Genomic DNA, 56195 nt, shown 5'->3' with positions numbered 1-56195 from the left:
CGTCAAGGTCCACCTCCAAGGGCTCCGAGACGGATTTCCCAAATCCATCTGACCCCGTGCGCCAAGCGAAATCCGCAAGCTGTGGGGGCTCTCACAGCTTCTTAACGCGGTCTTAACGCGCGGTCAGTATTCGGAATCCCGCGCTCCAGCACAAGGGCAAAAGGGCCCTGGTGCAGGCGCGATCACTTCGCGTGTCTCTCCACTTCGGACGTGTGTCGGCCCCGGGCGCCCCCCGNGCCGACACTTCCCCGCACCCGGTTCGCCGTCTCCCCGAGAAACAGCGGACCGAGTGGTCTCATCCCCCGACCCTCACGCGTCCCGCCTGTTCACCACGACGGCCGCGATCGCGAACAGCACCGCCGTGATCGCCGCGAAGTAGCCCAGCGACGCCCAGGGGCCCAGCACCGGGTCCGGTCCCGCGTTGCCGAGGAAGCGGCGGGCGGAGACGAAGGGCATCCAGTCGCGGATGTTGTCGCCGACGTTGGGGATCAGCGAGATCAGGTCCTCGATCAGCAGCGACCAGACCAGCAGGATCGAGATGGCGCCCGCGGACTGGCGGATCAGCGCGCCGACCGCCACCGCGGCGACGGCGGACAGCGCGAACACCACGCCCAGGCCCGCCACCGCGCGCCAATCCGCACTGGACGACAGCCCGGCCTCGACGCCGAAGACCTTGCCCACGCCCCACGCGCCGAACGCGGCCACCTCGCCGAGCACGAGGGCCAGCAGCCCGACCACGCCCGCCTTGGCGCCCAGCACCGCGGTGCGGCCGGGCATGGCCTGGAAGGTGGTGCGGATGGTGCCGAACCGGTACTCGGTGGTGATGGCCAGCGCGCCCATCACCAGCACGACCATCAGCCCGAACTGCGAGCCTGCCAGCAGCAGCCCGAGGTCGACGTGCGCGGGGTCGTTGGAGGTGAGGGTGAGCAGACTGGCGAACCCGACCACCAGGCCGACCGCGAGCACCGAGCAGAACCAGGGCGAGCGGGTGCTGAACAGCTTCATCCGCTCTGTCGCCATGAGCGTCATCAGGCGTCCCTCCGCTTCGTCACGACCAGCGCGATGACAAGGATGATCACGGCGACACCGCCGAAGTAGGCCAGCGCGGGCCAGGGGGCCAGCCCGGCGTCCGCGGGCGGCGGACCGAACGCGACGTCGCGGTTCGAGGGGTCCGGGTCGCCGGTGATGAACATGTTGGCCATGTTGAACGGCAGCCAGCGGTTGATGTCGTCGCCGACTCGCGGGATCAGCAGGACCAGGCCCTCCACCAGGAAGGTCCAGATCAGCAGGATCGAGATGGCGCCCGCGGACTGGCGGATCAGCGCGCCGACGCCGACCGCCAGCACGGCCGCGAACAGGTAGACCAGGCCCACGCCCGCCACCGCGCGCCACTCGTAGGCGGTCTGCAGCGCCAGGTCGGCCTCGGGCCGGATCAGCTTGCCGACCCCCCAGGACGCGAACGCGGCGACCTCGCCGACGACGGCGCCGAGCAGCGCCACGACCGTGGTCTTGGCCAGCAGGACCGAGGTCCGGTTGGGGGTGGCCAGGAAGCTGGCCCGGATGGTGCCGAACCGGTACTCGGTGGTGACCGCGAGCGCGGCCATCACCATCACCACGACCAGGCCGAACTGGAAGCCGAACTGGGTCGCGGCCACGGTCAGCGGCACGGTGTCGTTGGCGGTCGCGGCCATCAGGGCCGCGAAACCGACCGTCAGGGCGAGCGCGAGGGCCGTGCACCACCACGGGGACCGCGTGGTGAACAGCTTCATCCGCTCGACGGCGAGGAGGGTCATCGCGCCACGCTCCCGGTCGCCAGCAGCGCGGCGGTGTCGTTGGCGATGTCGGTGTGGTACTCGACCGAGTCGCCGGTGAGCTGCATGAACGCCTCTTCCAGCGAACCGCGCTGCGGGCTGAGCTCGTGCAGCGCGATGCTGGCGGCCGCGGCCAGGTCGCCGATCGCCGCCGCGTCGATGCCGGTGACGACCAGGCTGTCGCCCTCGTCCCGGATGGACACGCCGTCGCGGCCCAGCGCCGAGCGCAGTTGGTCCAACTGCGGGCTGCGCACCCGGACCGAGGCCTCGGTGGCCATCGCCACGAACTCCTCGGTGGAGGTCTGCGCGATGAGCTTGCCGCGGCCGATGACCACCAGCTCCTGGGCGGTCAGCGCCATCTCCGAGAGCAGGTGGCTGGAGACGAACACGGTCCGGCCCTCGTCGGCCAGGCGGTGCATGAACTTGCGGATCCAGAGGATGCCCTCCGGGTCCAGGCCGTTGACCGGCTCGTCGAACAGCAGCACCTTCGGGTCGCCGAGCAGCGCGCCGGCGATGCCCAGCCGCTGCGACATGCCCAGCGAGAAGCCGCCCGCGTTCTTGCCCGCGACGCCGGTCAGGCCGACCAGCTCCAGGACCTCGTCGACGCGCTTGGCCGGGATGCGGTTCGAGCGGGCCAGCCACGCCAGGTGCGCGCGGGCCGAGCGGTTGGGGTGGACCCACTTCGCGTCCAGCAGCGCCCCCACGGTGCGCAGCGGGTCCTTCAGGTCGCGGTAGTGCTTGCCGTCGATGCGGACGTCGCCCGCCGTCGGCGTGTCCAGGCCCAGGACCATCCGCATGGTCGTGGACTTCCCGGCGCCGTTCGGGCCGAGGAAGCCGGTGACCCGGCCGGACTGGGCGGTGAAGGACAGGTTGTCGACGGCGAGCGTCTTCCCGTACCGCTTGGTGAGGCCGCTTGCCTCGATCATGCTTATCTCCCCTGTTCGTCTGTGCGTCCCCCGGACTGACCCCACCAAGGGTGGCGGATCGGACCCGTGTGCGCGTCGTCCTGAAGTAGGTCCCCCGTGTCACCCTGACGGCGGAAGCCTCTCGCATCAGGTGTGCCCAGCGGGATCGGTGACCACCCTGAGTCAACCCTGAAACCCGGTCGCCAGGGTTATTGAATTGTGGTTCAATAACCGGGTGGCCCGGCCGAAGACCATCACCGACGAGCACCTGCTCGACGCGGCGTTCACCGTGTTGGGGCAGGTGGGGCCCGGTTTCACCCTGGCCCAGATCGCGCGCGGGGCCCAGGTCTCGGTCGGCACCGTCGCGGGCCGGTTCGGGTCGAAGCAGGGTTTGCTGGCCGCGTTGACCGAACGGACCACGACACGCGTCGTCGCGGGCATGCGCGCCGCGCGGGCGGCCGCGCCGGACCCGGTCGCGGCCGTGCGCGCCGCCGCGGTGGCCACCTTCGCCGAACTGGGTGACGCCGATTCGGCGGCCAACCACCTGCGCAACCTGGGCGTCGACCTGTCCGACCCACGGCTGACCGAGCTGCTCGGGCAGCACTTGGCAGCGCTCGAGACCGAGCTGCTCGCCGCCGTCTCCGCCGCCGACCTGCCATCGGCCCCGCCGCCGGAACTGGCGGCCAGGGTGCTGTTCTCGCTGGTCAACGGCGTTTCGATCGACTGGTCCATCCGACCGACGGGCAGCCTGGCCGACCGGCTGGGCGCCGACACCGATGCGGTGCTGAACGCGTGGCGCCGCGGATAGGAGCTCGACGAATGTCCCTGCAAGGCAAGGTCGCCGTCGTCACCGGCGCGACCAGGGGGTGCGGCCGCGCGATCGCGGTGCAGTTGGGGGCCGCGGGCGCGACCGTGTACGCCACAGGTCGCACGACGAGGTCATCCTCTTCGCCGATGAACCGCCCGGAGACCATCGACGAGACGGCGGAGCTGGTCACCGCCGCGGGCGGCGAGGGCGTCGCCGTGCGCGTCGACTACCTCGACCGCGCGTCCGTCGACGCGCTGCGCGACCGCGTGGCCGCCGACCACGGCAAGATCGACATTCTGGTCGACGACGTCTGGGGCGGCGACCAGCTCGTCGAGTTCGGCGCCGACCTGTGGGACACCGACCTCGACAACGCGCTCACGGTCGTCCGCAACGGCCTCGAGACCCACATCATCGCGCTGCACCGCCTCCTGCCCCTGGTCGCCAAGCCCGGCGGCCTGGTCGTCGAGGTGACCGACGGCGACGACGAGGACTACGGCGACTACGGCGTCGGCGTCCCGTACTTCCTGGTCAAGTCCGGTGTGCGCGCCATCGGCCGCGCCCTGGGCGTCGACCTGGCCAAGCACGGCGTCACCGGCCTGGCGGTCACCCCCGGCTTCCTGCGCTCGGAGATGATGCTCGAGCACTTCGGCGTCACCGAGGAGACCTGGCGCGAGGGCATCGCCAAGGACCCCAACTACGCCATGGCCGAGACCCCGCACTACCTGGGCCGGGGCATCGCCGCGCTCGCCCAGGACCCCGACGTCGCCCGGCACCGGGGCAAGACGCTGGCGAGCTGGACGCTGATGAACGAGTACGGCTTCACCGACCTCGACGGCTCCCAGCCGGACTGGGGCCGCTGGCACGCTGACGTCGTGGTCAAGGGCGTCGACCCGGCCACTGTGGACGCGAGCCGGTACCGCTAGACGTCTCCCGGCCGCACGAGCCCTGTCTCGTAGGCGAGCACCACGGCCTGGACCCGGTCTCGGATGTCGAGTTTGGACAGCACGCGGCCGACGTGGGTCTTGACCGTGGCCTCCGACAGGAACAGCTTCTTGGCGATCTCGGCGTTGGACAGGCCCTGGGCGATGAGCACCAGCACCTCCCGCTCCCGCTCGGTCAGCACGTCCAGCGCCGAGGCGTCGCGGGGCTCGCCCGCGCCGGGGCCCAGGAAGCGGTCGAGCAGCCTGCGGGTCACGCTCGGCGAGACCACCGCGTCGCCGGAGGCGACCGAGCGCAGGGCGGAGACCAGGTGCGCGGGCGGGGTGTCCTTGAGCAGGAAGCCCGACGCGCCGTTGCGCAGCGCCGACAGGGCGTACTCGTCGAGGTCGAAGGTGGTCATCACCAGCACCTTCGACGTGCCCGCCTCGGTGATCGCCTTGGTGGCCTCGACGCCGTCGAGGACGGGCATCCGCACGTCCATCAGCACCACGTCCGGGCGCAGCTCGGCGGTCAGCTCGATGGCCGCCCGCCCGTCGCCCGCCTCGCCGACGACCTCCATGTCCTCCTGCGCGCCCAGGACCATGCGGAAGCCCACGCGCATGAGCTCCTGGTCGTCCACCAGCACAATCCGGATCACCCGCGTCAACCTAGCCGCTCCGCCACCGGCAGCACGGCGTGGACCTGCCAGCCGCCCCCCTCGGGCAGCGGACCCGCGTTCAGCGACCCGCCGAACACGCTGGCGCGCTCGCGCATCCCGATGAGCCCGTTGCCGCCGCCGGTGGTGATGCCGGAGACCACCGCGCGCCCCGGCCCGCGGTCGACCACGTCCAGCTCGACGTGGTCGCCGACGCGCAGGACCGACACCTTCGCCTTCGCGCCCGCACCCGCGTGCTTGATGGTGTTGGTCAGCGCCTCCTGCACGATCCGGTAGATGCCCAGGCCGATGCCCGCGGGCAGCGAGTCCAGCTCCCCGGACAGGTCCAGCCGCACCGGCACCCCGGTCGCCCGGACCCGGTCGACCAGCTCGGACAGCGACCGGGTCCCCGGCTGCGGTACCCGCTCGGTCTCGGAGTTCTCGCTGCGCAGCACGCCCAGCAGGCGGCGCAGCTCGGTCAGCGCCTCGCGGCCGGTGCCCGAGATCGTCTCCAGCGCCTTCTCCGCGACGTCGGGCTGCGAGCGCACGGCGTAGGCGGCGCCGTCGGCCTGCACCACGATCACGCTCACCGCGTGCGCCACGACGTCGTGCAGCTCGCGGGCGATGCGGGCGCGCTCCTCGGCCACGGCGATGCGGGCCTGCTGGTCGCGCTCGGTCTCCAGCAGGTCCAGCCGCCGCTCCACCTCGACGTGGTAGGCGCGGCGGGCCCCGGCGAACTCGCCCAGCGCCCAGTGCAGGGCGAACACGATGGCGATCACCGAGAACAGCAGCACCGCCTCGGGCACCGCGATCTGGGTGAAGACCCAGATCACCGTCCCAATGGTCAGCCACACCGCGTAGAGCGCCGCGTGCTTGCGCCCGACGTAGGCGACCAGCGTGTACAACGCCAGTGCCAGCGCGAGATCGGCCAGCCGGGTCTGCGAGGCCTGCTCACCCCCGAGCGGCCCGTGCGTCACGAGCTGCAGGAACCCGGCGGCCAGGATCGCGTACGCGGCCTGGACGGGGTAGCGCCTGCGCACCACCAGCGGCGCGAGCAACCCGACGCCCACGACCCAGAACCAGAACGGCGCCACCCCCGGCGGCACGGCGTCGCGGGTCAGGAACTCGAGCGCGGCCAGCACCAGCGCAACCATGGAGTCACCCGCCATGGGATGCGCCTTCAACCACAGGCTCAGCCGTCGCACCCGTTCAGCCTAAGCAGCCCACGGCCCCCCTGCGTCAACCTCGCGTCGCATCGTCCGTCCGACCCCAGGCTGACACCGGCCGCGTACATGTCCGCCCACCCCCGGCACACCTGAGCAATCGGACAAGCCCAGGACGCAGCGAAAGAGCGCGTGGGACGATTCCCCCCACACCGAAGGGGAAGGGACCGGGAGCTTGACGAGCGCGACCGAGCAACACCTGGCCGGCCCGTTGTCGGCGGCGGTGGCGAACCTGTGCCAGCGACTGCAACCCCAGGTCTCGGCGCGGACGGCGGCCGGGTTCCGGGAGGTGCTGCGCAGACTCTCGGCGCCGTTGCAGGTCGCGGTCGCGGGCCGGATCAAGTCCGGGAAGTCGACGCTGGTCAACGCGTTGATCGGGCGGCGGGTGGCGCCCACCGACGTTGGCGAGTGCACGCGGCTGGTGACGCGGTTCCAGTACGGGACCGTCGACCGGGTCGAGCTGATCTTCTTCGACGGGACCAAGCAGGTGCTGCCGTTCGACGCGGGCGGCATGATCCCCAACGACCTCGACGTGGACTTCGACAAGGTCAGCCACCTCGAGGCGTACCTGACCAACGCCGTGCTGCGCGACCTCACGGTCATCGACACCCCCGGCCTCGGCTCGCTCGACGCGGCCTCGGTCAAGCGCACCGAGCAGTTGCTCGGCGCCGCCAGGCCCGCCGAGGACGACAGCGACCCCGCCGCCGACGAGCTCGACGACACCTCGCGCAACGCCGTCGCGGGCGCGGAGGCCGTGCTCTACGTCGTCACCCAGGGCGTGCGGGCCGACGACCAGCAGGCCCTCGCCGCGTTCACCGCCGCCACCGCCAGCCGGGAGGCCGGGCCGGTCAACGCGATCGCCGTGCTGAACAAGGCCGACACGATCACGCCCGAGTCGGTCACCGGCAGCGACGGCGACGTGTGGAAGGCGGCCACGCTGCTGGCCCAGAAGCAGGCCGCGACCCTCAAGCCGCGGGTCGCCGACGTGCTGCCGGTGATCGGCCTGATCGCCGAGTCGGCCGAGTCCGGCGGGTTCACCTCCGCCGACGCCGACGCGCTCAAGCAGCTCGCGGCGCTCGACGACGGCACCTGGGAGATGATGGTGATCTCCGCCGACATCTTCACCACCTGGGAGTGCGACGTCGCCACCGGCACCCGGGTGAAGCTGCTGGAGAAGCTCGACCTCTACGGCATCCGCACCGCCGTCGACGCGCTGCGCGCCGACCCCGACCTGACCGCGGGCGCGCTGCGCCGCAAGCTGCTCGACGCCTCCGGCCTGGCCGGGGTGCGGTCGCGGCTGGACGCGGTCTTCCGCGCCCGCGCCGACGGCATCAAGGCCGCCGCCGCGCTGGCCAGCGTCACCGCCCTGGCGCACGCCTCCGGGGACGCGGGCGAGCGGCAGCGGGTGCACGACGCGATCGAGGTGCTGCTGGCCAAGCCGGAGGCGCACCAGCTCCGGCTGCTCGAGGCGCTGACCCTGGTCACCTCCGGCGCGGTCTCCATGCCCGACGACCTCGCCGAGGAGGTGCTGCGGGTGGGCAGCAGCGCCGTGGTCGGCGAGCAGTTGGGCATGAAGGGCAGGCCGCACAAGGAGCTGTCCGCGTACGCGCTGGAGCGGGCCGGGTGGTGGCGGTCGTTCGCCTCCTTCGGCGCCACCCCGGCGCAGAGCCGGGTCGCGCACGTGGTGCACCGGTCGTACTTCCTGATCTGGCAGCAACTCCGGGAACAGGCAGGGTGAGATGGCTTCCTGGTTCAAGGGCAAGCGCAAGCACTCCGACGGCGACACCGTGCAGGTGCGGGCGCAGGTGATCGCCGACGCGGTGCGCGCGGGCGTGCAGCACGGCGAACAGGCCCCGCCGCCGCAGCACCCGCCGTCGGGACCGCTGCCGGTGCCGCCCCAGCCGCCGGTCCAACCGGACCCGGGGCTGGAGAACGACTTCCGGGTCGAGCCCGCCCTGGTCAGCATCGCCCCAGAGGTCTACGACCAGGCCGTCGAGGAGCGCCGCTCGCTGGTCGAGCTGGCCCTCTACGCCCACGACCGGGCCCGCAGCTCCGGGGTGGCCGAGCGGATCGAGGCCGGGCTGGCCGAGGTGGGGGTGACCGCGCTGCGCCCGGACGGCGTCGACTTCGACCCGGCCGTGCACGAGGCGGGCGGCACCGCGGAGACCGTCGACGCCGCGCTGGACGGCACGGTCGCCGAGACCGAGGTGGTCGGGTTCTCCGACCGCGGCCGGGTGCTGCGCCCGCCGATCGTCACCGTCTACCGGGGCAGGACCGAGCCGGTCCAGCAGGACGCCCAGGAGAACCCGTGACCCAGGCCAAGCCGCTCCCGCTGCCCAAGCAGGTCGCCCAGGCCCGCGAGCAGCTCCTCGCCCTGCTGCGCGACAACGCCCCGGAGTCGGCGAGGTGGGTCGAGCAGATCCGGGCCAACCGGCGCAAGCACCCCTCGGTCGTGGTCGTCGGCGAGACCAACCGGGGCAAGAGCTCGCTGGTGAACGCCATGCTCGACACCCCGGGGCTGTCCCCGGTCGACGCCGACGTCGCCACCGCCACCTACCTGGTGTTCGGGCACGCGGAGCAGTGGCAGGCCCGCGCCTGCTACCCCGGCCAGCTCGCGCCCGTCCCGGTCGGGCTCGACCGGCTGGTCAACTGGGTCTCCGCGGCGCACGACCTGCCCGACGGCGAGCTGCCACCGCGCTACGTCGAGGTCGACGGGCCCGCCCCGCTGCTGGAGAAGCTGGTCGTCGTCGACACCCCGGGCGTCGGCGGGCTGGACTCGGTGCACGGCGAGCTGGCCATCGAGGCCGCGGCCACCGCCACCGCGCTGCTGTTCGTGGTCGACGCGTCGGCGCCGTTCACCGTCGGCGAGCTCAACTTCCTGGCGGGGGTCGGCGACCGGGTCGAGACCGTGGTGTTCGCCCTGTCCAAGGTGGACGTCTACCGGGGCTGGCGGCAGGTGCTCGAGGCCAACCAGGCGCTGCTCGCCGAGCACGCCCCCCGGTTCAAGGGCGCGGCCTTCCACCCGGTGTCCTCGCGGATGCACGAGATGGCGGGCAAGGCGCCCAACCCCGAGGCCGCGGACATGCTGCGCGACCGCTCCGGGGTGCCCGAGCTGCTCGCCGCACTGGAGTCGCTGCTGGTCGGCCGGTCGGTGATGCTGTCGGAGGCGAACACGCTGCGCGCGCTGTCAACCGCACTGGAAGAGCTCAAGGTCGGCCTGGAGAACGAGAAGCGCGCGCTGACCACCGGCGAGGCCGAGGCCGAGGCGCTGCGCGGGCGCAAGGACGAGCTGGCCACCGAGCGGCGCTCGTCCACCAGGGGGTGGCAGGTCAAGCTGCGCAGCGAGGTCCAGCGCGCCCGGCTGGAGAACACCCACGAGGTCTCCCGCGAGATGCGCGACCTGCAGTCCTGGTTCCGCCAGGCCATCGACGCCGCCGACCGCGACCAGCTCAAGCACCTGCCCGCGCACGTCGACGCGGCCATGCAGATGGTCTCCGGCCGGATCAGCGAGCGCGTCGGCGCGCGGCTCAACCAGGTCGCCGACACCGTGCTCAGCGACCTGTTCTCCGCCGACGAGCTGGCCGTCATCCGCTCCCAGTTCGCCCGCTCCGGCCAGCCGCAGGTGATCGTGCGCGGGGCGGAGCGGCGGTTGCCGACCGCCGAGGACAAGCTGCTGGTGTTCATGGGCGGCATGTCCGGGATCGGCGCGGGGAAACTGGCCGTGGTCCCGCTCGTGGGCGCCGTCGCGGCGCCGATCCTGTTGGTCCCGACAATCGTCATCGGTCTCGGCGCGGGCTGGTGGATCGCCCGCACGCGCAAGCACACGGCGGACAAACAGCACATGAAGACGTGGCTGAACGAATCAATCGCCGATTCCCGCTCGACCCTCGACCAATTGGTCACCGAGCAGTTGATCGACGCCGAATCCCAGCTCTCGCTCGCCCTCGACGAGGCGCTCGGCAAGCGGATCGCCGGTATCGAGGAGCAGTTGCGCGAGGTGGACAAGGCGCTGCGGCTCGACGTGACCGAGCGGCAGAAGCGGACTACCGTCGTCACCAAGCGACTCGCTGAAGTGACAGCCGGTCGAGAACGGGCGGAGCGGCTGCTCGCCAATATCCGCACGGTTCGCGACAAGAAATAACCCGATCGGCGGTATGGGGAACATCCGTAACGGACGGAACCACCTGGGCGAATCGTCAGTCATACCCGCAACAGACCGGTGAAAGCCCGCAAGGCCGCCAGCAAGAGGAGTGCCGCCATGTACGTCGACGAGTCCGGAGCCGACGCGACCGACACCACGACCGACGAGACCCAGGACGTCCTGACCGTCGAGGTCGGCGGCGAGGAGTACGAGGTCGCGGAGAACTACGACTACGACCAGGACGGCAGCAACGACGCGGCGGTCGTGCAGACCGAGGACGGCTACATGGCCTTCTCCGACTCCGACGGCGACGGCACGGCCGACACCGCCGTCCAGCTCGACGCCGACGGCAACGTCCTGGCCGCGGCCGAGTACGACGAGACCTCCGGCGAGTGGGTCGAGGCGGACCCGGGCTCGGTGGCCGCCCCGTCCGGCGACGGCGCCGACGACACCGGCTCGACCGCGCCCACCTCGCGCGACGAGGACGCCTCCCCGACCGCGACCCCGGCGGGCAGCGGCGGTGGCGGCGAGATCCTCGTCGACACCCCGCAGGGCGACGTCACCGCGGGCGCGGCGCAGTACGACGCCGACGGCGACGGCGTGAACGACACCGCCGTGGTGACCGACGAGAGCGGCGCCACCTACGCCTTCACCGACGTCGACGGCGACGGCTCCGCCGACCAGGCGGTCGTCATCGAGGCCGACGGCGACGTCACCGTGGCCACCCACTCGGGCGACAACGAGTGGACCACGGTCGAGACCGGCCACATCGGCGCCGACGGCTCGTACGAGTCCGACGGCACGGCCACCCCGTCCGCTGCCGCGGGCGACAGCGTGGGCGCGACCACGGGTTCCGACGCCGCGTGGCAGAGCTGATCGAGCACCCCGCCTGCTCCCAGACGACCCCGGCGACACGCGCCGGGGTCGTCCCATTTCCTGGACCACCCGAACGGTGGGCCACTTCACTCGGCCGCGTGACTGACCGGTAATCGGACGCCCGCTGGGTCGGATACCCGCAGCGTTGAGCTTCTGAATCGATTCCCTGATCGGTCTTGTGAGGGAGCCGACAGGACAGAGAACGGTTACCTGCGCGTCACTTCGCTAACCTCGGTGTATTCCTTCACGGCCAGCACCCGTTCCAGTCCCAGGGGCGGGCGCCAAGCCATTCGATGAGGACACCGAGGTCCCGGTCAGGTCAGCGGTGTCCTGATCGGCATTTCCGTGTTCAGTCAGGAGACGAGGCGAGATGACGGCAGTGAGCATCCCGGGTGTTGACCAGGCACCGACCACGCACAAACGGCTGCTGTCCTGGGTTCGGGAAGTGGCCGAGCTGACCGCGCCCGACGCGGTGGTCTGGGTCGACGGTTCCGAGGATGAGTGGACCCGGGTCACGGACAAGCTCGTGGACGCGGGCACCTTCGTCCGCCTGGAGAAGAAGCCGAACTCGTTCTACGCCGCCTCCGACCCCAACGACGTCGCGCGCGTCGAGGAGCGCACCTTCATCTGCTCGGTCGACGAGGCCGACGCCGGGGCCACCAACAACTGGATGGACCCGGCCGAGATGAAGGCCATCATGACCGAGCTCTACCGCGGCTGCATGCGCGGTCGGACCATGTACGTCATCCCGTTCTGCATGGGTCCGCTGGACGCCGACAAGCCGATGCTGGGCGTCGAGATCACCGACTCCGAGTACGTCGTGGCCTCGATGCGGATCATGACCCGGATGGGCACCAAGGCCCTGGAGCGCTTCGTCGACGAGGACGGCACCGAGGCCGACTTCGTCCCCGCCCTGCACTCGATCGGCGCGCCGCTCGAGCCCGGCCAGGCCGACGTGGCGTGGCCGTGCAGCGACACCAAGTACATCGTGCACTTCCCCGAGGAGCGGCTGATCTGGAGCTTCGGCTCCGGCTACGGCGGCAACGCCCTGCTGGGCAAGAAGTGCTACTCGCTGCGCATCGCCTCGGTCATCGGTCGCGACGAGGGCTGGCTGGCCGAGCACATGCTGATCCTCAAGCTGACCTCCCCCGAGGACAAGGTCTACTACGTCGCCGCCGCGTTCCCCAGCGCCTGCGGCAAGACCAACCTCGCCATGCTGGAGCCGACCATCCCGGGCTGGAAGGTCGAGACCATCGGCGACGACATCGCCTGGATGCGCTTCGGCGAGGACGGCCGCCTCTACGCGGTGAACCCGGAGAACGGCTTCTTCGGCGTCGCCCCGGGCACCGACTACCACACCAACCCGAACGCGATGCGCACCATCGCCAAGGGCAACTCGCTGTTCACCAACGTCGCCCTGACCGACGACGGTGACGTCTGGTGGGAGGGCATGAGCGAGCCCCCCGCCCACCTGACCTCGTGGAAGAAGAACGACTGGACGCCGGAGTCCGAGGAGAAGGCGGCGCACCCGAACTCGCGCTACTGCACCCCGATCGACCAGTGCGACACCAAGGCCCCCGAGTGGGACGACCCGAAGGGCGTGCCGATCTCGGCCATCTTCTTCGGCGGCCGCCGCGCCACCACGATCCCGCTGGTGACCGAGTCGCGCGACTGGCAGCACGGCACCTTCATGGGCGCCACGCTGTCCTCGGAGACCACCGCCGCGGCCGTGGGCCAGGTCGGCGTCGTGCGCCGCGACCCGATGGCGATGCTGCCGTTCATCGGCTACAACGCCGGTGACTACTTCAACCACTGGATCGAGACCGGCAAGCGCGCCGACGCGGCCAAGCTGCCGAAGATCTTCTACGTCAACTGGTTCCGCCGGGGCGAGGACAAGCGCTTCCTGTGGCCCGGGTTCGGCGAGAACAGCCGCGTCCTCAAGTGGGCCATCGAGCGCATCGAGGGCAAGGCCGCCGCGCAGGAGACCCCCATCGGCTGGGTCCCCACCGCCGACGAGCTCGACCTGTCGGGCCTCGACGACGACCGCGCCGACATCGAGGCGTCGCTGAAGTTCGACGCCGAGGAGTGGCGCGCCGAGCTGCCGCTGATCGAGGAGTGGTTCGACAAGATCGGCGAGAAGCTGCCGACCCCGCTGCGCGACGAGCTCGACTCGCTCCGGCAGCGCCTGGGCTGAGCAGACGAGACCTGGAGGGCCGTCCCACGATCGCGTGGGGCGGCCCTCGGGCTTTCCCAGGGGTCAGCGCGCGACCAGGGCGGCGGCGCCGATGATCCCCGCGTCCCCGCCGAGCAGCGCGGGCACGACCTCGATGTCGCGGACGAACCCCAGCACCCCGTGCTCGGCCACGGCCGCCCGGATCGGGTCGAACAACAGCGCGCCCGCCTGCGCCACGCCGCCGCCGACCACGGCCAGCTCCACGTCGCACAGCGCGGCCGCGGCCACGATCGACAACCCGACGGCCCGCCCGCCCCGGTCGAACGCCGTCGTGGCCACCGGGTCGCCCGCCCGCGCCGCCGCGGCCAGGTGCGCGGCGTCGGCGTGCGCAGGCGCTTGCCAGCCCTGGCGGCGCGCCCACTTCACCAGGCTCGGCCCGCTGGCCACCGCCTCGACGCAGCCCCGCCCGCCGCACGGGCACGGGTCGCCGTCGGGGTCGGCCACCACGTGCCCGATGTGCCCGGCGTTGCCGGTGCGCCCCCCGAACGGCTTGCCGTCGAAGACGAACCCACCGCCGACCCCGGTCGACACCACCAGCCCGACCATCGAGCCCACTCCCCGCCCGGCGCCGGTCCAGTGCTCGCCGAGCGCCATGCACGGCCCGTCACCGGCCAGCTCGACGGGGACGTCGACCAGCGCCTGGACCCGCGCGCGCAACGGGAACCCGCGCCACCCGTGGATGTTGACCGGCGACACCGCCCCGTTGGGCAGGTCGACCGGCCCAGCCGACCCGATGCCGACAGCCTCGACCCGGTGCTCGCCCACCGCGGCCCGCACCACCGCGGCGACGGCGGAGAAGACCTCTTCCCCCGTCCCGCCCTGCGGCGTCGGCAACCGCGTGCGCCAGGTGATCGCCCCAGTCCGGTCGACCAAGCCCGCGGCGATCTTCGTGCCACCCACGTCCACGCCCAAGAACACCGGCGCAGTATCCATCACAGCCAGAGACCACCCGTTTGGGGTCTTATACGCAGAGGGTTACATCAACCGGATGAACCGGACACCGCGCAGCGATCAAAGCGGTGGTGTGGTTGTCCGATCAACTGACTAATCGTGACGTCACCCAGATGCCGCTACAGCTCGGCAAGGGGGGACTACCAGCATTATTTGTCATCGCAGTAGGTCGTCGGTTCACCCAATCGGTGACACAACTCACAAGATGCCGTTCGTCGCTGAACACGCTCCGTTCATCGTCTACTAGGGAGTAGTTGCACTCCCCGCGCGGCGGGGGGTGCAGACTAGGAGTAACCGCAGTACCACGAAGGAGTTCGACGCTTTGGCCGTGACAGGAACGGAGTCCACCCGCGTGGACGACCGCCGGACCCTGCACCTGACCTTCAGCCGGGAGGAGCAGCAGGTCCAGGCGCCCGGTGGACCAGCGCCCGGCGGACCGCCGCCGGGTCCGGCTGTCCAGCACCGCACACCGCGTGAGCGCGTGCTGGTCCTGGCCGAGCACCTGCTCGGCGGCTGGGCGCCCCGGTTGCGTTCGGCGCTGCTCATGCTGGGAGGCCTGCTGGTGAGCCTGGTCCTCATCGCCGTGTTCGCCGGGCCGCTGCCCGCGCTCGTCGGCGTGGGCGCCCTCGCCGCGGTGATCAGCAGCAACCGCCGCACCTGAGCCGATCGACGAAGGAGGGCCCCGCACCGGTCGGTGCGGGGCCCTCCTGCCGTTCAGCGCGCGATCAGTGGGTGCCGACCGGCTTGAGCGACTTGTCGCCGTCGTCGACGTGGTAGTCCTCCGGGGAGGTCTGGTCGACGCCGTTAGCCGCCTTGATCTTCCTGGCGATCGCGGTGACCACCACGGCCACCAGCAGGTTCGACGCCAGCGCGACGATGCCGACGTAGATCTGCACGGTCGACCCGCCGAAGGGGTGCCAGCCGAAAAGGCTCAGCTCGCCCAGCGGCAGCGCCGAGCCGCCGAAGTGCGCCTTGCCCGCGGCCGGGTTGGGGATGTTGTAGAGCAGGAACATGCCCCAGCCCATGCCCACGACCCAGCCCGCGATCATGCCCCAGATGTGCAGCCAGCGGGTGTAGAGCGCGATCGCCACCGCGGGCAGCGTCTGCAGGATGACCACGCCGCCGATGAGCTGCAGGTCGATGGAGAACTGCGGGTCGATGAACACGATCACCAGCACCGCGCCGAGCTTGACCACCAGCGAGGCGAGCTTGGCCTGCTTGGCCTCCTGCGCCGGGGTGGCGTCCTTCTTCAGGAACTCCTTGTAGATGTTGCGGGTCCACAGGTTGGCCGCGGCGATCGACATGATCGCGGCGGGCACCAGGGCCCCGATGCCGATGGCGGCGAAGGCGATGCCCGCGAACCAGGACGAGAACTCGTTCTGGAACAGCACCGGGATGATGGTGTTGGTGTCGGGGCGGCCGGTGGCCTGGTTGATGATCGGCTCGACCCCGTCGGAGGCGATGGCCACGAAGCCGAGCAGCGCGAGCAGACCCAGCAGCAGCGAGTACGCGGGCAGCGCCGACATGTTCCGCTTGATCACGTTGCGGCCCTTGGAGGCGAGCACGCCGGTGATCGAGTGCGGGTAGAGGAACAGCGCCAGCGCCGAGCCCAGCGCCAGGGTCGCGTACTGGAGCTGGTTGTTGGCGGTGAGCAGCAGGCCGTCGGCCTCGGACTCGGTCGCGTCGAACTTCTCCTTGGCCGCGCCGAAGATCTCGCCCCAGCCGCCGAGCTTGATCGGCAGGTAGACGACCGCGACGATGATCACGATGTAGACCAGGATGTCCTTGACGAACGCGATCAGCGCGGGCGCGCGCAGGCCGGACTGGTAGGTGTAGACGGCCAGCACGACGAACGCGATGAACAGCGGCAGGTGCCCGACGATGCCCGCGCCGTTGATGCCCATCGTGCGCAGGACGGCCTCGAGGCCGACCAGTTGCAGCGCGATGTAGGGCATGGTGGCGACCAGGCCGGTGATCGCGATGATCAGCGCCAGGAAGCGCGAGCCGTAGCGGCCGCGCACGAAGTCGGCCGGGGTGACGTAGCCGTGCGCCCGCGACACCGACCACATGCGCAGCAGCGGCATGAAGATGATCGGGTACAGCACCACCGTGTAGGGCAGCGCGTATAACCCGATCGCGCCCGAGCTGAACATCAGCGCCGGGACGGCGACGAAGGTGTAGGCGGTGTAGATGTCGCCGCCGATGAGGAACCAGGTGATCCACGAGCCGAACTTGCGCCCGCCCAGGCCCCATTCATCCAAGTGGTCCAGGGTCGCCCCGGCCTTCCACTTGGCGGCGACGAACCCGAGCACGGACACGCCCAGGAACAGCGCCGAGAAGATGATGAGCTCGGTCCACCTCATCGGGCCGCCCCCTCGTCCAGGTCGTCCACGTCACCGGCGGGCCCGGGCGCGGGGGTGGTGGGTTTGTCCTTGGTCATGGCGAACACGACCGAAGTGCAGATGACGCCGACGGCGACACCCGCGAGCTGGAACCAGTAGAAGAACGGCATCCCGATGAACTCGGGTCCGCTGCGGTTGTAGTAAGGGGTTATCAACAAGAGAAGTGGAACCAGCAGCAGCAGGTTCCACGGGCTCCAGCGGATGCCGGAGGCCGACTTCTTCGGCGGTGCCATCGGCTGACCTCGTTCGTGTGACGAAGTGATGCCGGGAAACACTAGGACGTCCGCCGTCCGCCGTCACCGGTCAACGCCGATTCAAGGTCACTCGGCGGTCATTCCCCAACTTCTCCACAGCCTGTGCACAACCTTGTCCACAGCCTGTGGATAAACCTGGGACATGTGGTGCTTCTGGGGCTTGCGGGACAGGAAATCCCCAGCACAAGCCCGAGATGGGCCGACTTGTGCACAGATCCGCCCCTGGGGATAACCCGGTGGATAGCGGCTGCGGACATCCCAAGAACACGAAGATGGCGTTCAGGCGCGACCAGCGGGCGCCGGGAGGTCGCGCAGTCCGCGCAACGGCGAGAAGAACACCCAGCCGACCGCGAGCCACGCGCCCAGGGCGGGGGCCAGCAGCACGGCCAGGCTCGGCCCAGGGACCGCGGCCACGGCGTTGGTGGTCGCGATGCGGCTGTTGCCGTCGGTCAGCAGATCCGGCGGCAGCAGCTCTGGGACGTAGCTCTGCCAGGACACCTCGAACAGCACAGTGAACGTCCCGAGCAGGAACCCCACCGCCACCAGGTGCTCGATGCGCAACGCGCCCAGCGCCGCCGCCGCGGGCACACCAGCGTGAAGTCCCGGTCCCGCCAGAGTGACACGGCAGTCGCCCTTCACGCGCCAGGTGCGGTGACCGGGATGTGGAAACCCCTGCTGGGTTCGGGGCTGTGCCCCGGTAGGTCGGCGGAGGGGTCCTGGCGAAGCCGCACGAGCGGCGAGCAGGAATGTGGAAACCCCGCAGCGCTGCCAGGTCGGGGGTCCGCCAGCGCTACGGGGTCAACCGGTTCATCGTGTTTGCCGTGGAGGGCGTTACACGGTTACCGGATTGTGCTCCGGGTCACCACGGGTGCCCGGAGACGTGGTGGGGTTCAGCGCCAGTTCGACTGGTGGGTCTGAGCCAGGGTGATGAGCTCGTGGCGCATCGACGGCGTGGCGGCCTGCTCGATCGCGCGCGTCACCGCCTTCCGGTTGCGCGCCTCGATGCGGCGGGCACGGAGCTTGGCAGTGATGTTCATCGGTCTCACATCTCCTTGGTAGTGACTCGCGTCGTCTGTGTCTCAAGTATGCGCGTTGCGCTACCGGGATGCCAGTGGATATCCGGTGAACTGTCGCACACGCCGACGAATCGCCGGTCAAATTCGACATATGCGGATGTTCGTCCTGTTGAGACGCTAACGCTCTGTTTCCATTCCGTGATCTAGAGCCACGGCTGGACAGCCGAAGGCGGCGCTACTCGTCCATCTGGAGCAGGTACCTGCCGAAGTGGGGCACGGTGAAGGCGATGCGGCCGCGCTCGGCGGAGTAGACGAGGCCCTTCTTGATCAGGCTGTCCCTGGCGGGGGAGAGCGACGAGGGCTTGCGGCCCAGGAACTCGGCCACGTCGGAGGTGCCGACGCCCTCGTCCTTGCCGTGGGTCAGCTCGGCCATGGCGCGCAGGTACTCGCGTTCGGCGGGGGTGGCGCGCTCGTAGCGGGAGCCGAAGAAGCCGACCGCCAGTTCGCCCTCGGCCTCCGGGGCGGCGACCAGGACGTCCTCGGCGGTGATCGGGTCGGCGGGCGCGGCGTCCCAGGCGGCCTTGCCGAAGGCCTGGATGAAGTACGGGTAGCCGCCGGAGTGCTCGAAGAGTGCGTCGAGGGCCTCGGGGGTGATGCCCGCTTCCTCCCGGTCGACCGGCGCGAGGACGGCGCGGTCGGCGTCCGCGCGGTCGAGGCGGTCGATCCGCGCGTAGCGGAACAACCGTTCCGAGTAGGACTTGCTGGCCGACAGGACCGCGGGCAGGTGCGGCAGCCCGGCGCCGACGACGACCAGCGGGGCGCCGGACTGGGCCAGCTCGTGGCAGGCCGCGCACAGCGCGGAGATGTCGTTCGGGCCGATGTCCTGCATCTCGTCGATCAGCACGGCGACCCCGGTGCCGACGTCCTGGGCCAGCTCGGCCACCTCGGTGAACAGTTCGACCAGGTCGATCTCGATGTCGCCGGAGTCAGCCCGGCCCGCCGTGGCGGGCACGTCGATGCCCGGCTGCCAGCGCTCGCGCAGCTTGGCGCCGTCCGGGTTCGACTTGAGCGCGAACGCCTTGAGCACGCCGAGCACCGCCTCGACCCGGTCCGGCGAGCGGTGCCGCACGGCCAGGTCGCGCACGGCCCGGTGCAGCGCGGTGGACAGCGGCCTGCGCAGGTCGGCGTCCGGGCGGGCCTCGACCTTGCCCGCGCCCCACCCCCGGCGCACGGCCATCGACCGCAGCTCGCCGAGCAGCACCGTCTTGCCCACGCCGCGCAGGCCGGTCAGCACTAGGCTGCGCTCGGGACGCCCTCGGGCGACGCGCTCCAAGACGACCTCGAAGGCGGTCAACTCCTTCTCGCGGCCTGCCAGCTCCGGGGGGCGCTGACCCGCGCCGGGGGCGAACGGATTGCGCACCGGGTCCATCATCGGACCGTATCGGGCTTTCTAGTGCCTGGCCAATATTGGCCGAGAAAGCACTACGGCGTGTCCGCCGCCTCCCGCGAGACCCGGGTGGCCTCGTCCTGCGACCACGTCGTGCCGATCCGCTGCTTGTCCCCGTGCAGGAAGTGGCGCAGCACGGCGGCGTCGCGGTGGGCGTCGCCGCAGAACAGGTCGCGCAGCGCGGTCGTCTCCGCGCCGTCGAGGGTGGTCGCGACGGCACCCGGCTTGAGCTCGAGGTTGAGCCGTCCGCTGACCACCAGGACGTCCTCGACATCGGACCACCGCACCGACACCCAGTGCGGGCCCAGCGCGGGCGAGTCCCGGAGGACCACCCGCAGCTCGTGCGGCTCCAGCGCGAACGACCACTCGCGCTTGCCCCGCTCACGCGCGGCGGCGACCAGCAGGCCGAGCCCGCCCGCCAGGATGAACACGCCGACGGTGGCCGACAGCCACGCGGGCCCGCAGCCGCGGCCGCTCGACCGGCACACCCGGTCGTCCCACCCGCCGTCCAGCCCGGTGGAGACGCCGCTGGTGAGCATGAACGCGGAGAAGCTGAGCACGATCAGCGCGGCGATCGACAACCCGGCGGTCGCCCGCCACGGGTTGCGCCGCGGCGCCTTGGCGGTGAGCATCTCGTGCTTCGCGCGCCAGGTGCTCGCCATCTCCATGCGCTCACCCTAGCCACCAAGCTCTACGGCCCTCTAGTCCTGGGACTAGAGGGCCGTAGAAGCAGCTATCGGGTTACTTCTTGGCGGCGGGAGCGGCCTTGGCGGGCTTCTCGACGATCGCGGTGACGCCCTGGCCACCGGCGGCGCAGATGGAGATCAGGCCGCGGCCCGAGCCCTTCTCGTTGAGCAGCTTGGCCAGGGTGGCGACGATGCGGCCACCGGTCGCGGCGAACGGGTGGCCCGCGGCCAGCGACGAGCCGTTGACGTTGAGCTTCGACCGGTCGATGGAGCCCAGCGGGGCGTCGAGGCCCAGCTTCTCCTTGGCGAAGTCCACGCTCTCCCAGGCGGCCAGGGTGGCCAGCACCTGCGAGGCGAAGGCCTCGTGGATCTCGTAGAAGTCGAAGTCCTGCAGGGTCAGGCCCGCGCGCTGCAGCATCCGCGGCACCGCGTACGCGGGCGCCATGAGCAGGCCCTCGCCGCCGTGCACGTAGTCGACCGCGGCGGTCTCGGTGAAGGTCAGGTACGCCAGCACCGGGATGCGGTGCTCCTTGGCCCACTCCTCCGACGCCAGCAGGACCGCGGACGCGCCGTCGGTCAGCGGGGTCGAGTTGCCCGCGGTCATGGTGCCGTCGGAGCCGCCGAAGGCGGGCTTGAGCTTGGCCAGCTTCTCCGCCGTCGAGTCCGGGCGCAGGTTCTGGTCCTTGGCCAGGCCCTGGAACGGGGTGATCAGGTCGTCGAAGAAGCCGCGGTCGTAGGCGGCGGCGAGCTTCTGGTGCGAGGAGGCGGCCAGCTCGTCCTGCGCCTCGCGGGTGATGCCCCACTCCTTGGCGGTGATCGCGGCGTGGTCGCCCATCGCCAGGCCGGTGCGCGGCTCGGCGTTGCGCGGGATGTCCGGCACGAGGTGGCCGGGGCGGATCTTCGCCGCCAGCGCCAGGCGCTGCTGCACGGTCTTGGCGTTGTTCAGCGCGATCAGGATGCGGCGCAGGTCCTCGTTGACCGCCAGCGGCGCGTCCGAGGTGGTGTCGACGCCACCGGCGATCGCGGAGTCGATGTGCCCGAGGGCGATCTTGTTGGCCACCTCGGTGATCGCCTGCAGGCCGGTGCCGCAGGCCTGCTGGATGTCGGTCGCGGGGGTCTCCGGGGACAGCGTGCTGCCCAGGACCGACTCGCGCGCGAGGTTGAAGTCGCGGCTGTGCTTGAGGACGGCGCCTGCGACGACCTCGCCGAGTCGCTCGCCCTGCAGGCCGAACCGGGCCACCAGACCGTCCAGCGCCGCGGTGAACATGTCTTGGTTCGACGCCCGCGAGTACTTACTGTTGGACCGCGCGAAGGGGATGCGGTTCCCGCCAAGGATCGCAACTCGGCGCACAGGACTGGGGGCCATTCCATCCTCCAAGGCACAGGTTTACATCTGGGGTAGCATCCTAACCTACTCTTGAGTAAGTTTACTAGCGAGTAGGGAGGCGCACACAGATGACGGACCGTTACCAACAGTTCACCACCTCGGCCGCCGGGAAGCTCCTCGTGAAGCGTCTCGGGCTGCCGGAACCCACGCCGCTGCGGCGGTTCAAGTCCGGTGCGCCCGCACTGGAGGGTCCCGTGCTCGTCGGCGGCGCCCCGGGCGGGCGGCTCGGCGACGCGATCACCACCGCGGCCAAGGCCGCGGGCCTCGAGGTGCAGACCAGCGCCCCGGGCGAGGGCTCCAGCGGGCCCAAGTTCGGCGGCTTCGTCTTCGACGCCACCGGCATCAAGACCCCGGAGCAGCTCAGGGAGCTCTACGACTTCTACCACCCGATCATGCGCAAGCTCGGCGCGTCGGGTCGCGTGGTCGTGCTCGGCACCCCGCCGGAGACCATCGAGGACCCGCTGGAGCTCGTCGCCCAGCGCGCGCTCGAGGGCTTCACGCGGTCGGTCGGCAAGGAGCTGCTCAGGGGCAGCACCGCGCAGCTCGTCTACGTGGCCACCGGCGCCGAGGACAAGGTCGAGTCGACCCTGCGCTTCCTGCTCTCGGCCAAGTCGGCCTACGTCGACGCCCAGGTGGTCCGGATCGGCACGCACGGCGGCGCCGCCACCGAGCCCGAGGACTGGAACGCCCCGCTGGCGGGCAAGGTCGCGCTGGTCACCGGCGCCTCCCGCGGCATCGGCGAGTCCATGGCCGAGATCCTGGCCCGCGACGGCGCGCACGTCATCGTGCTCGACATCCCCGCCCAGGGCGGCGACCTGGCCAAGGTCGCCAACCGGGTCGGCGGCTCCTCCCTGCAGCTCGACATCACCGCGGCCGACGCGCCGCAGAAGCTGATCGAGCACATCAAGACCCGCCACGGCGGCATCGACATCGTCGTGCACAACGCGGGCATCACCCGCGACAAGAAGCTGGCGAACATGAAGGAGGGCCTCTGGGACTCCGTCATCCAGGTCAACCTCGCCAGCCAGTTGCGCGTCAACGACGCCCTGCTCAAGCAGAAGGTGCTGCGCCCGAACGGCCGCATCATCGGCGTGTCGTCCATCGCGGGCATCGCGGGCAACACCGGCCAGAGCAACTACGGCACCAGCAAGGCGGGCGTGATCGGCATGGTCGACGCCTTCGCGCCGAAGCTGGCCGAGTACGGCGGCACCATCAACGCCGTGGCGCCTGGCTTCATCGAGACCCAGATGACCGCCGCCATCCCGCTGTTCACCCGGGAGGGCGGCCGCCGCCTCAACAGCATGATGCAGGGCGGTCTGCCGGTCGACGTCGCCGAGACCGTCGCGTGGTACGCCAACCCGGCGTCCGGCGCGGTCAACGGCAACGTGGTCCGCGTCTGCGGCCAGTCGCTGCTGGGGGCGTGATGTCGACGCAGGCCCTGCGCGAGTCGCCGAACCTCGGGGTGCTGTTCCCCAAGGCGGTTGTCTCGGGCCTCACCAAGAAGGGCGGCAAGACGCTGCCCGAGCGCACCTACGTGCGCAAGGGCGTCAAGGTCGACCCGGTCCACCTGGCCGACTACAACCGCGTCTGCGAGTTCCGGCTCACCGACGCGCTGCCGGTCACCTACCCGCACATGCTCACCTTCCCCATGCAGGTGAAGCTGATGACGGACCCGGACTTCCCCTTCCCGCTGGTCGGCTCGGTGCACGTGGCGAACGTGATCACCCAGCACCGGCCGCTGCTGGTCGGTGAGGAGTTCGACCTGCGGGTGCACGTGGAGAACCTGCGCCCGCACGCCAAGGGCAAGCAGTTCGACATGGTCAGCGAGGTCGTCGTCCGCGACGAGGTGGTCTGGCACGACGTCAGCACCTACCTGCGCCGCGGCGGCGGTTCCGGCGGCCCCTCGGAGTCCGGCCCCGGCGAGCGCGGGCCACTGCCCGCCCCGTCCGCGGTGTGGAAGGTGCCCGGCGACATCGGCCGCCGCTACGCCGAGGTCTCCGGCGACCGCAACCCGATCCACCTCTACGGCCTGACCGCGAAGCTGTTCGGCTTCCCACGGGCCATCGCGCACGGCATGTGGACCAAGGCGCGGTCCCTGGCCGCGTTCGAGGGCCGTCTCCCCGAGGCCTACACCGTCGACGTCCGGTTCAAGCTGCCGGTGCTGCTGCCCACCAAGCTCGGCTTCCACGCCGAGCAGGTCGGCAAGGACTGGAAGTTCGACCTGTTCGACGCGCGCAAGGCCAAGCCGCACATCGAGGGGCTCATCACCGCCCTGTGATCTGCGTGGCCGTTCCACCTCCCCTGCCCCGCCCGGGACCCCCGGGCGGGGCAGGATGGTTTCCGTGACCGACCCGCGCGACTGGCCCATCGTCGTGACCAACCGATGCGCCGAGGCGTGCGCGGACGCCTTCGGCTTCGGCGACATGCGCCGCGCCCGCGATTGGCTGATCGACGCCATCGCCGAACGGGGGGAGGTCACCGACGAGTTGCCTGGGCCGGTGCGCGGCAGGCGCAGCCCGTCCGGGCTGTTCGTGCTGATCCCCGGCTCGTGCGTGCTGCCGCTGACCGAGTACCGGGGCGCGGCCGAGCACTGGGCGGCCACCAACTGCATCCCGTTCCCCCGGTCCCGGTCGACCGAGGACCCGCTGACCCTGCGCGGGCACGCCCTGCTGTCACTGGTGAACCTGCTGCCGCACGCGGTCTCCCAGTTCGCCGCCCGCGCCGGGGTGGGTGAGGACACCGCTCGGGGCGAACTGCTCGAGCGGCTGGCGCCGACCGCGCGGGCAACGCTCAAGCCGCCGGAGTGGAGCGGCACCCGCGACGCGGACTTCTACCTGGTCGCGGGCGATGACGACGAGTACTGCCTGCCCTGCCGGACCGGCCCGCACCCGAGCAGGCCGTTTGACGCGACGACGTGCATCCTGCGCGAATAGGGTGGCCCGCATGGATTGGAACGGCGAACTCCTGGACCAGCTCGACTACCACTGGAACACCCAGTTGCGCCCGCGCCTGGAAGGCCTGACCGACCACGAGTACCTGTGGGAACCCGTCGCCGACTGCTGGACCATCCGCCCGCGCGCCTCCGACGACCAGTGGGGCACCGGCCCGTTCACCATCGACTACACCTACCCGGAGCCAGAACCCGCCCCGGTCGCCACCATCGCCTGGCGCATCGCGCACATCGTCGTCGGTGTCTTCGGCGTCCGCAGCGCCGCGCACTTCGGCGGCCCGCCCACGGCCTACGAGACCTACGCCTACCCCGGCGACGCGGCCACCGCCCTGCACGATCTGGACGAGGCCTACGCGACGTGGGTAGCGGGCGTCCGAGCGCTCGACGAGGACGGCCTAGCCCGCCCGTGCGGCCCTGCCGAGAACAACTGGGGCCACAAGCCCATGGCAACCCTCATCCTGCACATCCACCGCGAGGCCATCCACCACGGCGCGGAGATCGCCCTGCTGCGCGACCTCTACCTGCGCCGCTAGCCGCATAAGCATTTACCGCCCCCGAACCCAGGGCCTCCGGTAAAGCGCGGCGAGTCGGACCTCAACCCTCAGTGGGCACCCAAGCCGCCCCGTCGACCAGATCCCCCAACCCCATCCAGACCAGGTTCATCAGCCAACTCGCAACCGTCTTCTCCGGCACGTCCGGGTGGTCAAGCCACCAGTCAGCCAACGACTCACCCGCCCCCACCAGCGCAACAGCCATCGCCTCTGTCGCCTTGGTGGGCACCCCCCGGCTGGTGGCCGAGCGCACCAGCAGCGCGTCGACCAGGCTGATCGCCCGGCCGCGCATCCCCATCAGCTCCTCGCTGAACGGCCCGCCCTGCGAGGTCGCCTGCCGGTGCAGCACCCGCCAGCTCTCCTTCTGCGCACCGACGAACCGGAAGAACGCCCGCAGCCCGGTCCAGAGCTGCATGTCCGGCGGGGCGTCGGCCTGCACGCCGTTGGCGATGGCCTCGACCAGCAGGCTGGCCTCGCGGCGGATGCACGCGGCGAAGAGGTCTTCCTTGTGCCCCAGGTAGGCGTAGATCATCGGCTTGGAGACGCCCGCGACCTCGGAGATCTCGTCCATGGAGGCGCTGTGGTAGCCGTGTTGGGAGAACACGCGGACCGCGGCGTCCAGGATCTGGCGCTCGCGGACCTCGCGCGGCAGGCGCTTGACGCGAGTGGGCCTGCGTTGCTCGTCGACGCTCACGCCAACCTCCCAGTGCCCCACTTGCCGGATAACTTACCCACCCGTAGCCTACTCATCAGTAGGTCCTGGAGGTGTCCATGCCCGAGTCAAGTCACACCGGTGAGGCCATCGGCGCGCCCGAACCACGGGAGTTCGTCGCGATGCTCCAACGCATGGACGCCGAGGCCGCCCTCGCGTCGAACATCACCGTGGATGCTATCGGGCGCGCAATTGATCCGAGAAAACTTGGCAAGAATGACCTGACTTCTCTGCTCGGTGCGGTCAGCAGGCTGGCCGAGCAGGGGGTCGACGTCGGCCTGTCGCAGATGGCGCCCGCCACCTTCGCCCGGCTCGTCGCGCACGCGTCCAAGGACCAGCTCGAGTCGATCATGGTCGACCCGGCGCTGCGGGTCGCGGTGCTGGACGAGATCTTCCGCCGGATGGGCGAGCACGTGCGCCCTGACCGCGTCCGCGACCTGCACGCCGTCGTGCACTGGCGGTTCACCGGCGGCGCGGGCGAGGGCGGCTTCGACCGCTACGAGACCACCATCAGCGGTGGCGCCTGCACGGTCAGCAAGGCCATGACCGAGCGCTCCCGGGTGACCATCACGCTCTCGCCGCTGGACTTCCTCAAGCTGATCAGCAACAACGCCTCGGCCCCCGTGCTGTTCATGACGGGCAAGGTCAAGGTCCGCGGCGACCTGGCGTTCGCCGCCGGGCTCAGCGGCCTGTTCCAGCTCCCCCGCCCGTGACGCGCGGCTCCTCGCGACGGCGCACACTGCCTGACATGAGCCGCAAGCGCCGCCGGGAGGGCACCTGGCACCGCCTCGAACCCAGAACCGTGGTCGACCTCGACGGCTTCGCCTCGGCCATCGACCCGGCCAAGCTGGACCCCGAGCAGTTCGTGCGGCTCGTGGAGACCCTGGACATGCTCGGCGAGGCCGGGACCGGCGTCGAGCTGGCCGGGATGCGCACCGAGGCGTTCTCCCGGTTCTTCGACCGGACCAGCCGCGCCCAGCTCGACGAGCTGATGGCCCACCCCCGGCTGCGGCACGTGGTCTTCGCCGAGGTCTTCCGCAGGATGGCCGCCCACCTCGACCAGTCGCGCGCGGGCGACCTGCGCGCGGTCATCCACTGGCGCTTCGCGGGCGGCTCCGACGACGACGGCTACGACCGCTTCGAGACCGTGATCGCCCGCGGCCGCTGCACCACCGGTGACAGCCCCACCGCCGATCCCCGGGTCACCATCACCGCCGACCCCGTCGACTTCCTGCGCGCGGTCACCGGCGGCGCCACCCTGCCCAAGCTGTTCATCTCCGGCAAGGTCCGCGTCCGCGGCGACATCGCCTTCGCCGCCACCATGATCAGCTACTTCGACCTGCCCACGGCGTGACCGGGACCCGGACCGGGCCCCGGCCACCCCGGGCGCGTCAGTAGGTCATGGCCACTGCCGGGTCGGCGAGCAGCGCCCCGACATCGGCGAGGAACTCCGAGCCCTGCTGGCCGTCGACCAGCCGGTGGTCGAAGCTCAGCGCCAACTGGCACACCTTGCGGACCTCGATCTCCCCGTCGACCACCCACGGGGTGTCCCTGATCGCCCCGAACGCCAGGATCGCCGACTCGCCCGGGTTGATGATCGGGGTCCCGGTGTCCACGCCGAACACGCCGACGTTGGTGATCGTGAACGTCCCGTCGACCATCTCCGCGGGCTGGGTCTTGCCGTCGCGGGCGGTGGCGGTCAGCGCCTCCAGCGCCTCAGCCAGCTCCCGCAGCGACAGCGACTCCGCGTTGCGCACCTTCGGCACGATCAGGCCGCGCGGCGTGGCCGCCGCGATGCCCAGGTGCACGTAGTCCTTGTAGACGATCTCCTGGGCCGCCTCGTCCCACGCCGCGTTGACCTCCGGCGTGCGCGCGATCGCCAGCGCGACCGCCTTGGCGCAGAAGGCCAGCGGGGTCAGCTTGACCCCGCGGAACCGCCTGCTGGACTTGAGCCGCTCCCGGAACTCCATCATCGGCGTGACGTCGACGGTGAGGAACTCGGTGACGTGCGGCGCGGTGAACGCGCTGCTCACCATCGCCGCGGCCGTCGCCTTGCGCACGCCCTTGATCGGCACCCGCCGCTCGCCACCCACCGCGGGCGCCGGTGCGGCCGGGGCCCGCGCCGTTCCCGCCGCGGCCTGCTGGACGTCGTCCCGGGTGATCACGCCCTGCGCGCCGGAGCCCGCCAGCGCGCGCAGGTCGACCCCGAGGTCCTTGGCCAGCTTGCGCACCGGCGGCTTGGCCAGCGGCACGTGCCCGCCCGGCAGCCCGCTGGGCGCGGCGCCCGGGGGTGCGGGCAGCACCGAGGCCTCCACCCCCTCGGGCAGCGGACCGGGCGCCCGCTCGAACGCCGCCGCGACTGTCACCTGCGCCGCCTCCGCGGCGGGCCCGGCCGGGACCGCGGGCCCCTTGCGCGCCCGGCGCTTGGCCGAGGTCGCTTTGGAGCCGTAGCCGACCAGCGGCTTCATCTCCTCCTCCTCGGCGGCGGGCGCGGGGACGGCCGTCCCGTTATTCGGCGAACTGCTCGGCGAACTGCTCAGCGAGCCGTTCAACGACCCCTTGTCCGGCGCGGCCCCGTCCGGGTCCACGTCGACGGTGAGGATCGGCGTGCCCACGTCGACCGTCTGCCCGGCCCGCACGTGCAGTTCGGTCACCACCCCGGCCCACGGGCAGGGCAGCTCGACGGCCGCCTTGGCGGTCTCGATCTCGACGACGATCTGGTTGACGGTGACCGCGTCGCCCGGTTCGACGTGCCAGGACAGGATCTCGGCCTCGGTCAGGCCCTCGGCGGTGTCCGGCAGCGGGAAGCTCTTGAACTCAGGCATCGCTCACCACGCCAGCGAGCGGTCGACGGCCTCGAGCACCCGGTCCAGGTCGGGCAGGAAGTGCTCCTCCAGCTTCGCGGGCGGGTAGGGCACGTCGAAGCCCGCCACCCGCAGCACCGGGGCCTCCAGCGAGTAGAAGCACTCCTGCTGCACCCGCGCGGCCACCTCGGAGGTCAGCGACGACTCCGACGGCGCCTCGCTGACCACGACCAGCCGCCCGGTGCGGCGCACCGACTCGAACACCGGACCCAGGTCCAGCGGCGACAGCGACCGCAGGTCGATGACCTCCAGCGAGTGCCCGTCCTCCTCGGCGGCGGTCGCCGCGTCCAGCGCCACCTTCACCGACGGCCCGTAGGCCACCACCGTCGCGGTTGTCCCCCGGCGCAGCACCCGCGAGGCGAACAGCGGCGCCGGGGTGGCCGCGGTGTCGATCTCGGCCTTCATGAACCCGGAGTGGTAGAGCTTCTTCGGCTCGAAGAACAGCACCGGGTCGTCGCACTGGATCGCCTGCTGGATCATCCAGTAGGCGTCCACGGCGTTCGAGCAGGAGACCACCTTGAGCCCGGCGGTGTGGGCGAAGTACGACTCCGGCGACTCCGAGTGGTGCTCGACCGCGCCGATGCCCCCGCCGAAGGGCACCCGGATCACCATGGGCACCTTGACCCGGCCCAGCGTGCGGTTGTGCAGCTTGGCGACCTGGCTGACGATCTGGTCGAAGCCGGGGAAGATGAACCCGTCGAACTGGATCTCGCACACCGGCCGGAACCCGCGCACGGCCAAGCCGACGGCCGTGCCGATGATCCCGGACTCGGCCAGCGGCGTGTCCAGCACGCGGTGCTCGCCGAAGTCCTTCTGCAGGCCGTCGGTGATGCGGAAGACGCCGCCGAGCTTGCCGACGTCCTCACCCATGACGATGACCTTGTCGTCGGCCTCCATCGCGGTGCGCAGGCCCAGGTTGAGCGCCTTGCCCAGGGTCAGCGAGCGCACCGACGGCTCGCTCACCTGAGCGGTTTGCTCCTGCACGGGTGCGGCCATCAGTGCTCACCTCCGGCGAACCCGGCCTGGTAGGCCAGGAACTCGTCGCGCTGGACCCCCAGCGCCGGGCTGGGCTCGGCGTAGACGTGGTCGAACATCTGCTCGACCGGCGGGTCGGGCATGGCGAAGCAGAACTCGCGCAGCTCGGCGGCCAGCTCGTCGGCGTCGGCCTGCACCTGCTCGAAGAACCCGGGCTCGGCGTGCTCGTGCCGGATCAGGTAGGCGCGCACCCGCTCGATCGGGTCCTTGAGCTTCCACGCCTCCAGCTCGTCGGAGAGCCGGTAGCGGGTCGGGTCGTCGGTGGTCGTGTGCGCGTCCATCCGGTAGGTGAACGCCTCGATCAGCACCGGCCCGTTGCCCTGGCGGCAGGTGTCGAGCGCCCACCGGGAGACCGCGAGGGTGGCCAGCACGTCGTTGCCGTCGACCCGGATGCCGGGGAAGCCGTAGCCGCGGGCGCGCTGGTAGAGCGGCAGGCGGGTCTGGCGCTCGGTCGGCTCGGAGATGGCCCACTGGTTGTTCTGGCAGAAGAACACCAGCGGCGCGTCGTAGACCGCCGCCCAGACGAAGCCCTCGTGCACGTCGCCCTGGGAGGTCGCGCCGTCGCCGAAGAAGACCATGGTGGCCTCGTTGGTGCTCTCCAGGTCCCCGCTGTTGCCCACCTTGCCCTCGAACTTCTGGCCCATGGCGTAGCCTGCGGCGTTGAGCACCTGGTTGCCGATGACGATCGTGTACGGGTGGAAGCGGGTGGCGTTGGAGTCCCAGCTCCCGTGGTCGGTGCCGCGGAAGATGCCGAGCAGCTCGGTCGGCTTGATGCCCTTGCACCAGGCCACGCCGTGCTCGCGGTAGGAGGGGAAGGCCATGTCGGCGGGCCGCATCGCGCGCCCGGCGCCGATCTGCGCGGCCTCCTGGCCCAGCAGCGGGACCCAGATGCCCAGTTGCCCCTGGCGCTGAAGGGCGTTGCTCTCGCGGTCGGCGCGGCGCACCAGCACCATGTCGCGGTAGAGCCCGCGCAGGTCCTCGGCGGTCACGTCGGCGATGTAGGGGTCGAACTCGGCGTTGCGGACCCGCTCACCCTCCGGGGTGAGGAGCTGGACCAGCTCCGGGCCGCCCTCGCTGGTCGCGCGCAGGCCCGCGATCACCTGCTCGGACGTCGGCGCGGCCGCCGTGGCCGCCGGGCCGCCCCGTGGCGCTGGTTGCGTCCACTGTTCGGGGGTCGACATAGTGCCTCTCCTCGTGGGTTGAGCCGGCCGACCGCTCGTGGCGGTGGTCGGCAGCGCCGTCCGGCACCGTGGCCTGGGTAGTGGCGTTGGCCACCGTCGACGCGACGGGTTTCCTCTCACATCCTGACACGGCACAGCATGGCCGAACGAGGCGACGAGTGTCGGAAGTTGTCCACAGGGGGCTTCTGAGCTGGGAAAACGTTTGGATGACCGACGATTGGGCCTCGGAGTAGCCTGCGATCGGACCTGCTCAACGCGGCGCCCGCGGACGGGTGGATCACCCAACGCGACCATGTGGTGACCTACAACACATTGATTCTCGGGGTTACGAGCGGGTCACGGGAAGTTGTCGGTAGCGGGTGGCAGGATTGACCTGTGGACACCGCAGCAGCGAACGAGACGATCGCCCGCCTCTGGGACGCCGAGATCCTGCCCAGCCTGACCGAGTTCGTCGCCATCCCGGCGCTGTCCCCGGCCTTCGACCCGGCCTGGTCGAGCGCGGGCCACCTCGACGCGGCCGTCGAGCACCTGCGCGCCTGGATCACCGGCCGCGGCGTCGAGGGCGCCGAGGTCGAGGTCGTCCGGCTGCCGGACCGCACCCCGCTGCTGCTCGTGGACGTCCCCGCCACCCCCGGCGCCCCGGACACCGGCACCGCCCTGCTCTACGGCCACCTCGACAAGCAGCCCCCGGTCGGCGGCTGGGCCGAGGGCCTCGGCCCGTGGACCCCGGTCCTGCGCGACGGCAGGCTCTACGGCCGCGGCAGCGCCGACGACGGCTACGCGGGCTACGCCGCGACGGCCGCGATCGAGGCCGTCCGCGCGGCGGGCGGCGCGCACGGCCGCTGCGTGCTCATCCTGGAGACGGGCGAGGAGTCCGGCTCCCCCGACCTGCCCGCCTACCTCGACCACCTCGCCGACCGCCTGGGCACGGTGTCGCTGGTCGTCTGCCTGGACTCCGGCGGCAACGACTACGAGCGGCTGTGGCTGACCACGTCGCTGCGCGGCATGGTCTCGGTCGACCTGACGGTCCGCGTCCTGGACGCCGGAGCCCACTCGGGCCTGGCCAGCGGTGTGGTCCCCAGCTCCTTCCGGATCGCCCGCCACCTGCTCGACCGCCTGGAGGACAGCGAGACCGGCGAGATCCGGCTCAAGGAGATGCACGTCGACATCCCCGACGACCGCGCCGCCGAGGCCGCCGCCACTGCCCGCTCAGCCCCCGGCGCGATCGTCAACGCCTTCCCCCTGGCAGACGCCACCCGCCCCGTCACCGAAGACGAGGTCGAGCTCCTGCTCAACAACAGTTGGCGCCCCACCCTGTCGGTCATCGGCGCGTCCGGCTTCCCCGAACCGCTCGACGCGGGCAACGTCCTGCGCCCGTTCACCACCCTGACCTTGAGCTTCCGCCTCCCCCCCACGGCCGACCACGAGCACGCCCTCGCCGTACTCGAACGCACCCTCACCGAGGACGTCCCCTACGGCGCCACAGTCGAGATCACCCGCTCCGAGTCCGCCCCTGGCTGGAACGCGCCCGCCCTCGCCCCGTGGCTCAACGATGCTCTGGACCAGGCCTCTGCTCACGTGTTCGACGGCTCGCCCTGGCGCACGATCGGCCTGGGCGGCTCCATCCCCTTCATGGGGCTGCTCGCCGACGAGTACCCCGCTGCCCAGTTCGTGATCACCGGGGCTCTGGGTGCTGACTCCAACGCTCACGTGCCCAACGAATGGCTTCACGTGAAACACGCGAAACGCGTCACCGCGGCGGTGGCTCACGTCCTTGACGCTCACTCTCGCAGCTAGGGCCCCTGGACAAGCCGATCCACCCCAGAGCAACCTGCTGCTCTCGGGGGTCAGCGCAGCCCAAGCCGCCCAGCGATGAGCTGCGAGTAGGCCAGCTTCCCCAACAGGTACTCACACGCCGAGCTCTCATCCGGCAGCGCCACCAGGTGGTTGCGCTGCCCCCGCTCCATCCAGTACACAACCCACCCCGCGCCATCACCCGCGGCGTGGACGCACCAGCACTGCTCGTCGCGCGATCCCAAGGCCACGACCCTCGGCTCGATGCCGATCGAGTCCAGGGCGGTGCCCAGTGCTTGCAGGTTCACAGCGGGATCTCCCTCAGATAGCCGGCGTTGATCAGGTCGACCACCGAGTGCGGGAGCACGTACTGCGTGCCGCCGCCCGGTTGGCCCATGGCCGGGGCGATGGGACCTTCCCACACCGGTAGCGGACGGAGCACCTCGTACTGGTGGTAGCCGTTGTCGAGGTTGTCCGGCGGCAGACCGCGTTGCGGGTACGGCGTGTCAGCGGGTGAGACGAAGTCGCCGCGCGCGGAGCCGAAGCGGTCGATGGTCTGACCGGGGGTGAGGACGCCGGGGGTGCGGGCCTCGGGGCTGTCGAAGCCCTGGGGGTGGGCTTGGCCGTCCGGCCACTCCAGGAGGCGGTTGCCGTACCTGCCGGTCTCGCCGCCGGGCCAGTACTGCTGGTTCCAGCCCGCCTCACCCAGGCCCGCGTGCGGGTCGTAGGTGGGTGGGAGCAGGTCGCGGACCGCCGGGTGGTCGCCGGGGACGCCGTTGGTGTTGATGATGGCCTCGCGGTTGGGGTTGTTCCTGGCCGCCGTGATCAGGTCGTCGTTGATCAGGCCCGCGTGCGGGTGCTGGAGCTGGTTGGTCGGGATGGTCTTGCCGCTCGCGTCGTAGTCGCGGGGGATGACCGGTGGGGTGTCGGTGGTGGTGCTGTTCGGGGTGGTGGCACCCGGGTCGGCCGGTGGGTCGACGTGGGAGACCGGGGGTGGGTTGGCGCTGCTGGGCGTGGTCCCCGGGGTCTGGCTGGTCGGCGCGTCCACGCTGCTCGGGGTCGTCGTCGACGGCGGGGTGGTGTCCAGGTCGGGGGTCTGCGGCTTGGCGGGCGGCACGTCGGTCGGGGCCTGGCGCACCGGCGACGGGGGGTTCGGGGTGTCCGGGCCGGTGGAGCCGGTGCGCAGCTTGCGCAGGCCCGACTTGATGGCCTCCCAGATCTCGCCCAGCTTGGCCATGATCGGCCGCAGCTTCTCCACCGACCGGGTCAGCTTGGTGATGACCTCGGTGATCCGGTTGACCCAGCGCGCGATCAGCGCCGACGCCGAGGCCACGATGTGCGGGGTGGCCAGGCCCAGCGTCAGCCCCGCCTCGGCCAGCCACTGCGGCAGGCGGATCAGCAGCGTCGAGATGCACTCGGCCACCAGGTCGCGCACGATCCCGCGCACGGTGCCCACCAGCGCGCCGACGACCTCGACGACCGTGCCGATCGTCCCGGCCCCGGAGGCGGCCGCGGTGATGTGCTCGGTCTGCGCGGCGGTGTTCTGCCGGTACGAGTCGGCGGCCGGGCCCGCCCAGCCCGCGGTGCCCGCGGCGACCTCGGTGCGGAACTCCTCGGCGACCGAGGACACCGCGTTCTGCACGTTCTTCCAGGTCGCCGCGTACGCCGCGATCTGGTCGGCGTCCCCGGCCAGCCAGTTCAGCGCGTCCCGCAGGGGCTTGATGTGCTCGATCAGCCACGACACGGCGTACTGCCCCAGGGTGCCCAGCGGGTCCAGCGCCAGCGACAGCACCTCGAGGCCGCTGCCCAGCACGCCCAGCCCGCCCTCGACCCAGGAGCCGTTCTGCACGCCGTTGTAGACGTCGACAGCCGACTCGGCGATGCCGATGCCGGTGTAGCCCTTGGTCGAGTCCTGCCGTTCGGCGACTAACGGGCTGCTCATCGCCCACCGCCCGCGAACGGCTGCGTGTTCGCCTGCTCGGTGCCGGTGTAGGAGCCCGCGGTGTCGCGGACACCGCCCGCGGTCGCGGTCATGGTCTGCGCCGCCGCGGAGATCGACTCCACCCCCGGCGTGCTCACCGCCTGCACGACCGGGACGAAGAACTGGCAGATGACCCCGTACGCCTGCGAGCCGAGGGTCACCTGGTGGCGGCCTGCACCGCTTGGTCCAGGCGGTCGTGCAGGGCGTCGAGCCTGCGCGCGTGGGCACCGAGCTCGTCGACGAGGACGCCGTAGCCGTCAGGCACGGGACACCTCCGGGTGGCAGGGCCTGCGCTGCGGGATCAGCGCAGGATGTTCCCGTCGCCCCACGGGTTCTCGTCGTCATCGGTGTCAGGTCGCGGCCGTCGGGGCGGTCGGGGCGGTCGGCGCGGGCTCTCTTGCGCGTCGTCGGCAGGGCGGTCGAAGGTCATCTCCTCGACAGCGCTGCCGCTGTGACGCAGCTCCTCCGGCTCCGGTTCCGGGAACCGCTCCCGGTAGCTGCCGACCACCGCCGCGACCGTGTCCGGGTCGTCGCCGACGGTCTGCTCCATCACCTCGGCCACCGCCCCGGTGATCCGCGCCTGCGCCCGCCGCATGGTCGTGAGCACCGCGTTCGACAGCTCCGCGCCGGACAGGCGGGTGTGCTCGTCGCCGATCACCAGCGCGGTCACCGACCCGGAAGCGTCGACGGTCACCCGCACCACGTCGTCGCGCGAGGCCTCGGTGATCACCACCGCCGCCACCTGCGCCTGCATGTCCTGGTAGCGCTGGGCCTTGGACTCGACGTCAGCCGCCCACCTGCGCAACTCCTGCTCGGTGCGGAACCCGTCCCCACCGAATGACGGTGTGCTCACCGTGCCTCCTCGGGCGTCGTCTGCGGCAAGGATCTCACCAGGCCGGGTAGCGCCGCTGCCAGTCGGGGATCTGCAGCGAGTCGGCCGTGCTGAACTCGATCAGCGAGTCCCGGCACAGCACCTCCATGACCTCCCGCAGCTCCAGCTTGTCGAGCCAGCCCGCCGGGATCGCCTGCGCGCCGTGGATCGCGCCCATCAGGTTGCCGCAGATGGACCCGGTCGAGTCGCTGTCCCCGGAGTGGTTGACCGCCAAGCGCAGCGCGTCGGCCAGGTCGTCGCTCACCAGCGCGGCGCACACCGCGATGGCCAGCGCCTCCTCCCCGACCCAGCCGCCCCCCAGCTCCTCGGCGATGGCCTCCGGGCTCGGCCTGCCCGCCTCGGCGAGCTTGACCGCCTTGTCCAGGATCTCCACCGTCTCCTGGTGGTCGTCCCACGTGATCAGCTCGGCACGCACCTCGGTCAGCGCCGCGGGCAGGTCAGCGCCGTCGAGCAGCCGGTGCACCACGAACGCCAACGCCCCGGCCGACAGGTAGCCGCTGGGGTGGCCGTGGGTCAGCGCCCCGGACTGCGCCGCCACGACGAACGCGTCGAGCGGGTCCTCCGACCACAGCGCGCACGGGGCCGCCCGCATCACCGCCCCGCACCCCTTCGAGTCGTTGATCTTGTTCTTGATCGTCCCCCGCTCAGCCCCCGCCGCGAACGACTTGAGCGCCCCCATCACCGTGCCCCCCGGCGCACGGCGCGAGAACAGCCCCCGCTCGCGGATCAACCACCCGTCCGGCTCGGCCTCCATCGCGTACGACCCACCCGCCCGGTGCCACTCCGGGCCCTGGGTGTGGAACCAGCGCTGGTAGGCGTGCTGGATGACCGAGGCGGGCTGCTGGTCGAAGTACCCGAGCCTGCGCCCGACGTGCCCCCGGATCATCGCCTCCAGGGTGAACAGCGTCATCTGCGTGTCGTCGGTGATGTGCCCCACCCCGCCGAACGCGCGGTCGAGTTCGCTGATCCCGTCAGGCCCGTAGCGTTCCCGGATCTGGTCCGCGGTGAGGAACTCCACGGGCGCACCCAGCGCGTCACCCACCGCCCCGCCCAGCACACAGCCGAGCCACTTGTCCGCCGGGATGATCCGTTCGTAGGAGAGGTCGCCGTCCACGAACGGCAGGGTAGTGCGGCTCAGGTGATCGTGTTGTGCAGCTCGCCCAACCGACTGCGCCCGCCACCCGAGCCGCCGCCGCGCAGGGACCGTCGCCAAGGGCACCGTCGGAATCCTCGGCGGTCACGGAGACGGTCGACTGCGCCGACAGACCGACGACGATCCGGCAACCCTCACGGGGGCGGGTGTCGTTCGGCATCGCGACAACCGCCAGGTGACCGGCGATCGGGGGGAGCTCGGAGAAGACGGGCAGCGCGCTGGCCTGCTGGCGTGGGTAGTGGCTTTCCAGGCCGCTGCCGTCTTCGACAAAGGAGATGTCCGTGCCCGAGGTAGTGGTCACCCGTCGTGCCACTGGCGGGTGTGCCTGAGTCGACGCCCAGCTCATTCACGTGCGCTGGTGGATCCACCGCGGATCGAGAAGGCAGATCGGCTCAGATGGTGCTGTGCAATTCGACCATCCGCTTGCGGATGAACTGTGGAGTCCCCGGAACCGCGCTGATCGACCGCTCCCCACGACCGCTGGTCCGGTACACCGTCCACCGGCCGTCGGGCAGGTCGAGGAAGTTCAACCACTCCGCCGCGCGCGTGCGCACACCCCGGTGGTCCCGGCGAGCGGTGTAGAGCTTGCCGCCCCCCTTGCGCGGGGCGCTCATCAGCGCTTCCAGTCGCCGCGCCTCCGGTGGCCGCGCGGACCGGGGCCTGCTCATCTGGAACCCGCCCTGCTGCTGGCTGTCCGCGGCGTAGTCGCTTTCCCGCACGGAGATCGCGTCACCGCGCGAGGCGGGCACGTTGGGCAGCCGGAAGATGAACGCGTCCAACACCCGCGCCGGGTCAACCCGCTCAAAGGTGACCCGGTCCCCGATCTTCTGCGCCAGCACCCCCACCCGCCCGAGCTGGGCGGCGATCACGGAGTAAGGCCCCTCCTCGTCCTGCAACCACCCGTAGTACTCGGCCTGCCCCCGCTGCACCGCGGTCAACAAGTCGACAAAGTCCGGGTCCAACCCCCTCGGCCCATTCACCCCAGCCGCGTCGAGCTCCCGCCGCAAATGGGCGTCGGCCTCCTGTCGAACGCTGATCGGGTAGTACCGCGCCCCACCCGCGAAGAACAGGTGCGGCTCGCCCAACCCCTGACTCTCACACAACCGGTGGACTGATTCCGCCGACAGCTCCACCCGATCCCGCGTCTGCACCACTAGCCCCCGATCACCGGAGGCGCGGTGATCTCATCGGTGCCGAACACGGCCTCCGGGTCGTCCTCGATCAGGAAGGACGCCCGCTCGTGCTCCTCGTCCTCCCCACCCTGACCCCCACCACGCCCAGCTCCGCCCATACCGCCCGCCTGCCCACCACGCCCACCAGCCCGACCGTCATCAGCCGCCCCAGGACCCCCAGCCATCCCGCCACGGCTGCCAGACCCGTGCTCCCCCGCCCCGGCGCCTGCACCCATGCCTGCGCCAGCCCCGCCACCAAACCCACCGGCCCCGCCACGCGCCCCAAACCCACCGGCGCCACCACGACCACCGGCCCCGTGCTCACCACTGCCACCCCCGGCGGCTCCACCAACCCCGTAAGCCCCAGCCCCGAACGACCCACCACCCTGCCCATAGGACCCCTGCCCATACGGTCCACCGCCACCTTGGCCATACGCCCCTTGCCCGTAGGCCCCTTGGCCATAGGACCCGTTCTGCCCTTGGCCAACCCCCAGCGCTTGGCCTTGACCCTGGGGCGTAGTCCACTGCGGAGTGGTCCTGTCGTTGCCGGGATGAGGCTGGGGAAGCTGCTCCGCGGGCAGGGAAGGCCCCCTGACCTGCTCCGGCCGCCCCGGAGGCTGCTGCCACCCCTGCTGGACCGTGCCACCGTCATCGCCCGAAGGGGCCGCGACATAGGCGTCATTCGGCGTCTTGACCGGCGGCGGCCCGGTGGGCTGGTCCGGCGGCCGAACGCTGATATCACCGCCGGGGTCTCGCAGGGTGGAGTAATCAGTCGGCAAAGCGGCCCTGTTGGCTTGGCTGAGCGCGTCGTAGTCGCGGTATGCGTCGATGTTCTTCTGCTCGGCGCCGTGGTAGTCGTTGACCTGGTTCTCGGTGTCAGTGTTCCAAGGCGTCAAGTCGTCGAAAACCCCGCTCTCCGGCGGGGACGCCGCGATCGGGTCCAGTTGCGGAACGGTCTCGTCGAACGTCGATGCCTGCATCTCGAACAGGTACTCGGTTCGCTCGAGGTTGTCCGCCCCCAGCCGAGTCGCCTCGGCCAGCGGCGCAACCGCACCGTGGGCGGCATCCCCCGCTTCGCCCTGCCAGCCCGCTGCGGTCTTCTCGGCCAAACTCTTGATCAACTCGGCGCGGGCGGCCTCGGCTTCGGCCTCCCGCCTGGCCAGCCCGTGCGCCTCGTACAGCGGTCCGCTGCCCGGGCCGGTGGTCATGAGGACGTAGATCTCGTGTCCGCTCAACCCAGCCATGTCATCAACCCCCGGTCTTCACGGTCTGCAGGACCATCTTGGCGACCCTGGTGGTGAGCTCACACGCCTCGACATTGCCGATCTTGGTGTACGAGGGCGCGGTGGCCAGCGAGATAGCAGTGTCCTTCGACGTGCCGATGTACACGTGGCACTCGCCCGCTGTCTGCCTGCTGTCCGTCGTGGACGCCGCGACGGCGGGCAGGCCATCGATCGGAGGCAGTTCGACAAAGTACTTGTAGTAATCCGCTTCCTTGTTCCGATAGATGAAGTCCAGACCGCCGGGTTTGGCGAGGAAAGCCAAGTCCACCGAGGCTGCGTTCTCGTTGCGCCACAAGCATGACTTGCCCACGACCTCGTCATCGGTCGCTCTGCCTGCTTGTAGCCCCAGTTCGGTGAGCTGCTCCGAAGTCATACCCAGGCACGGGTCCGCCTGGAAGGCCGACACGTCGACCGGGTTCTCGACGTCGGGCGCGCCCGACTCAGCGGCGGTCTGCGAGGTGGATGCGGGTGGCCTGTCCGAGCCAGGGGTCGTTTCGGTGGCGCTGGGCGTGCCCGGCTCCACAGATGTGCAGGCGGCCAGAAGTAGTGTCGCAGCGGACACCGCCGCGATGACGCGGAACGACATCGTCATATGCCCCCCTCGTGGGACGTACCGACGAGGCTGGTCACAGCAGAACGCTCGGTGCCGTTGTAGTCGTTTAGGGCATCGTGGAGCTTCTGCGCTTGCCCTAAGCAGTACACGAATTTCTGATTCAGCGACTCGATGTGCATTCGCCACGACTCGATACCCGCTCGGGCGTGGTCGAGGCTCGCGTCCTCGTTCCCCGGTCCCTGGACGTCGATGCGGTTGGAGCGCGTCGCGGATTCGCGGTAGTTGAGGCTCAGATCCAGCCACTGCCTGCGCAAAGCGTCGATCTCGTCCGGGTTGAAGGCGAACTGGCCCTGCGGGCTCCGGGCAGCCGAGGCTGCGACCGCCCCCGAGGCGGCCGCGACGGCCGCCCCTGCCCCGATCCCGCCCAACGAGGCATCGATCCGCTGGAACGCAGACGTCATGTGCTTCCCCCTGTGGCGCTCTGGTGCCTCTGCGTGTTCGCATGCTACGACACTCGGCTGAGTGGGTGGTGCGAAAAAGACAGACTGGGGATGGCTGAGGGGGTGGAGCCGGGCTGGAGGTGAACCCATTGGGCTACTCGCCGCCCCCGCATCACCGGCGGGCTACAACTGCGCGGCGTACTTGTGACAGATTCACGTCATCTGTCCAGTTCGGTGTCCAAGTGGCAGGATGCACGCACTCGACCCGAGCGACTGAGAACGAGGAGTGACACGTGGGGCTTCGATCCAAGCTGAAGGTGTTAGCCCTGCTGCCCGCACTGGCCCTCGCGGTCACCGCGTGTGGTTCCGGTTCTGGCGGTGACGCCGGTGGGACGACCGCCAATGGTGTGAAGCTGGTGAAGGCGGGGCAGATCAACACCTGTACGAACCTGCCCTACGAGCCCTTCCAGTTCACCCAGGGCGACAAGGTCGTCGGCTTCGACGTCGACCTGATCGACCTGGCCGCCGCCAAGCTGGGGGTCACCCAGGAGATCGTCGACATCCAGTTCGACTCCATCCGGTCCGGCGCCGCGCTGAACTCCAACCGGTGCGACGTGGCGGCGGCGGGTATGACGATCACCCCCGAGCGGCAGCAGAACCTGGACTTCTCCCGTCCGTACTTCGACGAGGTCCTCGGGCTGGTCGTGCCCAAGGGGGCGGGGGTGACCTCGCTCGAGCAGTTGCAGGGCAAGCGCATCGGGGTGCAGAAGGGGACCACCAGCCTGGAGTACGCCACGGAGAAGGGCTTCACCCCGACCGAGTTCGAGGACTCCGCCAAGCAGTTGCAGGCGTTCCAGTCCGGGCAGGTCGACGCGGTGTTGCAGGACCTCCCGGTCGTCAACGGGTGGCTGGCCAAGCCCGACGTCGCCGACAAGATCGAGTTGGTGGACGAGCTCGAGACCGGGGCGCAGTACGGGTTCGCGGTGAAGAAGGGGGGCAACCCCGAGTTGCTCAAGACCATCGACGAGGCACTCGAGGCCGCCATCGCCGACGGCACCTGGGCCAAGCTGTACGAGCAGTGGATGGGGTCCAAGCCCGAGTCCACCCCCGCCCCCACCACGAGCTGAACCGGAGCTGGTACCGCGTGACGGAACCCAACCCGGGCAGCTCTCCGGGCTCGGGAGCTGCGGTGACGCAGCCCCGGGCTCGGATGAGCCCCCGCAAGCGCAAGCTCTACGTCCAGGTCGCCGCCTACGCGGTGTTCGTCCTCGCGGTGCTGGGCCTGGTGCTGTTCGCCGACTGGGGGGCGGTCGGCGAGTACTTCCTCGACCTCGACGTCGCGGCGAACGCGTTTCCGAAGATCATCACGGTGGCGCTGAAGAACACCGTGATCTACACGTTGTCGGCCTACGTCGTCGGCTTCGTCATCGGTCTGGTGGTCGCGCTCATGCGGCTGTCGTCGATCGCGGTGTACCGGGCTGTCGCGCTGGTCTACATCGAGGTCTTCCGCGGGCTGCCCGCGCTGGTCGTCTTCCTGATCTTCGGGTTCGGTCTGCCGGTCGCGTTCCCCGGGCTGGTCTTCCCGTTCGAGCAGTACGGCACGGTCGCCGTCGCGCTGGGGCTGGTGGCGGCGGCGTACATGGCTGAGACCTTCCGCGCGGGCATCCAGGCCGTGCCGAAGGGGCAGATGGAGGCCGCGCGCTCGCTGGGCATGCCCTACACCAGGGCGATGCGGTCGATCGTCGTCCCGCAGGCGCTGCGCGTGGTGATCCCGCCGCTGACCAACGAGCTGATCCTGCTGTTCAAGGACTCCTCGCTGGTGTTCGTCCTCGGTGTCACCGCGTTCACCACGGAGCTGTCCAAGTTCGGCGGTGACCTGGCCGCGACCTACGCCGACTCGACCCCGCTGGTCCTGGCGGGCGCGATGTACCTGGTCATCACCGTTCCGCTGGGCTACCTGGTGCGGCGGCTCGAGGCCAAGCAAGGGAGGGCTCGATGACCCCCGCGGTCGTGATCTCCGGACTGCACAAGCGCTTCGGCGACCTCGAGGTGCTCAAGGGCATCGACGCCGAGGTCCAGCCGGGTGAGGTCGTCTGCGTCATCGGGCCCTCCGGCTCGGGCAAGTCGACCCTGCTGCGCTGCGTGAACCTGCTGGAGGTGCCCGAGGAGGGCACCGTCGTGGTCAACGGCGTCGAGCTGACCCACCGGGACGTGGACATCGACGCCGCGCGCCGCAGCGTGGGCATGGTGTTCCAGCAGTTCAACCTGTTCCCGCACCTGACCGTGCTGGAGAACCTGACCATCGCCCAGCGCACCGTCCTCGGCCGGGGCAAGGCGGCGGCGGACGGGGTCGCCAGGGAGAACCTGGAGCGCGTCGGCCTGGCCGAGCGCGAGGGCTCCTACCCGGCGAAGCTGTCCGGCGGGCAGCAGCAGCGCGTGGCGATCGCCCGCGCGCTGTCGATGGACCCGCAGGTCATGCTGTTCGACGAGCCGACCTCCGCGCTGGACCCGGAGCTGGTCGGCGAGGTGCTCGCCGTCATGCGGTCGCTGGCCGACGACGGGATGACGATGCTGGTCGTCACGCACGAGATGCAGTTCGCCCGCGAGGTCGCCGACAAGGTCCTGTTCATGGACGGCGGCCACGTCGTCGAGCAGGGCCCCGCCGCACAGGTCGTCGGCGACCCCCAGCACGAGCGCACGAAGCTGTTCCTCAGCCGCGTCTTGAACCCCAATCACCTCGAGTAGGGAAGGTTCCCGCCTGTCGCAGGGCACACTGGGCGACAGGCGGGGGACGCGCGGTGACGAGCCGGGGCCCCGCCCAGGGGAGGGGGCGAGATGGCTGAGCCCGTGCACATCGGGTTCGACCCGAGGCACCCGGACCCGCCGGAGTCCGCACGGCTCTCGGCGGCCGAGGTGGTCAAGCGGCTGACCGACGACGACCGGGGCGGGGTGCTGCGCAGGCGCAGGCCCAACACGAACCCGGTCGTGCGGATCGCCGACAAGCACCTGGTCGGGCAGCTCGACCTGCGCGGCGTGGAGTCGCCGTACCTGTTGGAGTTCGTCCGCTGCCGGTTCGCCGAGCCGCCCGACCTGCGCCAGGCCCGGCTGGCGGGTGTGGAGTTCTCCGCGTGCTGGCTGCCCGGGCTGCGCGCGCGCAACCTCTCCAGCGACAACGACATCCGGCTCATCGGCGGCACCGTGGTGCGCGGCACGGTCGAGCTCACCGACGCCGACGTGCGCGGGTCGCTGCTGCTCACCGGCTGCCGCATCACCCCGCACGAGGGCGCCGCGCTGCACGCCGACCGGCTCAACCTGGCGGGCGCGCTGCTGGCGCCGAAGCTGGAGACCGACGGCGAGGTGCGCATCCCGGGCGTGCGCACCGGCGGCAACGTCAGCTTCGCCGGGGCGCTGCTGCGCAACCCGACCGGCTTCGCCCTCAACGCCGCCGGGCTCAACGTCGGTGGCGGCCTGCACCTGACCACCGACACCGCGGGCACCCCGTTCCGCGCGATCGGCCAGGTCTTCCTGCCCAGCGCCAAGGTGGAGAGCGACCTGTCGCTGCGCGGCGCCAGCCTGGCCCCGCGCTCGGAGCCCACCGACCTCGTCCTCGACGACCCGTTCTTCGACCAGAACGCCGCGCTGGTCGCCGACCGGTGCCGGGTCGGCGGCAACGTCAACCTCGACCGCGGCTTCGCCAGCACCGGCACGATCCGCGTCGTCAACGCCGCGATCGGCGGGTCGCTTCGGTTCAACCACGCCGTGATCGACCTCTCCGGCGGTCGGGAGCCCTTCGCCGAGCAGGTCGCCGCGCTGCCCGGGCCCTACCCCGACCGCGCGGTGCACCTCGACGGCACCGACATCCGCGGCGGCATCGACGCCCGCTCCGCCCGGTTCGCCGGTCAGGTCCGGCTGGTCGACGTCACCGTGCAGGGCAGCGTGCTGCTCGACGGCTCGGTGCTCAGCAACCGCGGCGGCGACGTCGTGGAGGGCAGGCGGTTCACCTCCGGCGGCAACGTCAACGGCCGCGACGTGCTGTTCTTCGGCTCGGTCCTGCTCCCCGGCAGCAGCATCGGCGCCAACCTGGACCTGCGCGGCAGCCGGATGCTCAAGCCGGGCAGCTACCCCGACGGCGTCACCAAACCGCTGCTGGACCTGCGCACCGCCCGCATCGGCCGCGACCTGATCTGCTCGGCGGCGGGCAAGGGCAAGCCGTTCTCCGCCGCGGGCGAGCTGCGGCTGCGCCGCGCCGAGATCGGCCGGATGGCCAACTTCGACGGCGCGCAAATGGGCTTCGGCCCGACCCGCGTCGCGCTCAACGCCTTCGGCGTGCGCACCCAGGAGCTGCACCTGCTGGTGGACGTCCCACCGCAGGGCAGCGTCGACCTGCGCGAGCTGCACTGCGCCACGCTGGCCGACAACGCCGTGTTCTGGCAGTCGACCGGGCGCGTGGAGCTGGAGGACTTCCGCTACGACGCCCTGGCCGAGCCGGTCGAGCTGACCGACGACGCGGCGGTGGCCGACCGGCTGGCCTGGCTGCGGCACGCCATGCGCTCGACCTACCGGCCGGGGCCCTACGACCAGCTCGCGACCATGCTGCGCGCGGGCGGCAACGAGGAGCACGCGGCCAACGTCCTGGTGGAGAAGCAGCGGCTGCGCTACCTCGCGCTCGCCGAGGGCTCGCGGTTCCTCGGCCCGGGCGTGCGGCTGTGGAGCTGGCTGCAGCGGGTCACGGTCGGCTACGGCTACCGGTCCGCCCGCGCGCTGGTGTGGCTGATCGCCTTCCTGGTGCTGGGCACGACCTGGTACGGGGTCAACCCGAAGCCGCTCATCGCCAACACCGACGACCAGATCCACTGGAACCCGCTGCTGTTCACCCTGGACCTGCTGGTGCCGATCGTCGACTTCGGCCACAAGAACAAGTGGGCGGTCGCCGGGGCCTCGCAGTGGATCTCCGCGCTGTTCATCGCACTCGGCTGGGTCCTCGCCACGACGGTCGCGGCGGGCCTCACCCGGATGCTGCGGCGCACTACCTGATCCGTGATGGTGCGACCGCTGAGGGTAACGTCGCGGAGGTGACCGCCGAGGCTGACTCCGTCCCACTGACCCACCGGCTCTACGCCGAGGCCTTCGGCGATGACTGCCCCTACGAGCTGGGCACGTTCAGCTCGTGCTCGTGGTGGCTGCTCGGCACGATCGTCGGCGCGCTGCGGCTCTCGCCCGGCGAGCTGCTGGCCGACCTGGGCTGCGGGCGCGGCGGACCGGGCATGTGGTTGGCCAGGGCCACCAACACCCGCCTGGTCGGTCTGGACTTCTCCGGCGCGGCCCTGCGCGCCGCCTCGGCCAGGATCGGCTACTTCGGACTCACCGGCCGCGCCGAGTTCCGCAAGGCCCCCTTCGAGGCGACAACCCTCGACGACGCCAGCGTCGACGCCGCGGTGAGCATCGACGCGCTGCCGTTCGCCCCCGACCGCTTGGCCGCCCTGGTCGAGGTCCGCCGCGTGCTGCGACCGGGCGCGCGCTTCGTGTTCACCGGCCGCACCGGCCCGGTGAGCTGGCCCGCGCTGCTGCAGAAGGCGGGCATGGAGGTCGAGGAGCAGGTGGTGCACGAGGGCGCCAACGCCCGCTGGCTGCGCCTGTTCGGCCTGTGGCGCGCCAACGAGCCCCAACTCCGCGCCGAGATCGGCGACCCCGCCGCGGACCAGATGATGGCCGAAGCCGAGGCGGGCCATCGACTCGTCGAAACCACCCCTCTAGTGTTCGTCGCCAGGCGTCCACCCGAGGAGTCCGAATGACCGAGCCCACCGCCTCCGCCACCGTGTCCGTGCAGGCCCCGGCCACCGTCGTCTACGACCTGGTCAGCGATCTGGCCGGGATGGCCTCCGCCGCGGCGGAGTTCACCGGCGGCTCGTGGCTCGGCGCCGCTTCCGGGCCGGTCGTCGGTGCGCGGTTCAAGGGGTCCAACCGACGCGGGTGGCGGCGGTGGTCGACCGTCTCCGAGGTGACGGATGCCTCGCCACAGCGGTTCGCCTTCGAGGTGAAGTCGTTGGGGCTGCCGGTTTCCCGGTGGCAGTACGACATCGAGGAGACCCCGCAGGGCTGCACCCTCACCGAGAGCACCTGGGACCGCAGGCCGTCCTGGTACCGCCCCATCACCGCCCTGGCAACCGGTGTCAGCGACCGGGTGGTCGAGAACCAGCGCAACATCGAGTCCACCCTGGCCAAACTCAAGCACAAGGCCGAAACCGCCTAACCCCACCCCGAGCCGCCCAGCCCAGCCCCCACCCGATCCAGCACCCCCACAAGCCACCCCCAGTGCACCGAAGCCCATCTATCTCAACGAGCACCCAGGTTGCCGACTGGTTCGGAAGACCGCTTCAAGAACAGCAACAGCGCCCGCTCACCCCTTGGGGATGAGCGGGCGCTGTCCGCGTCATCTCAAGCTCAGGTGCGGTGGGCCTTCGCGGCGGCCAGGCAGTACGCGGCGAAGGCGGCGAAGCCCAGGGCCACCACGATCAGCAGGGCCGTCCCGAACGGCTGGCCCGCCAGGGTCCGCAGCGCCGCGTCCAGGCCACCGGCCTCGCCCGCGTCGGAGTTCAGGGCGGCGAACCCCAGCAGGATGCCGATGATCGCGATGCCCACGCCCTTGGCGATGTGGCCGACCATGCCCAGCTTCTCGACCCAGCGGCGCGAGCCGTTGGGCAGTTCGCTGGTGTCCAGGTCCTTCATGAACGACTTGCGCACGCCGCTGACGATGCTCGCGACGCCCACGCCGATGACGACCAGCGCGACGACGCCGACGATCACCGGGCCCGCGGGCAGGGCCAGCAGCTTGCCCGTCATCTCCTGCTGCTTGGAGTCACCGCCCTGCGAGCCGCTGCCGGTGGCGATGCGGATGGAGGCGATGGCCACGGAGATCCCGACGACGCCGCGACCGGCGGCGCCGAGGCGCTTCACCGTGCGCTTGGCGCCCTCCTCCACCCAGTGGAAGCTGGTCGCGGCCATCAGCAACTGCCAGACCCCGAAGGCCAGCAGGCCGATCGCGAGCACCCACAGGAGCACCGCCCCGAAGGGCTTGGACGCGATCTCGCTGAGCGCGCCGGTCTGGTCGGCCTGCTGCCCGCTGCCGCCCACGGCGACCTGCACCGCCAAGTAGGCGACGATGAGGTACACCAGGCCGAAGCAGGCCATGCCCACCCGACCCAGGACCTTGATCCCGCCGTTGTCCTGAGCGCGGCGGGCGCCGCCCGCGATGCTGCTGGTGGCCATGAGAAGTGGAACCTCCTTGGGTCGACTCCCAGGAGGTTCCACTTCGGCCGGACCCCAAACGGCAGTTGGGCCGGATGGCTCAGCCGCTTGGTGCCGCGGGCGGGCACACGATCTTCGGCTGCGGGTTGTACTTGACGGTCCTGGTGCTGCGGCTGACCTCGGCGTTGGTGTTGACGTCGCGGAGCACGCGGGTGTCGGTGGTGGTGAAGCCGGGGGCGCCGTTGCTCGGCGAGCACTTGCCGGTCGTCGGGCCCTGCTTCTCCTGCGGCTGGGTCTCGGCGGTGCGGCCGCCGGGGATGGACTCGACGTTGTAGCGCTTGGTGCCCCAGATCTTCACCGTGATCGAGTTCGAGGTCCACACGGTCTCGATCGCGATGCCGGTCTTGGCGTCGTTGGTGAACTTGAGGTCGATGACGCTGCTGCCGTCGGGGTTCTGGAACACCGTCGCCTCGCGTGCCGCCGGGTAGCGCGAGATGTAGTAGCTGTGCTCCCGGTGCCCGGCGTCCTTGAGCCCGGCGAAGTACGACGCGTTGTACAGCGTGGTGGCGAACTGGGAGATGCCGCCGCCGACCTCGCGGCCGGGCGCGCCGTCCTTGATCACACCGGCCTCGACGTAGCCCTGGGCGGTGGTGCGCGGGCCGGTGTAGCCGTTGAGGCTGAAGGTGTCGCCCGGCTTCACGATCGCGCCGTTGACCTTCTCGGCGACCACCCGGATGTTCGTGCCGGAGTCGCTGGCGAAGCCCTTGGTGCTGAACTCGCCGATGACCTCCTTGATGCCGTACCCGTTGGCCTCCTCGGTGGTCACCGCGGCGGGCTTCTTGGTGTACTCCACCTTGATCTCGCGGCCGTCGGTCTTCTTGAGCACGTCGAGCAGCGTGTCGAAGGCGGTGTCGTACTTGACGCCGACGCCCTCCACCGACGGGGTCACCGTGGGCCTGCCGCCCTGGAACACGACCTCGGCGTCCTTGCCCTCCTTCTCGGTGGAGGCGAGCTGCGGCTTGACCGCCTCGACGACCTTGCCGTTGTCCACCTTGGGGATCAGCTCGCCGCCCTCGCCGATCTCGAAGAACAGCGCGGAGGCGATCACCTCCGGGGTGATCTCGGCGTCCTTGCCCTCGCCCTTGACCACCACCGGCCCGGACACCGCGGGCGTGGCGACCTCGTCGAACGCCTTGCGCACGCCCTCCTCGGTCGTCTTGACCGGGGTGGAGTCGACCGGCAGCTCCACGGTCTCGCCGTTGGCCCACTCGGCCACGAGCTTCTCGCGCGCGGCGTCGGCGGTGAGCTGCTGGCCGGGCACCGGCTTGGCCAGCACCGGGGTGGCGCCGTCGAAGGTGATCCCGCCCTCGGCGGGGTCGCGCGCCACCTCGACGCGCAGCTTCTCCATCGCCACGTTCAGCTCGCGCTCGTCGGTCCCGGTCACCACGCCGACGTCGGTCGTGGTGAACAGCGAGGCCACCCGGGTGAACGGGTTCAGCGGCTGGTCGCCCGCCTGCTGCAGGGTCTTGTTCCAGTCCAGGGTCAGGCCGGTGGCCGAGGGCTCGAGCTCCTGCTCGACCACGCCCGCCCGGACCGACACCGGTTGCGACAGCCGCGGCTCGATCTGCTGGCGCAGGACCCTCTCGGCCTCCTGGTGCGACAGCCCGCCGACGCTGACGCCCGCGACGCTGACCCCGCGCGGCACGTTCCCCGTCGACAGCGCCAGGTCCGCTCCCCAGAGCAGCACGAGGCCGCCGAACACCGCCCCCGCGATGATCAGCGGCTTGCGCTTGCGCTTGGGCGCGTCGTCGGGCTCGCCCGACTGGGGGGCCTCGGCGCCGGGCTGGGCGATCCGCTCGGTGTTGGCGTCCCACCGCTGCCCGGGCGCGGGCACCGCGGGCAGGAGGTCGGTTTGCTCAGCGTGCGATTCCGGCCAGCGTGGACCGCCCTGCCGGTTGAGCTCGTCGGGCACGGCTCACCTTTCCTGTTTACAGGTACAACCCGGTTCCGTGTTCGGTGCGCTCGCTGGCGATGGCGTGCACGTCTCGTTCGCGCATGACCAGGTACGTCTTGCCGTGGACCTCGACCTCGAACTGGTCCTCGGCGTTGAACAGCACCCGGTCACCCACCTTGATGTTGCGCACGCTGGTCCCCACGCCCTGCACGTCCCCCCAGGCGAGACGTCGGGCCACCTGCGCGGTGGCTGGGATCACGATGCCCCCGGAGCTGCGTCGTTCGCCCTCCTCGGTGGAGAGGCGGACGAGGAGCCGGTCCTGGAGCATCTGGATCTCGAGTTGTGCTTCCGCCACCGTCGAATGGTAACTGTCCGCTCGCGGGCGGCCTGCAGCCGTGGTATCAGTTCCCGTCCATGCCGCCGAGCACCAGCGGCAGCCGCCCTGGCCCACCGGCGACCACCCGAACGGGCACCCCCCAGTCCTGCCTGGTCAGGTGGCACGCACCGTGTTCGGCGCCTGCCGAATCGCAGCTCGCCGCCTGCGCGACCACGTGCAGCACCCCCTCCGTGTGACCCTCCGCGACCACCAGCCTGCGGACCAGGTCCGTGCCCTCGCCCGCGCCCTCGGCCAGCAGCCCGGGCGGCGACGAGGTGATCTCCAGCCTGGTCGAGGGCCCGTACCGCTCGTCGAGCTGCTGCCCGCGCGGCGGCTGGAACACCACCGCCAGCTCCAGCTCCCCGACCCCGACCTCCGTCGGCGGCCTGCGCACCCGGTGCGCCTCCCCCGCGACCAGGTCGCTGGTCGGGACGGGCCGCTCCACCCGGTGCGCCGCCGAGGCGACGACCACCAGCTCCCCGTCGAGCAGCGCGGCCCCGGACGGCTCGGCCAGCCCGGTCGCCAGCGTGCTGACCTGGTTGGTCGCCGGGTCGAACCGCCGCAGCGCCCCGTTGTAGGTGTCGGACACGACGACCGACCCGTCCGGCAGCGCCGTCACCCCGAGCGGGTGCTGCAACAGGGCCTGCCCGGCGTCGCCGTCGCGGTGCCCGAAGTCGAACAGCCCGCGCCCGATGGCGGTGTGCACCTGCCCGCCGGTGTCAACCCAGCGCAGCGCGGAGGTCTCGGAGTCGACCAGCCAGAGCCGGTCGTCGGTGGCCGCCAACCCCGAGGTCTGCGCGAAGAAGGCGTCCGCCCTGGGCCCGTCCTTGAGCCCCTCGACCGTGGTGCCCGCCCAGCGCTCCACCACGCCGGTGCGGGGGTCGAAGAGGCCGAGCGTGTGGTTGCCCGCCATCGCGATCACCACGCCACCGGCGGGCTCCCACCAGACCAGGTCCCACGGGCTGCTCAGGTCGACCTCGGTCGCCTGCCCACCGGTCGGCCCGTTGCGCCACTGCGCCCCCGTGCCCGCCACGGTGGTGACCGCGCCGGAGTCGGTGTCGACCCCGCGCAGCAGGTGGTTCACGGTGTCGGCCACGACCAGGTGGTACCCGACCTCTGCGGCGATGTCGTCCGGCAGCACGGCGACCCCGGACGGTTCGGAGAACGAGGCCTCGGTCCCGTCCCGCCGCCCGCGCTCCCCGGTTCCCCAGGCCCGCAGCACGGTCTCACCGTCGAGCTCCACGACCCGGTGGTGGGCGGTGTCGGCGACCAGCAACGTCCCCCGCTCCGTGGCCGTCGCCTTGGCCGGGAACCGCAACTCGGTGTGCTCCGGCACCGGCGGCACGTAGGGCCCGTCGCCCCGGTGCAGCGTCCCCTTCGCCTCGTGGACCTCCACCACCTCGGCGACGACCCGCCGCAACGCCTCGACGTGCCCCTCCCCCGCGGCGACGTGCACGACGTACCCCTCGGGGTCGATCACGACCAGCGTCGGCCAGGCCCGCACCGCGTACGCCTGCCACGTCGTCAGCTCGGGGTCGTCCAACACCGGGTGGTGCACCCCGTACCGCTCCACCGCCGCCACCAGCGACGAGGCCTCCGCCTCGTGCTTGAACTTCGGCGAGTGCACCCCCACGGTCACCAGCACGTCGTCGAACTCCGCCTCGAGCGGCCGCAACTCGTCGAGGACGTGCAGGCAGTTGACGCAGCAGAAGCTCCAGAAGTCGAGCAGGACCACCTTGCCGCGGAAGTCCCCCAGGTGCAGCTCCCGCCCACCGGTGTTGAGCCAGCCCCGCCCCACCAGCTCGGCCCCACGCACCCGCCCGCGCATCAACGAAGTCACGCAACCATCCAACACAGTGGACGGCCCGGGCTGTTCCCCGCCCATCTTGTGAGATCGGTGCAGGCCCGTGAACGCGCCGAAGGCCCCCGGGGCGAACCCCGGGGGCCTTCGGTCGGAACTGTCTGGCCCTTAGAAGGCGGCTTCGTCCAGGTCCATCAGGTCGTTGTCGGCGTTCTCGACGATCTTGCGGCCCGCCGACAGCTCCGGCAGGACGTTCTTCGCGAAGAAGGACGCGACGGCGACCTTGCCCTCGTAGAAGGCCCTGTCCTTGCCCGCGGCGCCGCCGTCGAGCTTGGTGATGGCGATCTCGGCCTGGCGCTGCAGCAGCCAGCCGACCAGGAGGTCGCCGGTGCCCATCAGCAGGCGGACGCTGTGCTGGCCCACCTTGTTGATGTTCTGCGGGTCGTCCTGCGAGGCGGTGAGGTACTGGATCAGCGCGCCCAGCATGCCCTGGACGTCCTCGAGGGCCTGCTTGAGCAGGGCGCGCTCGTTCTTGAGCCTGCCGTTGCCGCCCTCGGCCTCGATGAAGTTGCTGATCTCGCCCGCCAGGTACGCCAGCGCCTGGCCCTTGTCCCGGATGATCTTCCGGAAGAAGAAGTCCAGGGACTGGATGGCCGTGGTGCCCTCGTAGAGCGAGTCGATCTTGGAGTCGCGGATGTACTGCTCGATCGGGTAGTCCTGCAGGAAGCCCGAACCGCCCAGGGTCTGCAGCGACTGCACGAGCTGCTCGGTGGCCCGCTCGGAGCCGACGCCCTTGACGATCGGGAGCAGCAGGTCGTTGACCCGCTCGGCGAGCTTCTGCGACTCCTCGTCGCCCTCGCCGGTCCAGATCTGGTCCTGGAAGGTGGCGGTGTAGAGGTACACCGCGCGCAGGCCCTCCGCGTACGCCTTCTGCAGCATCAGCGAGCGGCGGACGTCCGGGTGGTGGGTGATGGTGACGCGCGGGGCGGTCTTGTCGAGCATGTTCGGCAGGTCGGCGCCCTGCACGCGCTCCTTGGCGTACTCGAGCGCGTTGAGGTAGCCGGTCGACAGGGTCGCGATGGCCTTGGTGCCGACCATCATCCGGGCGTACTCGATGACCTGGAACATCTGCGCGATGCCGTTGTGCACCTCGCCGAGCAGCCAGCCGACCGCGGGCGTGCCGTGCTGGCCGAAGGTCAGCTCGCACGTGGTGGACGCCTTGATGCCCATCTTGTGCTCGACGTTGGTGACGAAGGCGCCGTTGCGCTCGCCCAGCTCCGCGGTCTCGGTGTCGAAGTGGAACTTCGGCACCAGGAACAGCGACAGGCCCTTGGTGCCCGCGCCCGCGCCCTCGGGGCGGGCCAGCACCAGGTGCATGATGTTGTCGGTCAGGTCCTGGTCGGCCGAGGTGATGAAGCGCTTCACGCCGTCGATGTGCCAGGTGCCGTCGTCCTGCTTGACGGCCTTGGTGCGGCCCGCGCCGACGTCGGAACCGGCGTCCGGCTCGGTGAGCACCATGGTGGCGCCCCAGCACTTCTCGATCATGAACCGGGCCCAGCGCTGCTGCTCCTCGGTCCCGTTGCGGTCCACGATCATCGCGAACGCCGGGCCCGCGAGGTACATGAACAGCGGCGGGTTGGCCCCCAGGATCAGCTCGGCCGCGGCCCACTGGACCGACGGGGGGATGCCGAGGCCGCCGAGGTCGGTGGTCAGCGCCAGCCGCCACCACTCGCCGTCCCAGAGCTCCTGGAACGACTTCCGGAACCCCTCGGGCAGCGTGGCGCTGAACGTCTTGGGGTCGTACACCGGCGGGTTGCGGTCGGCGTCGGCGAAGGACTCCGCCAACGGGCCGATCGCGAGCTTGTTGAGTTCGGCGAGGGCGCCGCGGGCGGTGTCCTCGTCGGAGTCGGCCAGGACGCCCTTGCCGAGGCGCTCCTGCACGCCGAAGACCTCGAACAGGTTGAACTCGAGGTCGCGGACGTTGCTCTTGTAGTGACCCATGGTGGTTGCTCCGTGTCCCTCACGCTCGTGCGGGTAAGTCAAGCCGCGAGCAGAAGCGCGCTACTCACCGGTAACAACAGCATATTACTTGCGGGTAACTCCGGCAAGGAAAGTCGCTCGGATGGCGGTTGCGAACCTGTGGTTCCGGTCACGTCCGCTCGGTCGTCGACCGTCGAGGGGGCGGCGCGATGAGGACCCCGGACTTGAAGGCCACGGCCACCGCGTGCGTCCGGTCCCGGGCGGAGAGCTTGCGCAGGATGCTCTTCACGTGGGTCCGCACGGTCTCCACCGAGACGTAGAGGATCTTGGCGATCGCCTGGTTCTCCAGGCCGTCGGCGATGAGCTGCAACACCTGGAACTCGCGGCGCGACAGCGGCTGCTGCTCGCCCTCGCCGATGTGCGCGAGGCGGCTGCGCGGCGCGGCGACCGTGGCGGCGAGTGCCGGGTCGACGTACCGGCGGTCGCGGTGGGTCGCCTGGACGGCCTCCAGCAACTGCGGCGGCTCGGCCGAGCGGAGGATCACACCGTGCACGCCCGCGGCGATCGCGGTCGCCACGTACTGGGTCGTGCGGTGCCCGTCGCGCACCAGGATCAGCACGACCAGGTCCCCGTTGGCCCCGGTGAGGGTGTGGCTGAGGTGGTGCCGCGGGTCCAGCCCGGAGTCGATCATCACCACGTCCGGCCGGTACCGCTCGGCGAACTGCAGCGCGCCCTGCGGCGTGTCCGTGGCCCCCAGCCACCGCAGGCCCCGGGTGCGCAGCACCAGGGCCGAGAGCCCTTCGCGGAACATCGGCACCCCGTCGACCAGGGCGATGGCCAGTCCGCCCTCGCTCTGGCCCAGCCCCCCGATGGGCCGAGGGGTGAGGCTGCGTGGCATCAGTGGTTCCTCCTGGGTGTCACCCGACCGTGTCAACCGACACCGCCCATCGGCTGGGCGAGACGTGCAGTCTCAGGTTCCGGACCGCGCACTCGCAAAGTCCCCCCTAAAGGGGAGCTGTGTTGTGACACACAACACAGCAAATGGTGGCGGTTCGCGACCCTCCGTGTCGAGGTCCCGATGGGTGAAGGTCACGGAACGGGCAGTCGAGTGGGAAGTGTCCGCGGGCGCGGATACGCTCGTGGTCCAAGCCCGGTGATCGGACGACCGCGCTGCGTGGGCGACCACGTGGTCTCGACTGGCCAGCGTGGAGGCCAGCGGCCGTGTGAATGACCGCTTTTTGGGTATTTGCACGGCGATGGGTGTCCGGCGGGGCGTCCAGCGGTCGCTCCCGGGCTTCCGACCGAGCGAAGGGGGGCGACGTTGGAGGCAGGTGCGGTCCGCAACGCGGATGAATGGTTCCAGCTCATGGTCCAGACCGAGTTGGCCCCCGGCCTGCGCGCCCTCGGCTTCGTGGGCGCGGGTCGCCGCTTCCAGATGCGCGGCGTGGGCCAGGTCGGCGAGATCGCCATCCTGCAGACCAGCACCCCCCGCGCCACCCGCTTCACCCTCGTCCTGACCGTCTCCGCCACCGACGAGTGGGCCTCCCAGCTCCGCATCCGCCCCTACCTGCGCGCGGCGGGCCACACCGCGGGCGCCTGGCAGGAGCGCATCGGCGACCTCATGCTCGTCGGCAACGCCGTGCCCATCGGTGACCTCTGGTGGCAGATCGACGCGGGCAAGCCCTTCGCCAAGACGGCCGAGGAAGTCCTCACCGCCGTCCGCGAGTTCGGCCTGCCCGCCCTGCGCGCCCAGATGAAGGCCCGCGCCCGGGCCTGAGCCGCCCGCGCGAAAAGCGAAAATGCCCTGGTCATCATGATGATGACCAGGGCATTCGCAGCGCTGGAGCGGATGACGGGAATCGAACCCGCGTATTCAGCTTGGGAAGCTGATGTTCTACCATTGAACTACATCCGCAGAACGATCACATCGTACACGGCGTGGTCCGCGGCGGTGCGCGCAGGGGCCGACGGCTAGGGTGGGCGGGTGCTGCTGAGCGACCGTGACCTGCGCAAGGAACTCGACTCCGGTCGGTTCGGCCTGGAGCCCTTCGAGCCGTTGATGGTGCAGCCCTCCAGCATCGACGTGCGGTTGGACCGGTTCTTCCGGGTCTTCAACAACACTCGGTACACCCACATCGACCCCCGGCAGCAGCAGGACGACCTGACCTCGGCCGTCGAGGCGGAGCAGGACGAGCCGTTCGTGCTGCACCCCGGGGAGTTCGTGCTCGGGTCGACGTACGAGGCGGTGACGCTGCCCGATGACCTGGCGGGGCGGTTGGAGGGGAAGTCGTCGCTGGGGCGGTTGGGGTTGCTGACGCACTCGACGGCGGGGTTCATCGATCCCGGGTTCACCGGGCACATCACGCTGGAGCTGTCCAACGTGGCGAACCTGCCGATCACGCTGTGGCCGGGGATGAAGATCGGGCAACTGTGCCTGTTCCGGCTCTCCTCGTCGGCCGAGTTCCCCTACGGCTCCCAGGAGGCGGGCTCCCGCTACCAGGGGCAGCGCGGACCGACGCCCTCGCGCGCCTACCTCAACTTCCACCGGGTCGACACCCGCCGCTA

General features: G+C 70.8%; 55 protein-coding genes and 1 tRNA gene (1 of these 56 running past the window's edge). 23 read left to right on the top strand and 33 right to left on the bottom strand.

Features of this window, described 5'->3' with window-relative positions:
• Nucleotides 1-309: 309 nt before the first annotated feature.
• From GCL84_RS07545 to GCL84_RS07535, 3 genes are read right to left on the bottom strand one after another with little or no spacing between them, the layout of a single operon-like run.
• On the bottom strand, nt 310-1029 hold the full coding sequence (locus GCL84_RS07545; protein WP_156754642.1) for a hypothetical protein: 720 nt from the start codon (nt 1027-1029) through the stop codon (nt 310-312).
• Nucleotides 1029-1793, bottom strand: a complete 765-nt coding sequence (locus GCL84_RS07540; protein WP_156754641.1) for an ABC transporter permease — start codon at nt 1791-1793, stop codon at nt 1029-1031. The genes GCL84_RS07545 and GCL84_RS07540 overlap by 1 nt, the downstream gene beginning before the upstream one ends.
• Nucleotides 1790-2737, bottom strand: a complete 948-nt coding sequence (locus GCL84_RS07535) for an ATP-binding cassette domain-containing protein (RefSeq protein WP_156754640.1) — start codon at nt 2735-2737, stop codon at nt 1790-1792. Before GCL84_RS07535 ends, GCL84_RS07540 begins: the two co-directional genes overlap by 4 nt.
• A 214-nt stretch (nt 2738-2951) precedes the next feature.
• On the opposite strand from GCL84_RS07535, the gene GCL84_RS07530 reads away from it, so the two are divergent.
• A complete protein-coding gene (locus tag GCL84_RS07530; protein ID WP_156754639.1) occupies nt 2952-3524 on the top strand; it encodes a TetR/AcrR family transcriptional regulator in 573 nt (190 codons plus the stop codon).
• Nucleotides 3525-3535: 11 nt separating this feature from the next.
• A complete protein-coding gene (locus GCL84_RS07525) occupies nt 3536-4447 on the top strand; it encodes an SDR family oxidoreductase (protein WP_156754638.1) in 912 nt (303 codons plus the stop codon).
• Here GCL84_RS07525 and GCL84_RS07520 read toward each other — a convergent pair.
• Together GCL84_RS07520 and GCL84_RS07515 are read right to left on the bottom strand one after the other, a co-directional pair.
• On the bottom strand, nt 4444-5100 hold the full coding sequence (locus GCL84_RS07520; protein ID WP_156754637.1) for a response regulator: 657 nt from the start codon (nt 5098-5100) through the stop codon (nt 4444-4446). The genes GCL84_RS07525 and GCL84_RS07520 overlap by 4 nt on opposite strands.
• Before the next feature lie 5 nt (nt 5101-5105).
• Entirely contained in the window at nt 5106-6302 is a 1197-nt protein-coding gene (locus GCL84_RS07515; RefSeq protein ID WP_456236892.1) for a sensor histidine kinase, read from the bottom strand.
• Between the two features lie 193 nt (nt 6303-6495).
• Between GCL84_RS07515 and GCL84_RS07510 the strand changes: the two genes are divergently transcribed.
• From GCL84_RS07510 to GCL84_RS07490, 5 genes are all read left to right on the top strand, one after another.
• Nucleotides 6496-8058, top strand: a complete 1563-nt coding sequence (locus GCL84_RS07510; protein ID WP_156754635.1) for a dynamin family protein — start codon at nt 6496-6498, stop codon at nt 8056-8058.
• A gap of 1 nt (nt 8059) precedes the next feature.
• Nucleotides 8060-8632, top strand: coding sequence for a nucleotide exchange factor GrpE (gene grpE / locus GCL84_RS29150; protein ID WP_197523079.1), 573 nt, complete (start codon nt 8060-8062; stop codon nt 8630-8632).
• Nucleotides 8629-10461 carry a dynamin family protein gene (locus GCL84_RS07500; protein ID WP_156754634.1) on the top strand — a complete coding sequence of 611 codons (1833 nt, stop codon included), beginning with the start codon at nt 8629-8631 and terminating at the stop codon, nt 10459-10461. The genes grpE and GCL84_RS07500 overlap by 4 nt, the downstream gene beginning before the upstream one ends.
• A 117-nt stretch (nt 10462-10578) precedes the next feature.
• A complete protein-coding gene (locus GCL84_RS07495) occupies nt 10579-11337 on the top strand; it encodes a DUF6802 family protein (RefSeq protein ID WP_197523078.1) in 759 nt (252 codons plus the stop codon).
• Nucleotides 11338-11707: 370 nt separating this feature from the next.
• A complete protein-coding gene (locus tag GCL84_RS07490; protein ID WP_156754633.1) occupies nt 11708-13531 on the top strand; it encodes a phosphoenolpyruvate carboxykinase (GTP) in 1824 nt (607 codons plus the stop codon).
• A gap of 63 nt (nt 13532-13594) precedes the next feature.
• Here the strand turns inward: GCL84_RS07490 and GCL84_RS07485 are convergent, their stop codons facing one another.
• On the bottom strand, nt 13595-14488 hold the full coding sequence (locus tag GCL84_RS07485) for an ROK family protein (protein WP_235926053.1): 894 nt from the start codon (nt 14486-14488) through the stop codon (nt 13595-13597).
• Between the two features lie 361 nt (nt 14489-14849).
• Here GCL84_RS07485 and GCL84_RS07480 point away from each other — a divergent pair, with 361 nt between their 5' ends.
• Nucleotides 14850-15182: a hypothetical protein gene (locus GCL84_RS07480; RefSeq protein WP_156754631.1), complete on the top strand. Its 333-nt coding sequence runs from the start codon at nt 14850-14852 to the stop codon at nt 15180-15182.
• A gap of 64 nt (nt 15183-15246) precedes the next feature.
• Here the strand turns inward: GCL84_RS07480 and mctP are convergent, their stop codons facing one another.
• From mctP to GCL84_RS07450, 7 genes are all read right to left on the bottom strand, one after another.
• Complete coding sequence (gene mctP, locus GCL84_RS07475) at nt 15247-16884, bottom strand: monocarboxylate uptake permease MctP (protein WP_156754630.1); 1638 nt, start codon at nt 16882-16884, stop codon at nt 15247-15249.
• On the bottom strand, nt 16881-17156 hold the full coding sequence (locus tag GCL84_RS07470; RefSeq protein ID WP_156754629.1) for a DUF3311 domain-containing protein: 276 nt from the start codon (nt 17154-17156) through the stop codon (nt 16881-16883). Before GCL84_RS07470 ends, mctP begins: the two co-directional genes overlap by 4 nt.
• Nucleotides 17157-17456: 300 nt before the next feature.
• Nucleotides 17457-17765, bottom strand: coding sequence for an MFS transporter (locus GCL84_RS07465; protein WP_156754628.1), 309 nt, complete (start codon nt 17763-17765; stop codon nt 17457-17459).
• A 302-nt stretch (nt 17766-18067) separates the two neighbouring features.
• Complete coding sequence (locus GCL84_RS29145; protein WP_197523077.1) at nt 18068-18214, bottom strand: hypothetical protein; 147 nt, start codon at nt 18212-18214, stop codon at nt 18068-18070.
• A gap of 214 nt (nt 18215-18428) precedes the next feature.
• Entirely contained in the window at nt 18429-19622 is a 1194-nt protein-coding gene (locus GCL84_RS07460) for an AAA family ATPase (protein WP_156754627.1), read from the bottom strand.
• 53 nt (nt 19623-19675) lie between these two features.
• Nucleotides 19676-20308 (bottom strand): hypothetical protein, encoded by a 633-nt coding sequence (locus tag GCL84_RS07455; protein WP_156754626.1) that lies wholly within the window; start codon nt 20306-20308, stop codon nt 19676-19678.
• Nucleotides 20309-20381: 73 nt separating this feature from the next.
• Entirely contained in the window at nt 20382-21692 is a 1311-nt protein-coding gene (locus GCL84_RS07450; protein ID WP_156754625.1) for an acetyl-CoA C-acetyltransferase, read from the bottom strand.
• 89 nt (nt 21693-21781) lie between these two features.
• Between GCL84_RS07450 and GCL84_RS07445 the strand changes: the two genes are divergently transcribed.
• The 4 genes from GCL84_RS07445 to GCL84_RS07430 all read left to right on the top strand — a co-directional run bounded on the left by GCL84_RS07445 (nt 21782) and on the right by GCL84_RS07430 (nt 25196).
• A complete protein-coding gene (locus GCL84_RS07445) occupies nt 21782-23137 on the top strand; it encodes a 3-oxoacyl-ACP reductase (RefSeq protein WP_156754624.1) in 1356 nt (451 codons plus the stop codon).
• The gene (locus GCL84_RS07440; RefSeq protein WP_156754623.1) at nt 23137-23991 is read left to right on the top strand and encodes a MaoC/PaaZ C-terminal domain-containing protein; all 855 of its coding nucleotides are present in this window, start codon (nt 23137-23139) and stop codon (nt 23989-23991) included. Before GCL84_RS07445 ends, GCL84_RS07440 begins: the two co-directional genes overlap by 1 nt.
• 64 nt (nt 23992-24055) lie before the next feature.
• On the top strand, nt 24056-24646 hold the full coding sequence (locus GCL84_RS07435) for a hypothetical protein (protein ID WP_156754622.1): 591 nt from the start codon (nt 24056-24058) through the stop codon (nt 24644-24646).
• A 10-nt stretch (nt 24647-24656) separates the two neighbouring features.
• Nucleotides 24657-25196 (top strand): DinB family protein, encoded by a 540-nt coding sequence (locus tag GCL84_RS07430; RefSeq protein WP_156754621.1) that lies wholly within the window; start codon nt 24657-24659, stop codon nt 25194-25196.
• 61 nt (nt 25197-25257) lie between these two features.
• On the opposite strand, the gene GCL84_RS07425 is transcribed toward GCL84_RS07430, so the two are convergent.
• Entirely contained in the window at nt 25258-25908 is a 651-nt protein-coding gene (locus GCL84_RS07425) for a TetR/AcrR family transcriptional regulator (RefSeq protein WP_156754620.1), read from the bottom strand.
• A 77-nt stretch (nt 25909-25985) separates the two neighbouring features.
• Here GCL84_RS07425 and GCL84_RS07420 point away from each other — a divergent pair, with 77 nt between their 5' ends.
• Entirely contained in the window at nt 25986-26639 is a 654-nt protein-coding gene (locus GCL84_RS07420) for an SCP2 sterol-binding domain-containing protein (protein ID WP_197523076.1), read from the top strand.
• A gap of 35 nt (nt 26640-26674) precedes the next feature.
• The gene (locus GCL84_RS07415; RefSeq protein WP_156754619.1) at nt 26675-27280 is read left to right on the top strand and encodes an SCP2 sterol-binding domain-containing protein; all 606 of its coding nucleotides are present in this window, start codon (nt 26675-26677) and stop codon (nt 27278-27280) included.
• 37 nt (nt 27281-27317) lie between these two features.
• Here the strand turns inward: GCL84_RS07415 and GCL84_RS07410 are convergent, their stop codons facing one another.
• From GCL84_RS07410 to pdhA, 3 genes are read right to left on the bottom strand one after another with little or no spacing between them, the layout of a single operon-like run.
• Nucleotides 27318-28751, bottom strand: coding sequence for a dihydrolipoamide acetyltransferase family protein (locus GCL84_RS07410; RefSeq protein ID WP_156754618.1), 1434 nt, complete (start codon nt 28749-28751; stop codon nt 27318-27320).
• Nucleotides 28752-28754: 3 nt separating this feature from the next.
• Nucleotides 28755-29786: an alpha-ketoacid dehydrogenase subunit beta gene (locus GCL84_RS07405; RefSeq protein ID WP_156754617.1), complete on the bottom strand. Its 1032-nt coding sequence runs from the start codon at nt 29784-29786 to the stop codon at nt 28755-28757.
• Nucleotides 29786-31006: a pyruvate dehydrogenase (acetyl-transferring) E1 component subunit alpha gene (gene pdhA, locus GCL84_RS07400; RefSeq protein WP_156754616.1), complete on the bottom strand. Its 1221-nt coding sequence runs from the start codon at nt 31004-31006 to the stop codon at nt 29786-29788. Before pdhA ends, GCL84_RS07405 begins: the two co-directional genes overlap by 1 nt.
• A 375-nt stretch (nt 31007-31381) precedes the next feature.
• Here pdhA and GCL84_RS07395 point away from each other — a divergent pair, with 375 nt between their 5' ends.
• Nucleotides 31382-32803, top strand: coding sequence for a M20/M25/M40 family metallo-hydrolase (locus GCL84_RS07395; RefSeq protein WP_156754615.1), 1422 nt, complete (start codon nt 31382-31384; stop codon nt 32801-32803).
• A 50-nt stretch (nt 32804-32853) separates the two neighbouring features.
• On the opposite strand, the gene GCL84_RS07390 is transcribed toward GCL84_RS07395, so the two are convergent.
• The 9 genes from GCL84_RS07390 to GCL84_RS07350 form a co-directional block, all read right to left on the bottom strand.
• The gene (locus GCL84_RS07390) at nt 32854-33108 is read right to left on the bottom strand and encodes a hypothetical protein (protein WP_156754614.1); all 255 of its coding nucleotides are present in this window, start codon (nt 33106-33108) and stop codon (nt 32854-32856) included.
• On the bottom strand, nt 33105-34742 hold the full coding sequence (locus tag GCL84_RS07385) for a TNT domain-containing protein (RefSeq protein WP_156754613.1): 1638 nt from the start codon (nt 34740-34742) through the stop codon (nt 33105-33107). The genes GCL84_RS07390 and GCL84_RS07385 overlap by 4 nt, the downstream gene beginning before the upstream one ends.
• Nucleotides 34739-34942: a hypothetical protein gene (locus tag GCL84_RS07380; RefSeq protein ID WP_156754612.1), complete on the bottom strand. Its 204-nt coding sequence runs from the start codon at nt 34940-34942 to the stop codon at nt 34739-34741. The genes GCL84_RS07385 and GCL84_RS07380 overlap by 4 nt, the downstream gene beginning before the upstream one ends.
• A 140-nt stretch (nt 34943-35082) precedes the next feature.
• Nucleotides 35083-35634 carry a YbaB/EbfC family nucleoid-associated protein gene (locus GCL84_RS07375; RefSeq protein WP_156754611.1) on the bottom strand — a complete coding sequence of 184 codons (552 nt, stop codon included), beginning with the start codon at nt 35632-35634 and terminating at the stop codon, nt 35083-35085.
• A gap of 34 nt (nt 35635-35668) precedes the next feature.
• Entirely contained in the window at nt 35669-36787 is a 1119-nt protein-coding gene (locus tag GCL84_RS07370) for an ADP-ribosylglycohydrolase family protein (RefSeq protein ID WP_235926052.1), read from the bottom strand.
• A gap of 431 nt (nt 36788-37218) precedes the next feature.
• Nucleotides 37219-37959 (bottom strand): ESX secretion-associated protein EspG, encoded by a 741-nt coding sequence (locus GCL84_RS07365; RefSeq protein WP_268891335.1) that lies wholly within the window; start codon nt 37957-37959, stop codon nt 37219-37221.
• Nucleotides 37960-37979: 20 nt separating this feature from the next.
• Nucleotides 37980-39233, bottom strand: a complete 1254-nt coding sequence (locus GCL84_RS07360) for a PPE domain-containing protein (protein ID WP_197523074.1) — start codon at nt 39231-39233, stop codon at nt 37980-37982.
• 13 nt (nt 39234-39246) lie between these two features.
• Nucleotides 39247-39873: a DUF3558 domain-containing protein gene (locus tag GCL84_RS07355; protein ID WP_156754608.1), complete on the bottom strand. Its 627-nt coding sequence runs from the start codon at nt 39871-39873 to the stop codon at nt 39247-39249.
• Nucleotides 39870-40295: a hypothetical protein gene (locus tag GCL84_RS07350; protein ID WP_156754607.1), complete on the bottom strand. Its 426-nt coding sequence runs from the start codon at nt 40293-40295 to the stop codon at nt 39870-39872. The genes GCL84_RS07355 and GCL84_RS07350 overlap by 4 nt, the downstream gene beginning before the upstream one ends.
• Nucleotides 40296-40567: 272 nt before the next feature.
• On the opposite strand from GCL84_RS07350, the gene GCL84_RS07345 reads away from it, so the two are divergent.
• The 6 genes from GCL84_RS07345 (at nt 40568) to GCL84_RS07320 (ending at nt 46524) form a co-directional block, all read left to right on the top strand.
• A complete protein-coding gene (locus tag GCL84_RS07345; protein WP_156754606.1) occupies nt 40568-41401 on the top strand; it encodes an ABC transporter substrate-binding protein in 834 nt (277 codons plus the stop codon).
• Between the two features lie 83 nt (nt 41402-41484).
• Nucleotides 41485-42273, top strand: coding sequence for an amino acid ABC transporter permease (locus GCL84_RS07340; protein ID WP_197523081.1), 789 nt, complete (start codon nt 41485-41487; stop codon nt 42271-42273).
• On the top strand, nt 42270-43019 hold the full coding sequence (locus GCL84_RS07335) for an amino acid ABC transporter ATP-binding protein (protein WP_156754604.1): 750 nt from the start codon (nt 42270-42272) through the stop codon (nt 43017-43019). Before GCL84_RS07340 ends, GCL84_RS07335 begins: the two co-directional genes overlap by 4 nt.
• 90 nt (nt 43020-43109) lie before the next feature.
• Entirely contained in the window at nt 43110-45308 is a 2199-nt protein-coding gene (locus GCL84_RS07330) for a hypothetical protein (protein ID WP_156754603.1), read from the top strand.
• 38 nt (nt 45309-45346) lie between these two features.
• On the top strand, nt 45347-46066 hold the full coding sequence (locus tag GCL84_RS07325) for a class I SAM-dependent methyltransferase (protein ID WP_197523073.1): 720 nt from the start codon (nt 45347-45349) through the stop codon (nt 46064-46066).
• Nucleotides 46063-46524, top strand: coding sequence for an SRPBCC family protein (locus GCL84_RS07320; RefSeq protein WP_156754601.1), 462 nt, complete (start codon nt 46063-46065; stop codon nt 46522-46524). Before GCL84_RS07325 ends, GCL84_RS07320 begins: the two co-directional genes overlap by 4 nt.
• 191 nt (nt 46525-46715) lie before the next feature.
• Here GCL84_RS07320 and GCL84_RS07315 read toward each other — a convergent pair whose 3' ends face one another.
• The 6 genes from GCL84_RS07315 to GCL84_RS07290 form a co-directional block, all read right to left on the bottom strand.
• Nucleotides 46716-47540 carry a DUF1206 domain-containing protein gene (locus GCL84_RS07315; protein ID WP_235926051.1) on the bottom strand — a complete coding sequence of 275 codons (825 nt, stop codon included), beginning with the start codon at nt 47538-47540 and terminating at the stop codon, nt 46716-46718.
• Between the two features lie 79 nt (nt 47541-47619).
• Nucleotides 47620-49491, bottom strand: a complete 1872-nt coding sequence (locus GCL84_RS07310) for a VanW family protein (RefSeq protein ID WP_156754600.1) — start codon at nt 49489-49491, stop codon at nt 47620-47622.
• A 16-nt stretch (nt 49492-49507) separates the two neighbouring features.
• The gene (locus GCL84_RS07305) at nt 49508-49801 is read right to left on the bottom strand and encodes a GroES family chaperonin (protein ID WP_156754674.1); all 294 of its coding nucleotides are present in this window, start codon (nt 49799-49801) and stop codon (nt 49508-49510) included.
• A 73-nt stretch (nt 49802-49874) separates the two neighbouring features.
• Nucleotides 49875-51677, bottom strand: coding sequence for an NHL domain-containing thioredoxin family protein (locus GCL84_RS07300; protein WP_156754673.1), 1803 nt, complete (start codon nt 51675-51677; stop codon nt 49875-49877).
• Between the two features lie 141 nt (nt 51678-51818).
• Complete coding sequence (locus tag GCL84_RS07295; protein ID WP_156754599.1) at nt 51819-53651, bottom strand: acyl-CoA dehydrogenase; 1833 nt, start codon at nt 53649-53651, stop codon at nt 51819-51821.
• 148 nt (nt 53652-53799) lie between these two features.
• Nucleotides 53800-54528, bottom strand: a complete 729-nt coding sequence (locus GCL84_RS07290; protein ID WP_156754598.1) for a LuxR C-terminal-related transcriptional regulator — start codon at nt 54526-54528, stop codon at nt 53800-53802.
• Between the two features lie 468 nt (nt 54529-54996).
• On the opposite strand from GCL84_RS07290, the gene GCL84_RS07285 reads away from it, so the two are divergent.
• On the top strand, nt 54997-55407 hold the full coding sequence (locus GCL84_RS07285) for a DUF4304 domain-containing protein (protein ID WP_156754597.1): 411 nt from the start codon (nt 54997-54999) through the stop codon (nt 55405-55407).
• A gap of 64 nt (nt 55408-55471) precedes the next feature.
• On the opposite strand, the gene GCL84_RS07280 is transcribed toward GCL84_RS07285, so the two are convergent.
• Nucleotides 55472-55545: transfer RNA gene (locus GCL84_RS07280), tRNA-Gly, on the bottom strand.
• A gap of 69 nt (nt 55546-55614) precedes the next feature.
• On the opposite strand from GCL84_RS07280, the gene dcd reads away from it, so the two are divergent.
• A protein-coding gene (gene dcd, locus GCL84_RS07275; RefSeq protein ID WP_156754596.1) for a dCTP deaminase crosses the window boundary here: on the top strand, nt 55615-56195 show its 5' portion. It continues 1 nt past the right edge of the window; 581 of the gene's 582 nt are visible here — the first part of the coding sequence; the start codon lies at nt 55615-55617; the stop codon is cut by the window's right edge — 2 of its three bases fall inside, at nt 56194-56195.

It is taken from the genome of Actinokineospora pegani (genome assembly GCF_009745975.1).
Classification (GTDB): domain Bacteria; phylum Actinomycetota; class Actinomycetes; order Mycobacteriales; family Pseudonocardiaceae; genus Actinokineospora; species Actinokineospora pegani.
The sequence above is the reverse complement of the archived record's forward strand: the minus strand, read 5'-3'. Positions and strand labels throughout refer to the sequence as shown.

Bases quoted from the DNA above. Each gene is read 5' to 3' on its own strand.
- grpE (WP_197523079.1), top strand. From the start codon at position 8,060: ATGGCTTCCTGGTTCAAGGGCAAGCGCAAGCACTCCGACGGCGACACC.
- GCL84_RS07285 (WP_156754597.1), top strand. From the start codon at position 54,997: ATGGTCCAGACCGAGTTGGCCCCCGGCCTGCGCGCCCTCGGCTTCGTG.
- GCL84_RS07440 (WP_156754623.1), top strand. From the start codon at position 23,137: ATGTCGACGCAGGCCCTGCGCGAGTCGCCGAACCTCGGGGTGCTGTTC.
- GCL84_RS07290 (WP_156754598.1), bottom strand. From the start codon at position 54,528: ATGCCACGCAGCCTCACCCCTCGGCCCATCGGGGGGCTGGGCCAGAGC.
- GCL84_RS07330 (WP_156754603.1), top strand. From the start codon at position 43,110: ATGGCTGAGCCCGTGCACATCGGGTTCGACCCGAGGCACCCGGACCCG.
- GCL84_RS07445 (WP_156754624.1), top strand. From the start codon at position 21,782: ATGACGGACCGTTACCAACAGTTCACCACCTCGGCCGCCGGGAAGCTC.
- GCL84_RS07455 (WP_156754626.1), bottom strand. From the start codon at position 20,308: ATGGAGATGGCGAGCACCTGGCGCGCGAAGCACGAGATGCTCACCGCC.
- GCL84_RS07470 (WP_156754629.1), bottom strand. From the start codon at position 17,156: ATGGCACCGCCGAAGAAGTCGGCCTCCGGCATCCGCTGGAGCCCGTGG.
- GCL84_RS07415 (WP_156754619.1), top strand. From the start codon at position 26,675: ATGAGCCGCAAGCGCCGCCGGGAGGGCACCTGGCACCGCCTCGAACCC.
- GCL84_RS07450 (WP_156754625.1), bottom strand. From the start codon at position 21,692: ATGGCCCCCAGTCCTGTGCGCCGAGTTGCGATCCTTGGCGGGAACCGC.
- GCL84_RS07300 (WP_156754673.1), bottom strand. From the start codon at position 51,677: ATGCGCGGGCGGGTGCGTGGGGCCGAGCTGGTGGGGCGGGGCTGGCTC.
- GCL84_RS07535 (WP_156754640.1), bottom strand. From the start codon at position 2,737: ATGATCGAGGCAAGCGGCCTCACCAAGCGGTACGGGAAGACGCTCGCC.
- GCL84_RS07405 (WP_156754617.1), bottom strand. From the start codon at position 29,786: ATGGCCGCACCCGTGCAGGAGCAAACCGCTCAGGTGAGCGAGCCGTCG.
- mctP (WP_156754630.1), bottom strand. From the start codon at position 16,884: ATGAGGTGGACCGAGCTCATCATCTTCTCGGCGCTGTTCCTGGGCGTG.
- GCL84_RS07545 (WP_156754642.1), bottom strand. From the start codon at position 1,029: ATGACGCTCATGGCGACAGAGCGGATGAAGCTGTTCAGCACCCGCTCG.
- GCL84_RS07315 (WP_235926051.1), bottom strand. From the start codon at position 47,540: ATGGCCACCAGCAGCATCGCGGGCGGCGCCCGCCGCGCTCAGGACAAC.
- GCL84_RS07490 (WP_156754633.1), top strand. From the start codon at position 11,708: ATGACGGCAGTGAGCATCCCGGGTGTTGACCAGGCACCGACCACGCAC.
- GCL84_RS29145 (WP_197523077.1), bottom strand. From the start codon at position 18,214: ATGAACATCACTGCCAAGCTCCGTGCCCGCCGCATCGAGGCGCGCAAC.
- GCL84_RS07340 (WP_197523081.1), top strand. From the start codon at position 41,485: ATGAGCCCCCGCAAGCGCAAGCTCTACGTCCAGGTCGCCGCCTACGCG.
- pdhA (WP_156754616.1), bottom strand. From the start codon at position 31,006: ATGTCGACCCCCGAACAGTGGACGCAACCAGCGCCACGGGGCGGCCCG.
- GCL84_RS07460 (WP_156754627.1), bottom strand. From the start codon at position 19,622: ATGGACCCGGTGCGCAATCCGTTCGCCCCCGGCGCGGGTCAGCGCCCC.
- GCL84_RS07430 (WP_156754621.1), top strand. From the start codon at position 24,657: ATGGATTGGAACGGCGAACTCCTGGACCAGCTCGACTACCACTGGAAC.
- GCL84_RS07355 (WP_156754608.1), bottom strand. From the start codon at position 39,873: ATGACGATGTCGTTCCGCGTCATCGCGGCGGTGTCCGCTGCGACACTA.
- GCL84_RS07335 (WP_156754604.1), top strand. From the start codon at position 42,270: ATGACCCCCGCGGTCGTGATCTCCGGACTGCACAAGCGCTTCGGCGAC.
- GCL84_RS07420 (WP_197523076.1), top strand. From the start codon at position 25,986: ATGCCCGAGTCAAGTCACACCGGTGAGGCCATCGGCGCGCCCGAACCA.
- GCL84_RS07305 (WP_156754674.1), bottom strand. From the start codon at position 49,801: ATGCTCCAGGACCGGCTCCTCGTCCGCCTCTCCACCGAGGAGGGCGAA.
- GCL84_RS07320 (WP_156754601.1), top strand. From the start codon at position 46,063: ATGACCGAGCCCACCGCCTCCGCCACCGTGTCCGTGCAGGCCCCGGCC.
- GCL84_RS07410 (WP_156754618.1), bottom strand. From the start codon at position 28,751: ATGCCTGAGTTCAAGAGCTTCCCGCTGCCGGACACCGCCGAGGGCCTG.
- GCL84_RS07495 (WP_197523078.1), top strand. From the start codon at position 10,579: ATGTACGTCGACGAGTCCGGAGCCGACGCGACCGACACCACGACCGAC.
- GCL84_RS07540 (WP_156754641.1), bottom strand. From the start codon at position 1,793: ATGACCCTCCTCGCCGTCGAGCGGATGAAGCTGTTCACCACGCGGTCC.
- GCL84_RS07350 (WP_156754607.1), bottom strand. From the start codon at position 40,295: ATGACGTCTGCGTTCCAGCGGATCGATGCCTCGTTGGGCGGGATCGGG.
- GCL84_RS07295 (WP_156754599.1), bottom strand. From the start codon at position 53,651: ATGGGTCACTACAAGAGCAACGTCCGCGACCTCGAGTTCAACCTGTTC.
- GCL84_RS07525 (WP_156754638.1), top strand. From the start codon at position 3,536: ATGTCCCTGCAAGGCAAGGTCGCCGTCGTCACCGGCGCGACCAGGGGG.
- GCL84_RS07385 (WP_156754613.1), bottom strand. From the start codon at position 34,742: ATGAGCAGCCCGTTAGTCGCCGAACGGCAGGACTCGACCAAGGGCTAC.